The organism is Nocardiopsis sp. CNT312 (genome assembly GCF_000515115.1).
Taxonomy (GTDB): domain Bacteria; phylum Actinomycetota; class Actinomycetes; order Streptosporangiales; family Streptosporangiaceae; genus Nocardiopsis.
The window spans coordinates 172893-230563 of the sequence record NZ_AZXF01000011.1 but is presented as its reverse complement, the minus strand read 5'-3'; the positions used below and the strand labels follow the sequence as shown (position 1 = coordinate 230563).

The window sequence follows — 57671 nt, the reverse complement described above, 5'->3', positions numbered from 1 at the left end:
GGTGTGCCTGGGGCTGCAGGGGATGGTCGAGCACGCCGGAGGCACGCTGCGGACCCTGGACGAGCCCGTCCACGGCAAGCCCGGCCGGGTGAGGCTGGTGGGTGCCGCCGCCGGGGAGGGCGGGACGCTGCTGGGCGGCACCGGGGAGGACGGTGCGTTTCCCGCCGCCCGTTACCACTCCACCTACGCGCTGCCCGACGAGGTGAAGAACTTCGAGGTCACGGCGGTCCTGGACGGCGACCACCCGGTGGTGATGGGGATCGAGGACACCGCGGCCCGGTGGTACGCGGTGCAGTTCCACCCGGAGTCGATCCTCACGGCCCCGGTGGGGGAGGGCATCGTCGCCCGGGTGTTGGAGCTCGCCCGGGGTTGACGCAGGTCACGTGCCCGTGGGGTGCTCTATGCACGTATCCCACGGGCACGCCCGGCACGTACGGGGGAGGTTGTACCCTCGGCACAGGCCATTCGGCCGCGCCCCACACGTCCGCCCGTGACCGGTGCCCTTCCCCGATCGCGGCGTATACGTGTGCCCCGAGCGCGGCCCCATCGGGAAGAGGGTGCTGTGAAGAAGGTCGAGCCGCAGGTACGCCTGGTATCGCGTCCGCAGGTGGACTACGACATGATCGCCGACTACCTGCGGGAGGTCGGCGGCCAGGCGTGGCTGGAGCGCTTCGACCGCGGGGAGCTGGACGCGCACCTGGGCGACGCGCAGAACCTCGCCGAGTTCGCGGGGCGGCTGTGCTACCGCTCCTGGGAGCCGGGGCTGAACCCGAACGTGACGCGGGTGCGCAAGGACCAGGACGCCTACCTCGGCAACCTCCTGGCCAGCCTGCACGGGTCCGTGCTGGAGCACGTCAGCTTCAGTTTTGTACTGCACAATGTATCAAGGGTGTGCTGTTACGACTCGGACACAGAGGTCCTCACTGACCGTGGGTGGATTCCCTGGCCCAAGGTCGAGGGTGATGAGACGTTCGCGACTCTCAACCCGGACAACGGCACATTGGAGTACCAACAGGCCACGGAGGTCTATCACGCGGACTACGAGGGGCCGATGTATCGAGTTTCCTCTGAACAAGTCGACCTATTGGTGACACCGAACCATCGTATGTGGGTGCGCAAGTACGATACTCAGGCAGCCAAGCGGGGGGAGGAATCCTTCGGTGTGGAGTTCGCTGATGACATCTTGCATAAGCGAGTCCAGTACCAGAAGGCCGCCGAATGGGCTGGAGTCACTCCTGAGCGTGTAGAAATCCCTGCGACAACGCGCACATTCACACGTAAAGATACCGGTACAGTGAGTACGCGCCACTATCCATCTGTTTCCTTCCCAACCGAACCGTTCGCTCGCTTCCTCGGTTACTTCATTTCAGAGGGAAGCATTAATGGACATCAGATCGTGTTGGCCCAGAATCGCGGACCGACATTGGAGAGGATGCGTCGGACCATCGAGCAGATGGGGCTGAGCGCCTATGTCCCAGACACAGGGTTCGGATCCGTGCGCACGCATTGTACTGCGTTGCGTGATTTTCTTGCCGAATTGGGTCATTCACACGAGAAGTATGTTCCTGAAATGGTGCACGGTTGGGATTCGGAGACCATCGCAGCATTCCTCGATGCGATGGTCGAAGGCGACGGAACGGTCCACAAGAAGTCCGGGCACAGAGTCATATACACCAGTTCTCAGGAGCTTGCTGACGACCTTCAGGTCCTGGCCATCAAGGCAGGGATGTCCGCCAACGTTCGTATCGACGACCGTGTGGGCTTGGAGCGTACGTTGTCCACCGGGCAGAAGTTCAATAATCTGAGGCCCTGTTACGTGGTCTCGCTCCTCACCAAGCGTTCCTACCCTTTGGTTAATACCGGTCGAACCCGGCCCAGCCGATACTGGAACGCTGAGGGATACAACGACCAGATGGAGTACTACAGGGGTCGGATCCACTGTGTGAAGGTACCCAACGGTCTGCTGTGGGTCCGTCGCAACGGTAAGCCTGTGGTTTCCGGGAACACTCATGAACTGATTCGGCACCGCCCCGGCGTCGCGATCTCACAGGAGTCGCTGCGCTTCGTCCGCCTGACCGACCTGCCGTTCTGGTTCCCGGAGTGGGCCGAGGAGGATCCCGAACTCATGAAGCGCGCCACCGAGATGCTGGAGCGCATGGAGGAGTTCCAGTTCTGGATGGCCGAGCACTTCGGGCTCGACGAGCAGGGCGTGAAGTTCGCGGAGAAGAAGCACAAGACCTCGTTCATGCGCCGCTTCGCCCCCGAGGGCGTGGCCACCGGCCTGGTGTGGACCGCCAACGTGCGCACCCTGCGCCACACCCTGGAGGCGCGCACCGCACCGGGTGCCGAGGAGGAGATCCGCCTGCTCTTCCACCGCATCGGCGAGGTCCTCAGGGAGGAGGCGCCCGCGCTGTTCGGTGACTACGAGGTGGAGGACGGCGCCTGGGTGCCTCGCTGGCGCAAGGTCTGAGCTCCGCCGTGCAGGTTCGGCCCGCCCCTCGGGGCGGGCTTTTTTGTCTTCCTGGAATGCCCCTTTTCATAAATAATCATTGGATGTATGGGTTTTTGGCTGAGATCCCTTATGTCGCTTCTTTTGGTAGTCCGAAAATTAGATTCTTTCCTTCTCGGCGTGTCCACTGGTGGAATCCGGGGGTAGGTTGGTCCTGGCCGAACCGGCGTATCCGTGCCCACCCGGTTCGGCCGTGGAAGATGGTGGGTGCGAGAATCGGAGTTTCTTGTGCGAACCGTAGTGTCCGCCGGGGCGGTGCTCGCCTTCGCGGTGGTCGGTACCCTGGCCGGGACCGCCCCGGCCTCCGCCGCGACCGGTGAGGTCGTGGTGTTCACGACCGAGTTCGAGGGGCTGCGCCACTACCCCGACCCCCAGGGCTGCCACCGCCTGCCACCGAGTGCGCACGTGCTCGTCAACCTCACCGATGGCCTGGTCACCCTGCACGCCGACCCCTTCTGCGCCGGTCCGGGCACCGTGGTCGAGCCCGACCACGGATGGCACGCTCCGCCCAGCGGCCTCTTCAGCTTCTCGGTGTCCTGAACCGGGGCGTCGCGGCGCCGACGGGCCCCTGGTGGGCATAAATCATAAAACGGACTTTCTGCTTCTTTATTTCATTTCACCGTTACATGGTGCGTCCGTATCCCTGTGCCGGGTGCGCGGGGCGGAGAAATCTTCTTGACTCCGAACGGCCATTTCCGTGAAAGTGGGGGCGCCTCCGGGGCTTCGGCCCCTATCGTGGTCCCCCGGGCACGAGAAGAGAACCGGAAAGGTGTCCGCCTGCATGCTGCACACCCTCATCGTCGGCCTGGGCCGTTCGGGAGAAGGACTGCACCTGCCGTCGCTGGCCAAGGCCAGGGACCGGGAGCCGACCCTCTTCGCCCCCGGACCGGTCCTCGGATTCGACCCCTTCCTGCCGCCCGTCGACGGCGTCCTCGCGGTCGGCTCCCTGGCGGAGGCCGCAGACCGCGCCCGCCCGGAGGACACCGTGGTCCACCTGTGCACACCGCCGCACGTGCGCTCCGGTCTGCTGGCGGCTCTGGCCGAGACCGGCTACCGCAGGGTCATCGTGGAGAAGCCGCTGGCCCTGGACCTGGTGGGACTGGCCGAGATCGCCCGGGTACGGCGGAGCAGGGGCCTGGACATCACCGTCTCGACCCAGTGGCTGGACAGCGCGCTCACCCGGCGGCTGAGGTCGGCCGTGCGTTCCGGCCCCTTCGGCCGCCTGCGCTCCGTCACCATCGTGCAGAACAAGCCCCGCTTCACCCGCACGGCACGGGTCCCGGGCCACCCCACCGCCTTCGACGTGGAGGTGCCCCACGCCCTGGCCGTGGCGATCGCCCTCGCCGGGCCCGCCGACGTCGCCCGCGCCGAACTGGAGGACATGGTGACCGAACGGACGCGGCAGCCCGGCATGGGCCGGGCCCGCCTCGACCTTCGGCACCATGCGGGGGTGCGCACCCGGATCGACTCCGACCTCACCTCGCCCGTGCGCGAACGCCGCATCACCCTCCGCTTCGACGGTGCCGAGCTCATCGGCCACTACCCGTGCAGCGCGGCCGACCACACCGCCCAACTGCGGGTGGAGGTCCCGGGCCGGAAGACGTTCCACTCGGTCTTCGACGACGACGCGCTCACCGCCTTCCTCGTCTCCGCCTACACGCGCTACGCCGACCCCAGCCCGCCGGTCGGCGACCTCCCGGGGCAGGTGGAGGCCGTACGCCTGCTCGTGGAGGCCAAGAGGCTGTGCGCCCCTGCGCCCGCCCCCGCGGCACAGGAGGTGGCCCGTGCTGTCGGAGCCTGAGACCCGGCCCCGTCTCGCCGGCATCGGGGACGAGGCCGCACCCGGCCTCGACCGCCAGATCGCGGCTGTGGAAGCGCTCGGCTGGAAGCGGCTGGAACTGCGCACCGTGGACGGGGTGCCGGTGGCGGAGATGGCCGAGGCCGACTTCGCACGCGCCGCCGCCGGGATCGCCGCATCCGGAACCGAGGTGGTCGCGGTCGCCGCCAAGATCGGCGACTGGTCCCGGCCCGCGACGGGGGACTTTCGCCTCGACACCGACGAACTGGCGGTCCTGGCCCGGCGCTGCGCGCTCCTGGGCACCCGCCTGGTCCGGATCATGTCCTACCCCTCCGGAGGGCTGGCCGGGCCGGAATGGGGCAGCACGGTCCGTTCGCGGCTGCGCGAACTGGCCCGGCGCGCCGAGGACACCGGGCTCGTCCTGGTGCACGAGAACTGCGCGGGCTGGGCGGGGGAGAGCGCCGAGCGGGCCCTGGACCTGCTGGCCGCGGTGGACAGCCCCGCCCTCGGGCTGCTCTTCGACACCGGCAACGGCGTCGCCCACGGTTACCGGGCTCCCGACCTGCTGCGTCCGCTCCTGCCCCACGTGGCGCACGTCCATGTCAAGGACGCGGTGACCGGTCCCGGCGGGAGGGTCGGCTACGTCCTGCCGGGGGAGGGGGAGGCCGGGACCGGGGAGTGCCTGCGCCTGCTGGCCGCGCACGGATACTCCGGAACGCTGTCCATCGAACCCCACCTGCACCTGCGTCCCCACCTGAGCGCGGAGGGGGCTGATCCCGGCCGCGGCGACCCCGCCGGGTTCGTCGCCTACGGACGTGCTCTGGAACGGCTCCTGGACCGGGTGTGGACCGCCTCCGCCCGGCCGGCGGAGGCGGTCCGATGAGCGTCCGCCTGGACCGGAGCGACCACGACCTGCTGCTGCGGCTGATGGAACTGCCCACCGCGGGCCCCCTGGAGACCGGGCCGGAGGGACCCGAGCCCCGCCTGTACGAGGCCCAGGACCTCTACGCCCGCGCGGCGGCCGGACTCGGGTTCCGGACGGTGCACCTCGCCCCGGCCTCCCCCGGCGACCTGGACCGCCCCGACGTGCCCCTGCCGGTACGCGACGCGGCGCGGGACGCCCCCGGGTTCCTGGAGTGCCAGCCCAGCGCGGTGCTGCGTCTGGGACCGGAGGCGCCCGCCGAGCGCACCGTGATGTTCAACGTGCACCTGGACACGGTGGCCGGACTGCCGCCGGTGGGCTTCGACGGCACGGTCTTCCGAGGCCGTGGCGCCGTCGACGCCAAGGGGCCGGCGGTGGCGCTGCTGGCCGGGGTGCGTGCCGCACGCAAGCGCCGTCCCGCCCTGGGGCGCGACGTGGCGGTGCTCGTCCAGGCCGTGGCCGGGGAGGAGGGCGGCGCCATGGGGGTGCTGGGCACCCGACCTCTCGTCGAACGCGGCCACACCGGGCGGCTCAACGTGTTCTGCGAACCCACCCGGACGCGCTTCCTCACCCGCAGCACGGCCTCGATGACCGCACGGATCTCGGTCCGGGGCGCCGACGCCGTCGACGACCGCCCGCACACCGGACACAACGCCTCCGTCCTGCTGGGGTTCCTGGCCCAGCACCTGGGGCGTTCCCTGGACGCCCACGCCGCGACGGGGGCGGTGTGCGTGGCCGGACTGCACACCGGCCGCCTGCACAACCGCGTCTACGGCACCGGCGACCTGCTGCTCAACCTCTCCTACGGCCGGGCGGAGGCGGGGCCAGCCCTGGAAGAGGCCGTGGAGCGCGCCTTCGACCAGGGCCTGGAGGCCTTCACCGCCGACTTCACGGGCACCGCCCTGTTCGACCGCACGGCCGCCGACGCACGCGGCCTTGCCCGCTTGGAGTGGCTCAAACGCGGACTGCCCGTGCTGGACGACCGCGACCCGTGGGGCCGTGCCCTGCTGCGGCGGGCCGGGATCGCGCCCTGGCCGGACGGCGAGACGCCCTTCACCTGCGACGCCCTCTGGATGGCGCACGCGGCGGGCGCCTGCACCGTGGTGCTGGGTCCCGGCCACCTGGCCGACAACCACGCGCACGCCGAAGGCGAGTACGTCCGCGCCGACCAGCTCGACGGGTTCGCCGACGCGGTGGCCCGCCTGCTGACCGTATGCACCGACGACATGATGGGACGGCCCTGACGTGACCACGACCCCCCTGGGGACCGCGCAGTCCCCGCCCGCACCGGGCACCGTACGCGTGGACGCCGCGGCGCTGCTCGCCTTCACCGCGTCGGTGTTCACAGGCCGGGGCCTGCCACCGCACCGCGCGGAACGGGCGGCGCGGGCGCTGTGCCACGGCGACCTCGCCGGACCGCGCTCGCACGGCCTGGCCAACCTCACCCGGCTCTACCTCCCCCTGCTCGACGAGGGCAGGGCAGACCCCGCCGCCGAACCCCGGGTGCTCACCGACCTGGGCGCGTCCGTGCTCTGGGACGCCCGCCGCGCTCTGGGGCTGTGGGCGGCGGGCGCGGCCATGGACCTGGCCGCCGAACGCGCCGAGCGGCACGGTATCGGCCTGGTGTCGGTGCGCGGCGCCACCCACCTGGGGTGCGCCGGCCACCACGCGCTGCGCGCCGCCGAACGCGGCATGGTCGGCCTGGTGGCCAGCAACTGCGGACGCCAGCGCATCGCCCGGCCCCCCGGCGCCGCCGTGGCGATGCTCGGCACGAACCCGATCAGCCTCGCCGCGCCCGCGGGTGCCCACCCGCCGTTCCTGCTCGACATGAGCACCACGGCCGCGCCCACCGGGGTGGTCCGGCAGGCGGCCCGGGAGGGGCGCCCCCTGCCGGAGGGGCTGCTGCGCGACGAGGTGGGCGCTCCGGTCACCGACCCGCGTGCACTCGACGAGGGCCGCGCGCACCTGGAGTGGCTGGGCGGGGAGGTCGGCCGGTACAAGGGCTTCGGCCTGGCCCTCATGGTGGAGGTGCTGTCCGCGCTCGTGTCCGGCTCCGGGACGGGCCCCCACCCCGACGCCCACGGCGGGGACGGCGGTCGGGACGACGACATCGGTTTCCTCGTCGCGGCCATCGCCCCCGACACCCTGAGGCAGGGGACCGGTGCCGACGCGGAGGCGCTGTTCGGTGCGCTGGTGGACTGTCCGCCCGTCGATCCGGCCGAGCCGGTGCGCTACCCCGGCTGGTACGAGTACCACCGTGCGCGGGAGCGGCGGCGCGACGGCGTCCCGCTGGAGGGCGCGGTCTACGCCGAACTCGTGGACGTGGCGTCGCGGGCGGGCCTGCGCGCGCCGACCGCTCTGGAGGGGCCGTGACACGGCGGCTGCGGGTGGGCCTGGTCGGCCTCGGCGTGATCTCCCGCTTCTACCTCGCAGCGCTGCGTAACGCTCCGGGCCTGGAGCTGGCGGCGGTGTGCGACCGTGACCCGGACGCGCTGGCCGCGCACCCGCTCGGAGTGCCCGGCTACACCGACCACCGGCGGATGCTGGAGGGGGCCGCCCTGGACGCGCTCGTGGTCACGGCCCCCAACGACGCGCACGCCCCGATCTGCGCCGACGCACTCGACCGGGGGGTGGCGGTGTGCGTAGAGAAGCCCCTGGCGCTGGACGCCGCGCAGGCCGCTCCGCTCACCGCCCTGGCCGGGGAGAGGAACACGGTGCTCTTCACCGCCTTCCACCGGCGGTACAACTCCGCGGTGGCCCGGCTGCGCCGGGAGCTGGCCGGACGGGAGGTGGCCGAGTTGACCGTGCGCTACCTGGAGCGGATCGAGGAGCACGCCGGGGCCGACACCTGGTACCTGGATCCGCGCCGCTGCGGCGGGGGATGCGTGGCAGACAACGGGCCCAACGCCTTCGACCTGGTCGAGTGGCTGCTCGGCCCGGCCCAGGTGGTGGAGGCGCGCGTGGGGCGGGACGGCTCGGGAACCGACCGGTGGGCCGAGGTGCGCCTGGAGGCGGGCGGGGCCGCCGCCCGGGTGCTCCTGGACTGGTCCTACCCGGGCGAGGTCAAGGACGCGGTGGCGTGTACCACCGACGGGGCCGTGCTCGGCGCGGACATGCTGGCCGGCCACGACGGGTTCAAGGCGTCGCTGTGGCACGAGTACACCGGGGTGCTCGCCGACTTCGAGGAGAGGGTGCGCGGCGGCCGGGTCGAGGACGCGGGCGGTGCGTCCGCGCTGCGGCTCGTCGGTGACACCTACCGCCGCGCGGTGCGCCCGCAGGAACGGAACCGGGAGGGGGCGGGAAGGTGAACCCGCAGGAGGACGGACCCAAGCGGGAGGTCGCCGCGGACCTGGTGAAGGTCCTGGTGCACCGCAGGGACGAGAGGGGGATGCGGCTCATGCCCTACGCCAGCCGGTGCGTGCGCCCCGGCGAGGTGCACGAGCTGGTGGCCACGGACCACACGGAGACCGCGGAGGGGGCCCGGATCGACCGCGTGGGCTTCCTCGGGTTCGCCGAGATCACCTCGGCCGGGGTGGTGGACCGCGGCGACGAGGTGTGGATCGGTTCCCGCAGGGTGGGGACGGTACTGGGGTTCGACGGCTGCCACCTGCCCAACCACTACAACGTGCTGATCCACGCCGTCCCCGTTCCGACCGGCCGGGAGCTGGGGCTGGACGCGGGTGAGGCGGTGCTCTTCCGTCAGGGTGCCCCGTGGCCGACCGGGGAACCGCGGCCCTGCCATCCGAAAAATCCGTCATTTGACGATAAATGTCCGATATAAAAATTCAAGCCGACTGAATTAATCTCCCCGGAGCCTTTTCCTGTCCGGTTGCACTTGATAAACTGTGCGTGCAGCGAAAGGCGCTCCGGATTCGATGGAAAACCCTTTGTTGTGCCTGATTTCTGTGTATTTTCTTCTCCATGAATTGCGAGGACCCCTATGACCACCGCGACCAAGTCCGCCTCCCGCCTGGAGGCCCGCTTCCGCCTGTGGGACTCCAACGGCAACGGGGTGATCGAGCGCTCGGACTTCGACGCCGAGGCCAACGGCATCATCTCGCGCCTGGGCGCCGAGGGCACCCCCAAGGGTGAGGCGCTCCGCCAGGCCTACATGGGCATGTTCGACCGCCTGGCCGCCGGCGCCGGCACCCAGCGGATGGACCGGGCCGCCTTCATCGAGGTGGCTGAGCGGGAGATCATCAGCCAGGGCGACGCCGGGTTCGCGGCGATGGTCCAGCCCACCATCCAGGCGATCGTCGACGTCCTGGACACCGACGGCGACGGAGAGATCAGCCCGGCCGAGATGGAGAAGTGGTTCGCCGCCATCGGCCTCAGCGGGGCCGAGGCCGACCAGGCCTTCTCCGAGATGGACACCGACGCCAGCGGCAAGCTGTCCACCACCGAGCTGATCGCCGCGGTCCGCGACTACCACCTCGGCCGCAACGACATCCCGCTGCTGGGAGCGTGACACGGGGACGGTGGCCGCCGTCCCCCCGCGAACGCTCCCCCTTCCCGGTGCCCCGCCGCAGCCGATCCGCCGCGGCCGGGCGCCGGCCCTCCCTCCCGCGCCACGGAAAAGGAAAAAGTGGAGAGAACGCTTTCGTCCCCAGAAGCCCCCCTCGGGGCGGGAGAACGGCCTCCCGTTCCCTTCTTCGACCAGTCGGAGACCTTTCAGGAGCTCTGGCCGGACATACGCGAGAACTGCCTCAGGGTCATGGACGACGGGAAGTTCTCCCACGGCTCCATGGTCGCCGAATTCGAGAGCAGACTCGCCGAGTGGACCGGTGCCCGCCACGTGGTCGGCGTCAACTCCGGGACCGACGCCCTCGTCCTCCTCCTGAAGGCGGCCGGACTGCGCCCGGGGGAAGGCGTGATCGTCCCCGCCTACACCTTCATCGCCACCGCCAGCGCCGTCGTGCTGGCCGGGGGCGTGCCCGTGTTCGCCGACATCGAGGAGCACGGGTACGGCATCGACCCGCGCTCCGTACGGGCCGTGGCCACCGAGCGCACCCGCATGGTCATGCCCGTGCACCTGTTCGACCGGCTCGCCGACATGGACGGCGTGCACGCGGTCGCCCGCCAACACGGCCTGACCGTCCTGGAGGACAGCGCGGAGGCGATCGGCATGCGCCTGCGCGGCGTCCACGCCGGACTCCTGGGCCTGGGCGGCGTGCTCTCGTTCTTCCCCTCCAAGACACTCGGGGCGGTCGGCGACGCCGGAGCACTGCTCACCGACGACGACGCGGTGGCCGAGACCGCCGCCTCCCTGCGCCACCACGGCCGCAGCGGGCGGACCGTGGGCCACTTCCCGGGCATCGCCAACCCCACCGTCGTGCCCGGCTGCAACAGCAAGATGGACGACCTCCAGGCGGCCGTGCTGCTGGCCAAGCTCGCCGTCCTCGACACCGGCATCGACCGCCGCGCGCGCCTGTCCGCGCACTACGACCGACGACTGCGACCCGTCCCGGGCGTGCGGGCCGTGCCCGGCGACACCCCGCCCCACCCAGGGGGCGGACGGACCGTCTACGTCCACCTCGTCGAGGTGGACGAGCGCGACGCCCTCGCCGCCCACCTGGCGGGGGCCGGTATCGGCACCGAGACCTACTACCCCCTCCCGCTGCACCTGCAACCGTGCTTCGCGTACCTGGGCCACGTACCGGGCGACTTCCCCCGCGCGGAACGGGCGTGCCGCTCCGCGCTCGCCCTGCCGCTGCATCCCGACATGACCGAGGAACAGGTGGACCGCGTCTGCGACGCGGTCGAGGACTTCTACTCCGGGAGGCGCCGGTGACCGCGACGGCCACACAGGACATCCCCTTCTTCCCGCCCGACCTGTTCGACGACGACCGCGACACCCTCCTGCGGGTGCTCTACGAGACCGGGACCGACCCGTCCCAGAAGTTCATCCTGGGCGCGCGCACCGCAGAGCTCGAACGCGCTCTGGCGGAGCGCACCGGCACCGACACCGTCGCCTGCTCCAGCGGAACCTCGGCGCTCACCCTGGTCCTGACAGCGCTCGGCATCGGACCCGGAGACGAGGTCGTGGTACCGGCGTTCGGCTGCGCACCGCTGGCGAGCACCGTCATCGCCCGCGGCGCCCGCCCCGTCTTCGTCGACGTGCACCCCACGGCGCTGACCATGGACCCGGCCGCGGCGGAGGCGGCCCTCACCGAGCGCACCAGGGCGCTCATGCCCGCGCACGTGTTCTCCACCATGGCGGACATGCCCGCCTTCCGAGCCCTGGCCGACCGGCACGGGCTGCGCCTGGTCGAGGACTCGGCCCTGGCCCAGGGCGGCACACTCGCGGGGCGTCCGGCCGGAACCTGGGGCGACGCGGGCGTCTACTCCTTCGTCCAGGTCAAGACGTTCGGCATGCCCGGCGAGGGCGGAGCGGTTCTCACCTCGGACCCCTCCCTGGCCTCGGCCGTGCGCATGCTGCGCAACCACGGCCAGGACGGTGTACACCGGTTCCTGCACCACCGGATCGGCCACAACAGCCGCTTCGACGAGGTGATGGCCGCCTTCCAGCTCCACCGCCTGGGCGGGCTCGACCAGCGCCTGGAGCGCCGGGCGCGGATCTCGGCGTACTACTCCGCCCGCTTCGCCGACCTCGCCGACGCCGGGATCACCGCGCCCCCGGTCGGCGGCGACGGCCGCTGCCACTACGTCTACACACTCCTGGCCGAGCGCCGCGACGCCCTGCGCGCCCACCTGGCCGCCCACGGGGTGGCCACCCACGTGTACTACCCCCGCACCCTGCCCGCCCAGCCCGCGTTCGCCCCCCACGCCGCACCCGGCGGGCCCTGGCCCCGCGCCGCCTCCGCCGCGCGGCGCACCATCTCACTGCCGCTCTACCCGCACCTGAGCGACGCCCGCGTGGAGCACATCGCCGACGCCGTGTGCGCCTTCGCCCGCAGCCCGCAGGAGGGGAACCCGTGACCGACCAGCTCAGCCCGCCCACCACCGCGCCGGCCGCACCGCCGGCCACCGGGCGCGCACGCCTGGCCGCCTACGTCCGACTGGCCAAACTCGACATCGTCGACTACTACATCGGCCTGCCCCTGGTCCTGGTCATGCTCGCGCCCGCGGTGCGCTGGCAGCCCGAGACCCTGGGGATGATCGCGCTCATCCTCCTCGCCGAGGTGGTCCTGGTGGCCGCGATGGTCGCCTTCGACGACGTCACCGGCTACCGGGACGGCAGCGATGCCGCCAACTACGGCTCCGACGCGGCGCGGCGCCGCCTGGCCCGCAAACCCCTCGTCGCCGGGACCCTCACCGAACCGCAGGCACTGCGCTTCGCCTGGGCCGCGACCGCGGGTGCCGTCGCCCTGTGGGTGCTCGTGGTGGCACTCGCCCCGCACCGGCCGCTGTGGGCCGTGGCCGCCGCCGCCCTCACCCTCCTCGCCTCCGTCCAGTACTCCTGGGGTCTGAAGATCAGCTACCGGGGTTTCCAGGAGCTCTTCCTCATCGGCCTGGGCGTGAGCTGGATCGTGGTGCCCTACGCGCTGCTCACCGGAGAGCTCAGCGGGTTCGTCCTGGTCGAGGCGCTGCTGTTCGGGTTCGGACCGATGATCTTCGGCCTGTACTCCAACACCAACGACGCCGACGGCGACCGCGCCGCGGGGCGCATCACCGTCGCCGCGATCGTCCCGCGCCGGTTCAACGCCGCCTTCATCATCGCCCTGACCGTCGGTGAGAGCCTGCTCGTCGTCGGCTCCACCCTGGCGGGGATCTCCCCGTGGTGGTTCCCCGTGGTGCTCGTCCCCGTCTTCGCGATGCGCCTGGCCCAGCTCGTGATCGGGTTCGTGCGCGGCGACATCCTGCGTGCGCGGCTGCTGGCCATCCGTACCCACCGCCTCACCGTGGTGCTGCTGATCGCCGCGAACCTGGCCGCCCCGGTGCTCGCGGGGGCCCTCGGATGAGCGGGCGGGCCGACGTCGCCGTCGTCGGTGCGGGGCCGGCCGGACTGGCCACGGCCCACACGATCGCCCGGGCCGGGCGGACCGTGCGGGTCCTGGAGGCCGCCGACGCGGTCGGCGGGCGAACGCGCACCCTGCGCGAGCACGGCTGCCTGATCGACACCGGTGCCGAGATGCTCCCCCCGGCCGATGCCTACCCGGCCACCTGGAGGCTCATCCGTGAACTCGGGCTGGACGCCGACCCGGGTGCTGTGCCACGCGTCCGCGGAGCCCTGGGCGTGTGGCGCTCCGGCCGGGTCCGACCGCACGCGGGCCGCCCCCTGGGGCTGCTCACCGGCGCGGGACTGTCCCTGCGTGCCCGCGCCGACCTGGTGCGGTTGCAGGTAGCGATCGCCGCCGCCGGAGCCGACCCCGAACACCCCGAACGCTCAGGGCTGGGCACCCGCACCCTGGCGGACCTCCTCGCCGACCACCACCCCGAGCTGGTCGAGCGGCTGCTGGGGCCGCTCGCCGCCGGGTTCTTCGGATGGAACCCCGAGCGGACCGCGGCCGCACCCTTCGCCGCGCACCTGGCCTCCGCGGGCAGTACCGCCCACTGGCGCACCTACCGCGACGGCATGGACACCCTCGCCCGAATCCTGGCGGAGCGGCTTGACGTGAGCACCGGCCACCCCGTGACCGGGGTGGAACACGTGCCCGGCGGGGTGCTGCTGTCCTCGCCCCAGGGTGACGTCACCGCCCGCGCGGCCGTGCTCGCGGTGCCCGCGCCGGTCGCCGCGCGCCTGTACCCGGGGGCGCACCCGGACGAGCGCGCCTACCTGCGGGCGTGCGCCTACGCGCCCATGCTCCGCCTCTCCCTGGTCCTGGACCGCCCGACGGCCCCCGCGGGGGCGCGCGGCGGCTTCGCCGTCCTCGTGCCCGCAGCCGAGGACCCGCTGCTCAACGTGGTCACCGTCGACCACCACAAGCACCCGGCCCGGGCACCCCGTGGCCGGGGCCTGGTCTCTCTGATCGCCTCCCCGCAGGGCACCGCGGAACTCCTCGGAGCCTCCGACGCACACGTGGTGCGGCGTCTCATGAAGAGCGCCGAGCGCCTCATGCCCGGCCTGTCCGGCCGTGTCCGCGCCCACAGGGTCCACCGCTTCCGCCACGGTCTGCCCGCCCCCTCGCCGCAGGCGCTGGCGGCCCGCCCGGCCTTCGCCGCGCGCCCGCCCTCGGCGGTGGACTACGCGGGCGACTGGATCGCGCTGCGTCCGTGCAGCGAGGGCGCGGTCTCCTCCGCCGCCCGGGCCGCCGACCGCGTCCTGGCCTTCCTCGGCGGTGCCGTACCGGAGACGGCCCCCACACCACTGCAAGGAACGGAAACCTGACGATGTTCGCCAAGCCCATCCACCTGGGCAGCCTGTTCGACGACCTGGAGCGGCGCGGCGGCACCACCGCGGTGCACCTGAGCCGTCCGCTGGACCTCGCCCCCCACCTGGGCACCGACCTGGACGTGCCCCGGATCGCCGCACTGGTGCGCGAGACCGCCGGGCGGCTGCGCGCCGCCGGTGTCCGCCCCGGCGACCGCGTCGTGATCGCCAAACGCAACCACTGGGACTACGTCCTGCTGAACTGTGCCGCCGCACGGCTCGGCGCCGTTCCCGCCTCCCTCGCCGCGCACCTGGAACCGGAGGCGCTCCGGCTTCTGACCAAGCGGCTCGCCCCGGCGCTGATGGTCACCGACGCCGAGGTGCTCGCCCGGGCGCGCGCCGCGGGCCACGACCCGTCGGTACACGCACGCCGTACCGTCACCGTCGACGGCCCCGCCGAGGACGCCACGCCCCTGCCCGAGATCCACGGTACCGACGCGCCGCCGCCGTACCGGCCGCCGCTGGACGCGCCGCTGGCCGTCATGCACACCTCCGGCACCACCGGCGTCCCCAAACTGGTCGTCCACACCACCCGCACGATCATGCGGCGCCTGGCCGGGTTCGAGTCGCACCGCTGGCCCGTGCTGGGCAGCCGCCCCGACGACACCGTGACCGCCTCCTACTCCTTCGCCCACGGCCGCGCCCTGGCCTGGACCGCGAGCGTGCTGTGGCTGTTCCCGCGCGCACTCTCGGTGATCACCTCTCCCGACTGGGAGGAGGCCGGGGCACATCTGTTCCGACACCCTCCCACCACCCTGGAGGTCCAGCCCGCCACCTTCGTGCGCTGGCAGTCCCACGCAGAGCGCACCGACCACCCCTTCGACCGGGTGCGGCTGTTCGTCAGCACCTTCGACGCGATGCACCCGCCGACCGTGCGCACCTTCCTCAACGCCAGCAGGCGCCGCGCCCCGGTGTGGATGCAGGGGTGGGGACAGAGCGAGACCGGGCCGCTGACCTTCCGCTTCCTCACCCGGCGCGCGCTCGCCCGCGCTCGGGGCCCCGAGCCCACCACCCGTGACCTGGGGCGGCCGATCCCCGGACGGACCCGGCTGCGCGCGGTGGACCCGCGGACCATGCGCCCCCTGCCCCAGGGCGAAGCGGGCCTGCTGTTCTGCCGAACCGAGGCCCTGTGCTCGGGCTACGTGGGGGAGGAGGGGCGCTGGAGGTCCAAACTCGTGGGGGAGTGGTGGAACACCGGCGACATCGGCTCCATCAGCGCCACCGGAGCCGTGCGGCTCGTCGACCGCGAGGTCGACGCCCTACGCAACGGCGGCTGTCTGGAGATCGAGGACGTGGTGGACGACCGGATGCCCGGGGTGCTGGAGTGCGTCGTGCTCGGCGTCGCCGACGGCCCGCCCGTGCCGGTGGTGGCCACCGGGGACGGACGGCTCGACCTCGGTGAGTGGAAGGGCGCCGTCGCCGACCTGCCCGACCTCGCCGACCCCGTCGTGACGACCTGGGACGCGCTCCCGCGCACCGCCACCGGCAAGGTACGGCGGGGTGTGCTGCGGACGACACTGGGCCTGGCCCCCGACACCTGCGGCAGCGGACGGTGGACGTGACACCGTCACCGCAGACGGCCTCGGCCGTGGCCGCACCGATGGCCGGGACCACCGTCCGGGCCATCGGCGACTCCGTCGCTCTGCGGGTGGCGGCCGCGCGGCTGGAGGAACTCGGGGCGGACCTCACCCGGCACCGGGGCACCCCGCCCGCGCACGCCCCCGCTGGATGGCTCGGGCTGGAACACACCCCTTGGGCTCCGGGAGCGGCTCCGCGCTTCGGCTGCGGGATCGACTGGGCAGGGCCGGTCACGCTGCCCATGAGGGACGAAGGGGACGTCCAGGCCGCCTGCGGCCTTGCCCACCTGCACGGACGTGCCCGCGGCGGGTCGCACGCCCTGCGGATCGACTACGCCTCGGTGTGCGCCGGTGTCCTGGCCTCCCAGGCGGTGCTGGGTGCCGCGCTGGCCGCGGCGCGCGGCGGTGCGGCCCCGCCGGTCTCGGTGTCGGTTGCCCAGGCCGCACTGCTCGCGGCCGCCCCCTACGTCGCGGCGGAGGGCGTCTCCGGACGGCCCCCGCACCCCCGGCGGGGATCCGTCCCGGGAGCATCCGCCGCACCGCCCTTCCGCTCCGCCGACGGCACGCCGCTGGAGATCGAGACCCTGGACGCCGAGGCGTGGTCGCGCTTTTGGGCCGTACTGGGCGCCCCCGTCCGGGCGGTCTCCGCCGGATGGCCGCCCTTCCAGAGCCGGTTCGGCACGGCCGTGTGCCCACTGCCCGCCGAACTGGCCGAGCGCTTCGCCGCAGCGGACCCGGAGCGGCTGCGCTCGGCGGCCGATCGCTCCGGGGTCGGGCTCGTCCCCCTCCGCGCCGCTCAGCGGGCCGACGCCGCACACTCCGAGGCGCGGTGGCGGGCGCGCGTGGTGGAGGGCACCGGGCTGCGGTCCGCCGGCCTGCCGCCGCTGCCCGCCGGGGCCGCCATCCCGCTGTTGGGGCTGAGGGTGGTGGAGGCCACCACCCGCATCCAGGGGCCGCTCGCCGGACAGCTGCTGCGCATGCTCGGTGCCGACGTGGTGCGCATCGAACCGCCCGGCGGCGACCCCATGCGCGGCGTACCGCCGATGGCCGGGGCGTGCTCGGCCCGGTTCCTGGCGCTGAACCACGGCAAGGGCGCGGTGGAGGCCGACCTGAAGACCGAACGCGGCCGACGGGCCGCACGGGAGCTGGCCGCCACGTCCGACGTCCTGCTCTACAACTGGCCGCCCGGCCGCGCCGAGGCCTTCGGCCTGGGGCCGGACGACCTCGCCCTCCCGGGCCTGGTCCACGTCCACGTGGACGGCTGGGACGGCGACCCGCCCGGCCGCGCCGTGCCCGCCACCGACTACCTGGTCCAGGCGCACGGCGGGGTGGCCGACCTCCTCGCCGGGCCCGGCGAGGAGCCTGCCCCCTCCCTGCTCACCCTCACCGACACCCTCGGTGGGATCATCGCCGCCGAACGGGCGGTCGCGGGGCTGCTGGCGCGTGTGCGCGCCGGCTCCGGGGTCCGGGTGCGCACCGCACTGGCCGACGCCGCCCATACGCTGCGGCGGGCCGGGCGCGAGAGCGCGCCCCGCCGACAGGAGGACGGCCCGCGCCGGGTGTGGGACCCGGCCTCGGTGGCCGCCGCACCCGAGTTCGCGCGGGCCTTCGACCGCGTCGACACAGCGGCCTGCGTCCGTTCCCCCTGGAGCCCCGGCCGTCCGGCCTGGACCTCCTCCACCGGGCTGGTGCTGACCGACCTGGTGCCCGGGCAGCTGCGTGCCCGGTGGAGCGCCCGGGGCTGGTGCCCCGACCGCGACCTGTACAGCCTGTTCCGCGACCGGGTCCGGGCCCACCCCGGACGGGAGGCGGTGATCGACGACCGCGGGCCCCTCACCTACGCCGAACTGGACGAGCGGGTCCGCCGTATGGCGTCCCTGCTCGCCGCCGACGGGCTGGGGGAGCGCGACGTCGTCGCCCTCCTGCTGCCCGAGGGCCGAGAGTCGGCCGTGGCCGACCTCGCCGTCGCCGCGATCGGGGCCGTCGTCCTGCCCGTCCCCTACGGCCGCACCCCGGCGGACGTGCACGGCCTACTGCGGCGCTCCCGGGCCCGCGCCCTCCTCACCACCGGGGACCGGTCCGGGCAGGTGCGCCGGAGGGAGCTGCCCCACGTGGAGCGGGTCCGCACACTCGGTCCCCAGGACCCGGACGGCCCCGGTCCCGCCGAGGCCGGGGAGTGGCGTCCGGCACGGACCCACCCGGAGTCCCCGGCCCGCATCCTCGTCTCCTCCGGATCGGAGGGCGAGCCGTCCATGGTCGCCTACACCCACAACGCGATGGCGGGCGGTCGCGGCAACTACGTCGGCGCCCTGCACACCGGACCCGGACCCATGCGCGTCCTGCTGCTGGTCTCGACGGCCTCCTCCTTCGGCTCCCTGGGCGTGCCCGTGACCCTGGCCCGCCACGGCGGCACCCTGATCGTGCTGGAGCGCTTCGACCCCGCCGCCGCGCTGGCCGCCGTCCAGGCGCACCGCCCCACCCACCTCATCGGCGTCCCCACGATGCTCCGGCGCATCGCCGTGTTCCCCGGTGAGGCCGACACCTCGTCGCTGCGCACGGTCGTGGCCAGCGGGGCCCCGCTGGACCGGGAGGTCCGCGACGCCTGCGCACGGCGTTTCGGCGGGCAGGTCGTCAACGTGTACGGATCCACCGACGGGGTCAACTGCCACACCGCCTCCCGCCCGCAGGCGTGGGAGCCGGGCATGGCAGGCTACCCGGCCCCCGACGTCGCCGAGATCAGTGTCCGCGACCCCGACGGGCGGCCCGTTCCGGCGGGTGCGACCGGTGAGATCTGGGCGCTGGGGCCGATGACGCCGATGTGCTACGTCGCCGCGCCCGGCCTGGACGCCGAGCGCCGCGCCCCCGGCGGGTGGGTACGCACCGGCGACCTGGGGCGGCTGGACCCGGGCGGAGCGCTCCACGTGGTGGACCGGCTGCGCAGGATGGTGATCCGGGGCGGCGTCAACCTCTTCCCCGCCGAGGTGGAACGCGCACTCGGCGCCCACCCCGGCCTCGCGGAGGCCCACTGCGTGCCGGTGCCCGACCCCGACCTCGGTGAGCGGATGTGCGCCTGCGTGTCCCCCGCGCCCGGTTCGGCCGTGCCCACGGCCCGGGAGCTGCTCGCCTTCCTACGCGAGGAACACGGTCTGGACCGGCGCGCGCTCCCCGAACACGTGCTCGTCCTGCCCGAACTGCCGCTCGGCCCCACCGGGAAGGTGTGCACCATCACCCTGACCCGCCTGGCGGCCGAGTCCGTGCACCGCTGACCGCCCCGATCCTGAGGAGGACCCCGTGACGGACACCGCCACGGAGACACCTGGCTACGTCTTCGACAACCACAGCGAACACGCCTTCGACCAGCACCGATTCCTGGCGGATGCCTACGACCCGATGACCACCGAGCACCTGGCCCGCACCGGGGTCGGCCCGGGGTGGCGGTGTCTGGAGGTGGGCGCGGGCGGCGGCAGCGTCGCGACCTGGCTCGCGCGGCGCGTCGCCCCCGGCGGAAGCGTACTGGCCACCGACATCAAACCGGAGAGGATCGCGCGGCGGGAGGGCCTGGAGGTGGCGCGCCACGACATCGTCCGCGACCCGCTGCCGGAGGCCGCCTTCGACCTCGTCCACGCCCGGCTGGTGCTGCTGCACCTGCCTGAGCGGATCGGTGTCCTGGACCGCCTGGTGCGCGCGCTCAAACCCGGCGGGGTGCTCCAGCTCGACGAGTTCGACATCACCTACGGTCCCGGGCTGCTCATGCCCGACGCCGGGGCGCGGGAGCTGTACCAGCGGTTCCAGGACGCCAAGACCCGGCTCATGGTCCGTGCCGGGGCCGACCCGGAGTGGGGCGCCAAGGCCGCCGGGGCGATGCACCGGGCCGGGCTGGCCGAGGTCGATCCGCGGCCCCGGGTGGAGCTGTGGGACGCCCAATCACCGGGGGTGCACCTGATCGCGCACCACACACGGCACCTGAGGGAGGCGTTCCTGCACGAGGGCCTGACCGACCGAGACCTCGCCGACGTGCGCGCCCTCCTGGCCGACCCCTCCTTCCGGGCGTGCTCGTGTGTGGTCTACTCGGTGCAGGGCCGCCGGCCGGCCTGAGGGCCCGCTCCGTGAACTGCCCCCGATCGTCGGTGCGCCCCCCTAGGTTCGGTCCCGGAGTGAGGAGAGCACGACACTCGGGGAGTGAGCGGTATGGGTGGCAGCGAGCAGCGCGTCGACCGGGCGGGTCGGCTGGTCCGGGCCTCCGCCGCTGCGGTCTACGCGGCGATGACCGGGCGGGAGGCACTGGAGACGTGGCTGCCGCCGGAGGGCATGACCGGGCGCATCGACTCGTTCGATCCCCGGCCCGGCGGCGGGTACCGGATGGTGCTCACCTACCCCGGGTCCCAGGCCGGGCGGGGCAAGAGCACCGGGAACAGCGACGTCACCGAGACCGGGTTCGTCGAACTGGTCCCGGGGGAGCGGGTGGTGCAGCGGGTGGACTTCGACGCGGAGGCCCCGGCGTTCGCGGGCACGATGACGATGGTCTGGAGCCTCACCCCGCGGCGGGAGGGGACGCTGGTGAGCGTGGAGGCCACCGGTGTGCCCGAGGGCGTCGACCACGCGGTCCACGAGGAGGCGCTCGCCTCCTCCCTGGCCCACCTCGCCGCCCACGTGGAGGGGTGAGGCGCCGCCGGTCGGGGTTCGCGGCCGAGGGCGGGCAGGCGCTCGGTGGCACTGTCCTGCCGGGTCCATCAGCCGCGCACGTCGTCGGGGGGCGGGCAAGCGTGCGGACCGGGGCGTTGGGCGTTCCCACGGCGCGGGCGGGCCGGCTCGGTCTTGTCGTCGCTGGTGGTGCCTTCTATCTGGCCGGAGCCGATCGTGGCCTGTTTGGTCCAGACGCGGATGGTCTGGGCCGAGGGTTCGCACTCGGCTGCCAGGTCCTCGGGGCCACGGCCAGAGCGATGATCTGATCGCGGTACTCCGGCGGGTACGCGGGGCGCGTCTTGGGCACTTCCCTCTCGTCGTTCAGTGACGAATCATCCGAAAGCGGACGCCTGTCCACCGAGCCGAAGTCAGATCAGTGCTCTGTGAGGTCTATGGGATGCATGATCCCAAGATTCGTGAGGCCTTGGAGAGGCTGGCCAGGGACGCCGACAGCGGGACTGGTGGAGTCAGTACAAGGACGTCTTCACGGGTCTGCTTCCGGACTTCGAGCCAGAAGCACGAATAATTCGGACATATGAGTGCCAGGCCGTGTCGGGGCTGCTCCAGCTCCCCGAGTACATCGAGGCGGTGTCCAGGGGCGGTCGAGTTCACGAACCCGACCTTCACCTCGGGGGAGTGGAGCAGCTTCGCCTCCTCCCTCAAGAGCCCCTTCACCCACTCCTGACCACGGACACCCGGGCCCCGAGAGCACGCTCTCGGGGCCCTGCCACTGTCCGGACCCGGCCGTGAACCTTTCCCTCCCCGCCCCCGACTGTTGTGGTGAGAGACGACGCCGAGGCGGGGAGGCGGCTGTGGACGGCGAACGGCGCGACAGCCTGCTGGTGGTGCGCTGCCAGCTCGGGGAACGCGAGGCGTTCGCCGCGCTGGTGGACCGCTGGCACGCCCCGCTGTGGCGCTACGTCCACAGCATGGCCGGATCCCCGGACCTGGCGGACGACCTCGCACAGGAGGCGTGGGTGGCCGTGCTGCGCGGCCTGCCCCGGCTGCGCAGCCCCGAGCGGTTCGCCCCCTGGATGTTCACCATCGCCCGGCGCGCGGTCACCGACCACCTGCGGCGGGCCTACCGGGATCCGCGGGCACCGGTGGAGGAGGCCGAGGCCGTCGCGTCCGGGGACGACCCGTTCGGCGGCGTGCTCACCGGGATGCAGATCGAGGCCGGCCTCAGCGGGCTCCCGCCACTGGAACGGGAGGTGCTGGTCCTGTTTCACCTCCAGGACCTGCCCCTGGCCGACTGCGCCGGGATCCTCGGCGTACCGCCCGGAACGGTCAAGAGCAGGCTGCACCGCGCCCGCCGCATGCTGCGCGGCGTCCTTGTCGAGAGGGGATACGAGCCATGAACGAACGGAACCCGGTGGAACGGCGTGAGGCACCCGGAGAACTCCGGCGCGCCCTGGCCGCGGAGGTGTCGCTGGGCCCCCGGATGCGGCACGCGGCTGTCGGGCTGGCGGGAGGGTGCGGGGCGGTACTGATCGCGGTGCTGTGGGCCACCGAACCGGGGACGCTCCCCGTACGGACCCGGGCCGCCTTCGCCGCCCTGATCACCGTCGGTCTGGCCTGGGCCGCCTTCAGCGGCTGGGCGCTGAGCAGACGCCGGCCGCTGTTCGCCCGGGACCGGGTGCTGGGCGCGGGGATCGCCCTGGCGGCCGCCGCGGTGACCGCCGTGGCGGGGACGGCTCTGGCGGCCGTGCGCGCCACCGCTGCCGAGACGCTGGCCGCCGCACTGGCCGGCACCCTCCTCACCGGCGCGGCGGGGCTCCTCCTGGCCCGTGCGCGGGCACGCCGCCGGGAACTGCTGCGGCTGCGCGACGCGCTGCGCGACGACACCGCCCGACCGGCTCCGGAATCCGATTCCACCTTCGAGGAGATCGCCATGAACGACAAGACCGACAGGAACCTCTCCCTGGGGCCGCTGGCCCTCGCCCTGCGCCTGCGCGGCGCGGGCGGGCGCACCGCCCTCCTGCTCGCCGTGCTGCTGGGCGCGGCCCTGCTGGCGGGGGCCGCTCTGCTCTTGACCTGAGCTTTCGCCTTGATGCGCACTCGACTCGGTGGCGTTTCGGCCTCCGTTCGGGGAGCGCAACGGCCGCATCCACCGATGGTTGCGCCGATTGCGGTGGGGGTGAGCCGTGTTATGTTCACGACGCGCGCCGGCTGAGGAGCGCTCAGTCAACCCCCCAGTCCCCGGGCGGGACCCGCCACCGCCCGGGGGCCGCACCCTCCTGAGGAGCCGCCGTACGCCTCCGACCCTCCCCGCACGCGGACCGGACCCGGCACCGCCCGCCGCGCCCCGGCCTCCCCCGCCCAGCACGGCGCACAGGGCGATCGGGACGATGCGTCCGAGCAGGTGGCGGCGTCCTCCCGAAGGCCGCGGGGGTCGACCTCCTCACTGGCGGGTGCGGCCAGGGCGGAGGAGGGCATGGCAGACTGGGGGTGTAACGGAGTCTCCCGCAGCTGGAGATGTGAGTCCCTGGTCTTGCTGCGGGCTCCCTCGCCGCGTCCAGGGGGCTTCCCCGACCCGGTGCCCTTCTGCTGCTAGGGGCGACGCCTCAGATCACCGGCGGTGCGACACCCCTGATCTTGGCCGAGTTTTGGTGGCCGGGTGCGTGACCGGAGTCCTGTACGTGTCAGGAGAGCGTCTACGAGGTCGGGGCGGTGCCGGATGTCCCGCGGCCCGGATCCGCCGACTCGGTGAAGGTCGGTGTGGCCAGAGCGGTGCGCTTGAGAGGGGACCAGGCCCCCTCCACCGGGTTCAGCTCGGGCGCGTAGACGGGCAGGTGCTCCGCCTCCAGCCGCGCACGGGCGGCGATCGCCCGCCGTGTCCGACGGCAGTGGCGGGTGGGCCGGTAGTTCCAGACCAGCAGGACCGGGTCCCACCACCGTCGGTTGGAGCCGGTCGGCCGAACAGCAGGAACGCCCGGAAAGGACGAGGATGCACACAGAGGAACGCGCGGTCGATGTCGTGGTCATCGGAGGTGGCCAGGCCGGGCTCGCGGCCGGATACTATCTGCGGCGGGCCAAGGCCGATCACGTCATCCTGGACAGTGGTGCCGCACCGGGCGGGGCGTGGACCGAATACTGGCACTCGCTGCGGCTGTTCTCACCCGCTGGGCACAGTATGCTGCCGGGCTGGTGGATGCCGCCCGAGGAGGGGCACGAGTATCCGAGTGCGGCGCACGTGGCCTGGTATCTGGAGGAGTACGAGCGGCGTTACGACCTGCCCGTGCACCGTCCGGTCCGGGCGGTGAGCGTGGAACGAACGGGCGGGGCCTTGCGGGTGGTCACCGACAGGGGGCCGTGGAAAGCGCGTTACGTCATCAGTGCCACCGGCACCTGGGGCAAGCCGTACATCCCGCGAATTCCCGGACGGGCAAACTTCCAGGGCAGGCAATTGCACACCGTCGATTACCGGGAACCGGACGAGTTCGCCGGGCACAGGGTCGTGGTGGTCGGAGGGGGCAACTCGGCGGCACAGATCCTCTCCGAGCTCTCCCGCGTCGCCCAGACCACCTGGGCCACAGCGCGTCCGCCCCGGTTCCTGCCCGACGACGTGGACGGTCGCGCCCTTTTCGACATCGCCACCCGGCGGCAACGGGCCGAACGGAACGGTGACCGAACGGCACGGGGAATCGGCTCCTTGGGGGATATCGTGATGGTGCCGCCCGTCAAGGAGGCCCGAGACCGCGGAGCCCTCAAGCCCGAGCCGATGTTCGACGGCCTCACCCGTAGCGGCCCGGTGTGGGCGGACGGCACCGAGTCGGAGTGCGACGCCATCGTGTGGTGTACGGGCTTCCGGCCCGTCCTGGACCACCTGGCCCCTCTGGGAGTGGTGAACGGCGAGGGCCGGATCGTGCTGGAGGGAAACCGTTCCGTCGGCCAGCCGAGGCTGTTCCTGTTGGGTTATGGCGACTGGACCGGGGCGGCCTCTGCTACGCTCATCGGCGCCGGGCGCACGGGCAAGGGGGCAGTGGCCGAGATCATCGAAGCCCTGGCCGGGGAGGGGTGACCCTCCGAACCCGTGCGGGGGCCGCCACCGCGCACGACCAGGACTCGCACGGGATGTTCGACGAGGAACACCACCGGGCCCCGTCCGCGCACGCCCCGGTCCCACGGGGGGAGCCGGAGGCCCCGCTCAGGTTCGGCGGTCACGACACGGCCGCCGGGCAGGGGCGCGGCCGACTGTACAGTGCCGCCACCGCACCCGCCGTCGCCACGGCGCCCATCACCGCGAACGCCGCTGCGTAGCCGCCGAGGGCTCCGGCCAGCGCCACCCCGATCCAAGGAGCCAGAGCGGAGGACAGCATCAGCGGGACGTGCATGACTCCGCTGATCGCTGCGTAGGCCGTCGTACCCCACCGGTCGGCCACCACCGTGGCGTGGAGCAGGGTGAGGAGACCGCGTGCCATTCCCGCGAGGACGGCGACCACCACGATCAGCCCCCAGGGGCCGGGGACCAGAGCCAGCATCAGGGAGGTGGCCGAGCAGGCGCCCAGAACGATCACCAGCCGGGTGACGGGAGCGGTCCTCCGTTCCAGGTGTGTGTAGACCAGTCGCCCCGCCACCTGGCCGAGTCCTCCCAGGGCCAGCGCCCACGCGGCGGCCGCGGTCTCGAAGCCGCGGGACTCCAGAAGGGGGACCAGGTTGACCACGGCCGCGTACACGGTCAACGACCCCGCGGCCAGGGCCGCGGTCAGGGCCCAGAAGGCCCGGCTGCGGACCACCGCACGCACCGACGGCCCCGGTCCGCTGAAGCCCTCGTCCACCACGGGCATCGCCCGGTCCCGGGGAAGGGCGAAGGCGTGGAGCGGCACGACCACCACGGCGAGGACTCCGGCCAGCACCAGATAGGCGCCCCGCCATCCCCATTCCTGTTCCAGGGCCGCCGTCAGGGGGGCGAAGACGGTGCTCGCCAGCCCGGCCGAGAGCGTCAGGACGGTCAGGGCCCGTACTCGGGCGGCACCGTACCAACGGGTGAGGGCCGCGAAGGCGGGGGGATAGTACAGCCCGGCCATGGCCGTCCCGGCCAGCACCCACGCCGAAGCGAAGAGGCCCGTGTTCGGGGCCAGGGCGATACCCGCGACGGCTGGGGCGGCGATCACAGACGCCACGGTCATCACCGGCTGGGGGCCGTACGCCTGGAGCAGTCTTCCCACGAGGACCCCGGCAAGGCCCGCTACGATCTGGGCCGATGAGAAGAGTGCGGTGACCTGGAAGGTGGACCAGCCGGTGTCAGCGGTGATCGCCGTGGCCAGGACCGGGAAGGCGTAGAACAGCACCCCGTAGCTCGTGGTGACGGTGACGCAGAGGACCGCCAGCCCCCGGCGTGCTCCGGCGATGGGAACGGAGGCGTCGAAAGCACGTGGGGTCGTCGACCTCACAGGGCCCGGGCCGGTACGGCGAGCTCGACGTCCCGCGGCCCCTCCGCCGGGCAGCAGCCTCCCCCGGACCCGGACGCCTCCTCCGCTTCGGAGGAGTCGGACAGCCCGGAGCCGCTGCACACCCCGGTCTCGGGCAGGACCAGCTCCACCCGCTCGGCCGCCTCGTGATCGCCCGCCAGGTGCGCGGCGATGCTGCGCACCTGTTCGTAACCGGTCAGGGCCAGGAACGTGGGCGCGCGGCCGTAGGACTTCACCCCCGCCAGGTAGAAGCCCTCTTCCGGATGGGAGAGCTCCTTGGCCCCGTGGGGGTAGACGGTGCCGCAGGAGTGCACGTTGGGGTCGATGAGCGGGGCGAGCTCCACGGGGGCCTGAAGCGTCGTGTCCAGTCCCAGGCGGACCTCGGAGAGGAACGACAGGTCGGGGCGGAACCCGGTCAGCGCGACCACTGCGTCCACCGGTTCCAGCGGCCGGCCGTTGCCGTCCACCAGGACCAGGCGCCCCGCCCAGGGACGGACCTCGGCGGTGCGAAACCCGGTGACGACCCGGATGTACCCGGCTTCGACCGCAGCCCTGGCCCGGAGCCCCAGGGCCCCGCGCTCGACGAGCTGGTCTGATGCTCCGCCGCCGAAGGTGTCGCCGACCTCTTCCCGGCGCAACACCCACACGACCTCGGTTCCGGGTGCCCGCTCCGCGAGTGCGGCTAGGGCGACGAGGGCGGTCAGGGCCGAGTGGCCCCGGCCCACCACCGCCGTGACGCGGCCCGCGTGGCGGTCCCGCACGGTGGGGTCGGACAGGTCGGGGACCCGGTAGGAGATCCGCTCCCCGGCGGTGCCCTCGCACAGGGCCGGCAGCCCGTCTCCGCCGACCGGGTTCGGTGAGCTCCACGTCCCCGAGGCGTCCACCACCGCACGGGCCCGGACGCACTCCTCTCCCCGCCCGGTGCGTACACGGACCGTGAAGGGATGCCGTCCCCGCTCGGCGTCGACCACTCGGTCCCGACCCGCGCGGCTCACCCCGGTCACCTCCGCGCCGAAGCGCACCCTGTCGCCCAGGGCGTCGGCCAGCGGAGCCAGGTAGGACCCGGCCCACTCCCGTCCGGTCGGGTAAGCCGTGTCAGCCGGCCGCCGCCAGCCGGTGTCCCGGAGGATCCTCTCTGCCGCCGGGGCCACGAGGTCGCGCCAGGAGGAGAACAGGCGCACATGGCCCCACTCGGCAACCGCTGTGCCGGCCCGCTCTCCCTTCTCCAGCACGAGCACCGGCAGGTCCCGCTCGGCCAACTCGGCCGCGGCCGCCAGGCCGACGGGTCCGGCACCGATCACCGCTACGGGGAGTTCCGCGATCATGCCACGCCCTCTCGACGAGTGCTGTCTATGGTGGGAAACCATATTGATGAGAGTCGATGAATGCAACCATAGACATAGGTCGATAATGGGGACATGAGCATGCAGGCACACGGCCACGATCACCCACTGTCACCCTCCGATGCCGACATCTACGCCGCTTGGTTCGCCTGTCTGGCCGAGCCCATGCGTGTCCGGCTGCTGCACACCATCGCCTCGGCGGCGGGGGCGGTCAGTGTCGGAGAACTCGTGGAGTCGGTGGGCATTCGCCAACCCACGGTCTCCCACCACCTGCGTAAACTCGCGGACGTGGGGTTCGTGACCCTGACCAGGGCGGGCACCTCGACCCGGGTCGAGGTCAACCCAGCGTGCTGCACGGGCCTGCCCCATGCCGCCGACGCAGTCATGGGCATGCTCAGCACCCGCCCCTGCTGGCCCGAGGACCTGCCCACCGGTGTCACCACGCGCGCCATGACGGACACGGACCTGGAGACCGTGCGGGAGGTCTGCGCCCCGTCCCTCGCCGACGGCCGGGCGGCCATCGGCGGGGCATGGAAGGACTCCTGGCTCGTCGGGCATCGCTGGGTCGCAGAAACCGGCGGGCGCTTGGTCGGCTGGGCAGCCGCCGCACCCGTCTCCAGCCGTGAGCCCTACACCGGAGTGGCCGAGACGTTCGTGTACGTCGCCAAGGACGCACGCGGACGGGGCGTGGGCAGCGCGTTGCTGTACCACCAGGTCACCGAGGCCGACGCCGGGGGGCTCTGGACTCTGCAGACGTCGATCTTTCCCGAGAACCGCGCGGGTCTGGCCCTGCACCACCGTGCGGGGTTCCGTACCGTCGGCGTGCGCGAGCGCATCGTCCGGCACCAGGGAGTCTGGCGCGACACCGTTCTCCTGGAGCGTCGCAGGGCCGACACCGAAACGACCGACGACGTCCGTGACACCGGCGGTTCCGGTCGCCCGTTCTGCTGAGCGCAGCGTTGGGTGCCGGCGATCCGGAGCCGCCGGGGAGACATCGGTACGGCTCGTCGTCTACTCCTGAGACGAGTTAGGAGAGGGCCGCGACCACCGCCTGTTGGTCACCCCATCGGGCGCGGAGCCGACTGCGGCCCCGGGGCTGGGGGTCCAGCACGTGCGGGAGTACCAACCGTCCGCCGTGAGCCGCTCCGGCACCGTCGCCGTCGGCCCCGGGCTCCACGCGGAGCAGGACCTGCTGTTCCCTTCGCGCCACGAGGCGGCCGCCCTCCCAGACCTCCAGGTCCGCCTGGCTCTGCTCGCCGTTGAGCGCCCGCCGGAAACACGCGACCGACACCTCGTCCTCGGTTCCGTCGTAGACCCAGCGCGTCCCCAGGGTGGAGTGCTCCATGGTTCCCACGAGGTGGTCTTCGTGACCGGCCAGGGGCGCCCCTCTGTAGGTCAGCGGAAGGTGGAGCAGGCGGTCCCCGCGTCGGATCAGGAACGCCTCCACCCCGACCTCTCCTTCTGGGTCGTCGAATCTGTACTTGCCGAGCACCTGGTCGCGTCCGCGGCCCGCCCATGGCCGTCCGTCCAGCCATGCCTCGATCAGGGCCGTCTTGCTCGGCGTGACGCTGGCCTTGTGAATGATCGCCATGAGCACAGTGTCCGGTACCGGGGTGTGAAAAGAGATGTCGTTCCCCTGTCCGCTTCCGGTCAGGATCGGGACCGGATTCCCGGTTGAATACGAGCCTTCCGGGGAGGGGCGGTGACACTTCGACGGGTTTTCCGCGGCGAGGGCCGCCACCGACAGCCAGCCGTTTTCCGCCACGCTCGACCGGGGACGGTCGCCTACAGCAGCTCGTCATCACCATGAACACCCGGGCCGGTATGCCGAAGCCCCCGGTCCTCACGGGCAGCGTTCGAGAAGGGAGCACGAACCCGAAATCAGGGTGTCGGGCCAGCCGTCGGATACGGTCGGCTCCCAGTACCCGCAGATACGACCTTGACAAACAAAACAAATGTTTTTATTTTCCTTTCGCCTCTTTCCAGGCTCGAGTCACTTCGCTCTCGATCCGTCCCAAGGACACGGAGCCCCCGGTCGCAGGAATCACGCATGAGGTTCGTTCGCAATGATCCACACCCGACTCTGACCTTCTCCGGAGGCGGGTGGGAAGATCAGTCCCCCGTTCCCACCGCTCCCGCTCACCGCGAGTACGTGCACAAGCTCGCGCTGTCCGAGCTCCTGCTCGCGGGCATGCGACCGACAGGCGAAAACTCGTTCGTCATCCATGCCCCAGGGCCGAGACCGCACGACTTCTCCGTGTCAGAGGGCGGCGATTGCTGCCCTCTTCCGTTTCTGTTCGCGGGGACCGTCCTCCAGGCCTTCCCCCGTTGCCGCACGCCGCCTATGACCTACCGTTCGGGCGCTGTCTGATCTGGCAGGGCCTTGCCGCTCGGTCGAGCGGGCCGCCCTGTCCGTCGGAGGGCCGCCCGCCGGGACACCCTTCGCGCGGACCGCTTCGAGGCCGCGCGCCGAGGACAGCGCCCCGGATCGCTCGCGCTCCGTCTCACGGCGTACCGGGGCGGCACCCGGAGGGGAACCGTCGGGGCCAGGTGCAGCGCACACCCTCCCGCCGTCTGTGAGCGCTTGCGCGGGGATCGCGGGACCACGGCGTGTACGGTGCCTCCACGGAGTCGATGAAGCGGCACGTCAGCCCTCCGCCGCCAAGGAAGGTTCCCCCACCGCCTCGACGGACGCGTGGATCTCCTCTCGGATGGATGACTCAGGCAGGACTGAGGAATTTCCTCAGTCGGACGGCGGCCGTCGGCACGGCGAGGCCCGTCCGACGGCTGGTGTCCTGGAACCGTCGATCCTGGCTCCCACAGGTCGAGAGCTCGGTGCAAGGTGCCCCGTGGCGGTCCGTGCCGCGAAAGTCCCGATCGCGCCCCCTTGAGTTGGTGCGAAGCACCGATTGTCCGAACGAAACGCATCGCTGGCCCGCGCGCCATTCCCTCGGGGCCTCTGGGGCCGGACGAGGTCACACCACCCGGTGGGACACGATCGAAGTTCTCGTCGACAAAGAGTTCTCGCCCCCGTTTTCCTGCGCTCAGGGCCTCGCCGGAGTAAGGGGGGTGACACGCCTCAGTGAAGTGCCACAAAAATAAACTGAGCAAGCCCGTGCAACACGCGTCACACGGGACACCGATAATGTCCCGAAATAAGGAGCGCGTGCCCGTTTCATTGACAGCGGTCACGGTGATTTATACCTTCTCACCACACCACCCCTTTGGGGTCGTGTTCTCAACTCGCCAGAGCCATTGGCGCCACACCGTCGTCAGGCTAATTTATCAAGAAGAAATAATTTCAGAATGCAGGAAGCCATGAAGAGGGACCCGGAGAAATCCGACTTTCGCCCCAGAGGCATGAACAAAGATCCACTGGACCCCGAGTACCTGCCCTTCTGTTCGGACAGCAGCCCTGATCTGCTGCATGTTCTCCACCTCGCGGGGTCCGTTTCGAGCCCCGCCCTGGGAAGCGGCCTGCGCAGTTCCCTCCGCACGTCCGCGCCCGGTCTCGCCCGCACGCCGCACACTCCGACCCGCCTGCTCGGCGTGCACAACCCCACCGGTCTCTTGGCGGAGTTCGCTGCCGGCCACTGCTTCCCCGACGTGAGCGCGGGCAAGGCCTTCCTGGTTTTCCTCGGCGGATCGGTCGAAACGTCTGGTCAGAGCCGGTCGGACCTTCGTTTCCTGCTGCAGCCGGGAGCCCATGTCTGGCTTGCCCAGACCGACTCTCCGGTCCTCTCCCCGGCGGAGTCCGCTCCGGAACGGGCCGTGACCCGATGAGCCCTCACCCGAAAGACGCCCAGAGGACCGCTCTCATCACCGGGGCCGGAAGCGGGATCGGCGCGGCCACCGCGCGCCGACTGGCCCGCGAGGGATACCACGTCGTCCTGACCGGCCGACGGGTCGGCGCCTTGGAACGGGTCGCCGAACTCATCGCGGCGGACGGGACGGCGGCGGAGGTCCGGCCCATGGACGTCACCGATCCGTCGTCCGTCACGGCGGCCGTTGACGGCCTGACCCGCTGCGACGTGCTCGTCAACAACGCCGGCGGCGCCCTTGGGACCGAGACGGTGGCCGACGCCGATCCCTCCGACTGGCGCACCATGTTCGAGACGAACGTCATGGGTGCCCTCGCCACCACGCAGGCCCTGCTCCCGCTCCTCACCGAGAGCGGCGACGGGACCGTGGTGCTCATCTCCTCCACCGCAGCCTTCACCGTCTACGAGGGCGGCGGCGGTTACAGCGCGGCCAAGCACGCCGAGCACGCCCTGGCCGGGACCCTGCGCCTGGAACTGTGTGGCAGGCCCGTGCGCGTCGTGGAGATCGCCCCCGGCATGGTCCACACCGAGGAGTTCTCCCTCAACCGCTACCGCGGGGACGCGGACCGCGCGGCAGCCGTTTACGCGGGAGTGGACGAACCGCTCACGGCCGAGGACATCGCCGACACCGTCGCCTGGACGGTCACCCGCCCCTCACACGTCAATGTCGACTTCCTCGTCGTGCGACCGCTCGCCCAGGCCGCACAACACAAGGTCCACCGGCGTGGCTGACCGCTCAACGCCAGACCCCGAACCCCCATCGACCCAAGGATGCACACCGCTGTGACACGCTCACTCCGCAATCCGATCATGGACCTCCCCGAGATCGGTATCACTCCCGTCAAGGACATCGACGCCACGGTCTCCGTCGTCGGTTCCAAGAGCTACACCAACCGTTTCCTGGCGATCGCGGGGCTGGCCCCGCAACCGACACTCCTGCGACACGCGCTGCATTCCCAGGACACGCTGCTGCTGGCCGAGGCCCTGCGCGCCTTCGGGCACGTGGAGGTCGAGGCCGACGCTGCCAACGAGACGTTCTCCGTGGTCCCCAATGGGCGGCCCATGCGCGCACCCGCCGCCGACATCGACATGGGGAACGCCGGTACTCCGATCCGCTTCCTCATCACCATGGCGGCCCTCGCGGAAGGCCGGACGGTTCTGACGGGCAACAAACGCATGCGTGAGCGGCCCATGGAGCACCTTCTCGAAGCTCTGGGCAAACTCGGCGTGGAGGCACGGAGCACCTCGGGCAACGGCTCACCACCGATCGAGATCCTCGGTGGCGGCCTGCGCGGCGGCTCCACCCGCGTCGACGCCACCGTGAGCAGCCAGTTCACCAGCAGTCTGCTCATCGGCTCGGTCGGAACGAAGCTGGGTCTCGAACTCTCCGTGAGCGGAGACCCCGTTTCCAAGCCCTACGTCGACATGACGGTCAACGCGATGGCCACCGCCGGAGTCCTCCTCCGGCGCTCGGGGTATGGGCGCTACTCCGTACCGGGCGGAGCGAGCTACCGTGGCAGGGACATCACGGTGGAGCCCGATGCCTCCGGTATGTCCTACTTCCTTGCCGCGGCCGCGATCACCGGCGGGAAGGTCACCATCCCCGGGATCGGTTCCGACTCGGTCCAGGGGGACGTCGGTCTGGTCACCGCCTTCGCCGACATGGGCTGCTCCGCCGAGTCGGGCAGCACGGGCATCACGCTCACCGGCGGACCGCTGACCGGTATCGACATCGACATGTCCAACATGCCCGATGTCGCCCCGACGCTGGCCGTCGTTGCCGCCTACGCCCGCGGGACGACCCACATCACCGGGATCGGCAACCTGCGCGTCAAGGAGTGCGACCGAATCGACGCGGTCAGCACCGAGCTCCGGAAGATGGGCGTCGCCGTCGACACCACCGAGGACACGATGACGGTCCACGGGGGAAAGGAGCCCCAGGGGGCGGTGATCGACACCTACGACGACCACCGGATCGCCATGGCCTTCGCCGTCGCGGGCCTGCGCACTCCCGGCGTCGTCATCCGCGACCCCGCGTGCGTGGCCAAGTCCTTCCCCGACTTCTGGGACCGCTTCGAAGACCTGCGAGGCGACCGGTGATCACCCTCGCACCAGGGGTGCTGCTCGTCCTCGACGGATGGGGCCATGCGGCCCCCGGTCCGGCGAACGCCCTCACCGCCGCCCACACCCCGGTCCTCGACGCCCTTACCGCCGGCCCCGGAGGACGGCTCCTCGACGCCTCGGGAACGGCCGTCGGTCTTCCGGAGGGGACCGTGGGCAACTCCGAGACCGGTCACCTCGTCATGGGGGCGGGGCGTGCCGTGGAGTACGACAGTCTGCGCGTCGAACGGGAGGTGCGCTCGGGCGGTCTGCGCTCCCATCCGGTGCTGTCCACCGTATGCGGAGAACTCGCGTCGAGTGGGGGGACCCTTCACCTGGTAGGGCTGTGCTCGGACGGGGGAATCCATTCCGACATCGGCCACCTCCCCGAGATCCTCCGGGGCGTCTGGAACTCTGGTCTCTACCGGATACGGATCTGGGCGATCACCGATGGCCGAGACGTGGCCGACGGTACGGCCGGGCACTACCTGTCCCGGGTCGAGGACATGATCGACGACCAGGGGGTCGGTTCGATCTCCGGGGTGGTCGGCCGCGACTACGCGATGGATAAGAGCGGAAAAGACCACCTGACGGCCGCGGCCGTGCGGCTCCTTTTGGACGGGCAAGCGGAACGGACCGTCTCCATCGCCGAAGACGCCGTGCTCTCCACCGGAACTGACGGTGCGATCCCCCCCACCGCCGTCACCGGTGTGTCAGGACGTTCGGCTCGGGTGGAGGACGGTGACTGCGTCCTGTTCACCAACTTCCGCAGCGACCGCACCGCCCCGCTCGCGGACATGGTCGCGGACAAGCTCGCCGCGAGCGGTCGCAGGCGGGTACGCCTGATCAGCCTGGCCCAGTACGACACCCGGACCGAGATCCCGGCGCTCGTGCCCCGTGCGGACGCCTCCGGAGGGCTGAGCGATGTGCTCGTGTCGGCCGGAGCCCGGTCTCTGCGCGTCGCGGAGCCGGAGAAATTCGAGCACGTCACCTTCTTCTTCAACGGTCGTGACGCCCGGGCAAGGGACGGGGAGGAGTACCTCAAGGTCACGGGAGCTCCCGACGGCCCCGTCCACGAGCACCCGGAGATGAACGCCCCGGGTGTCGCTGGGGCTGTGGCCGAGGCGTGTGGTCGGGACGATATAGATCTCGTTCTCGCCAACCTCGCCAACATGGACGTGGTCGGGCACACAGGGAACTTCGACGCTACGCGCCGCGCGGCCGAGGCCGTCGACGCGGCGGTGGCGCACATCACCTCCGCCGCGCGGGCCGCGGGCCGCTGGACGCTGATCGTCGGCGACCACGGTAACGCCGAGGAGATGCTGCGGTCTTTCGGGGACCTGGAGGCGGAGGCCGTTCCCTACGGGGGGCACACGCTCAACCCCGTCCACTGCGTCCTTGTCCCGGCGGGCTCCTGGGAGGACACTCCGGTGTCCACGGTTCCGGCCGCGATCACCTCGGTGGCCCCGACCGTGCTCCGTCTGTTCGGGCTCCCCGTTCCCCGGGCGATGACCGCCCCTCCACTTCTAGGAGAGCTCACCCTCGCCACAGCGGCCCGGGACAGTGCCCGAAGCGTTCGGGAAGGGGGGTGCCGGTGATCTCCGCTGAATTCTTCTGCGATGAGTTGGAGCGGCACGGTTTCGGCTTCGCCAGTGGGGTCCCCTGCTCGTACTTCGGCGGACCGATCTCCCTGCTGAGCCGGACTCCGGGCCGCTACGTCGCCGCGGCCAACGAAGGCGGCGCGCTCGCTACCGCCTCCGGCGCCGTGCTGGCCGGGGAACGCGCCTACGTCATGCTGCAGAACTCCGGGCTCGGCAACCTCGTCAATCCGCTCACCTCGCTGGTCATGACCTACCGGATCCCGGTGCTCACCTTCGTCAGTCTGCGTGGCTGGCCCGACCCGTCCCAGGACGAACCCCAGCACGCCGTCATGGGACCGACCACCGCGCCCTACCTGGACCTTCTGGGGATGCCGTACTGGATCCTGAGCGCGGATGCCGGTGAGGCACGTTTCCGGGAGATCCTGGAGGCCGCGACGGCCGAGCTCTCAGAAGGGCGCGCGCCGTTCGTGCTCGTGGAGAAGCACGCGGTCGGCGCGGCCGAAGCAGCCGCATCGGGCGGACCGGCCCGGGACGACCGGATGGACAGCTCCGACGCCGTCCGCCTGGTCACCAAACTCATCGGTGACGCCCCGGTCATCGCGACGACTGGCTACACCGGACGTGAACTGTTCGGAGTCGAGGACCGGTCGGCCAACTTCTACATGCAGGGATCCATGGGCCACGCCTCCTCGATCGCCCTGGGAGTCGCCCTGACACGGCCAGACCGCCCCGTCGTGGCTCTCGACGGCGACGGCGCCGCGCTCATGCACCTGGGAGCACTGTCGGTCATCGGTGCCCAAGCGCCGCCCAACCTCGTCCATGTCGTCCTGGACAACGGCATCCACGAGTCGACCGGTGGCCAGGGGACGACATCGCACACCACTGGACTGGAAGAGGTCGCCTCGGCGGCCGGCTACGCCGACGCCAGACGGTGTGCCACTCCCGGGGAACTCCAGCGGGGTGTCACCGACGCGCTGTCCTCACCGGGGCCCCACATGCTCGTCGTGCCCACCCGTGCGCGCAGCGGTCCCATGCCTCCCCGGGCAACCAGCGCCCACACCCCCGAGGAGATGCGGAACCGCTTCTCGGCGGCGGTGCGCGAGTCCTCCCCCGGTAGCGCGGGTGCCTGAGACGGCCGGCGGCACCGGATACCTTCCCACTTCGACCGAAAGGCCCTGCGCCATGCCCGGAAAGCCCTCCAGAACGATCGCGCTCTGCGCCGCGTCCGCCGCCCTCGTGCTGGCGTCCGCCTGCGGAAGCGCCTCGGGGGCCGCGAACGCTGCCGATCCCGACACCCTGGTGTTCGGCTTGATCCCCAACGAGAACGCCGCCTCCTTGAACGCCTCGTACGCCCCGCTCGCGGACCTCGTCGCCGAGGCCTCGGGCAAGGAGGTCGAACTGGAGGTCATGACGAACTACGCCGCGCTCATCGAGGCTCAGCGCGCCGGTACCGTCCACATCGCCATGTACGGCCCGTTCAGCTACGTCTTGGCGCGGGACTCCGGGGTCGACATCTCCCCGATAGCAGCCGAGCTCTACGAGAAGGACGGCGAGCCCAGCTACCACTCCTACATGGTCGCCCGGGCCGACAGCGGTATCACCGCACTCGCCGACCTGCGAGGAAGAACGGTCTGCTTCGTCGATCCCAACTCCACCTCCGGCCGCCTCTACCCGCTGGCCGGACTGGTCGGGGCCGGTCTGGAGGAGGGTGACTACACGGAGAGGTTCTCCGGCGGGCACGATGCCTCCCTCCTGGCCGTCCGCGACGGGGACTGCGACGCGGGGGCCGTCCGCGACCTGCTGTACGACGAGGTTCTTCCTGAGCAGGAGGGCATCGACCACGACGACTACACGATTCTCTGGACGTCCGATCCAGTGGTCAACTCCCCGTTGGCCGTCGTCAACTCACTGGATCCCGAACTCCGTGGCGCCATCGCCGACGCGGTGCTTGAGCGGGGGAACGCCGATGCCCTCGGAGTCGACGACATCGCTGGTTACTGGGGTTTCACGGAGACCGACGATGCGTTCTACGACCCGATCCGGGAGCTCTGCCGGATCACCGAGGCCGAAGCCTGCCAGACGGGCTGACCATGAGCCGGAAGCCCCCCGACGCATGATTCGAGGTTCACATGGCAGAACACGTGGTCCGGAACGACGGCGGCCACGGGCCGGTCGTCTCCCTGACGGGGGTGACGAAGGAGTTCGACGGCGGAGTGACGGCCCTGCGCGGGGTCGGGTTCGAGGTCCCCGAGGGACAGATCCTGGCGCTGCTGGGTCGATCCGGTTCCGGAAAATCCACTCTGCTCAGGCACATCTGCTGCCTGCACAAGCCGACCAGCGGAAGCCTGCGGGTGCTGGGCAACGACGTGGCGAAGGCCCACGGGAGCCGATTGCGCCAGATCCGCCGCAGAATCGGCTTCGTTTTCCAGCAGTTCAATCTCGTCGGACAGTTGAGTGTGCTGGAGAACGTATGCAGCGGCGCTCTCGGACGGCTGTTCGGTCCCCGCCTGGGACTGTTCTCCTACCCGCGCTCCCTGCGGCTGGAAGCGTTGGAGCACCTTGACCGGGTGGGCATGTCCGCCCACGCGTTTCAGCGCACGAGCACACTCTCCGGTGGGCAACAACAGCGTGTGGCCATCGCCAGGGCCCTGATGCAGCGCCCGGCCATCCTCTTGGCCGACGAACCGGTCGCTTCGCTGGACCCGGCCAGCGCCGACACGGTCATGCGTCTGCTCCGTGAGATCGCCCGCGAGAAGTCGCTGACGGTGATCGGCAGCTTGCACCAGGTCGACCTGGCCCTGGGGTGGGCGGACCGCATCATAGGCCTCCGTGACGGTGAGGTCGTGTTGGACGCTCCCGCGGCGAGCCTGGACACCTCGGCGGCGATGGGTGTCTACGGCACCGCCGCGGCTCAGGAACCGGTCGTATTGGATGTCACCGGATGATCGCTCCGCCGCTGGTACGGCTCCCCGTGCGACCGCGTACCCCAGCGGGCCCGCCGCGTTCCCCGAGGAGCACGGGCGCGGTGATCGGATTCCTCTGCCTGTTCACCAGTGCGGGGATCTGGTCACTGAACTCCCTCGGGGTGGATCTCACGGCCCTGGCGCAGGGGGCCTCCAACGCCGAGATGTTCATCCGGCGGACCTGGCCGTTGTCCCTCCCCAGCACGGAGGAGGTGCTCCGCCAGACCGGGATCACCCTGGGCACCGTCTTCCTGGCCACACTGCTCTCCGTCGCGCTCAGCCTTCCACTGGCGGTATGGGCGTCCTCGGTCGCGACTCCCAGCCCAGCGCACCGGCTCATGTCCCGCGGACTGATCGTGGCGGCTCGTGCCGTTCCCGACGTCGTCCTCGCCATCCTCTTCGTCCGGCTGTTCGGCCTGGGAGCTCTCCCCGGCGTCCTCGCGATGGGCCTGCATTCGATCGGAATGGTCGGCAAGCTCTACGCCGACGCGATCGAGCAGACGTCTCCTGGCCCCAGGGAGGCCCTGAGCAGCATCGGCGCGACCCGGGGCCAGCGGCTCCTCACCGCGGTCGTCCCCCAGGCCCTGCCGGCGTTCATCGCGATCGGGCTCCACCGCTTCGACATCAACCTGCGGGTGTCCGCCGTCCTCGGATTCGTGGGTGTGGCGGGTATCGGGTTCGAGATGGCGCACGCGTTCGCCCGCCTCGACTTCGGCCTCGGGATCTCCTGGGCTCTGATCCTGCTCCTGCTGTGCCTCCTGACAGAGTTGGTGTCGACCTCGATCCGCCGCACCCTCCTGCGTGATCCCGGGGACGGTGGCACCGGTGCGCGCGGACTCCTCACCCGGTGGTCCCGCCGGAGCGGGCCGGGTGGAGGGGCCGCTTCTCCACCGCCTCCCGGTACGGAACCACCGGCGCGATCCTCGCGCCGGATCTCTCCCCCGTTCGGCTTCGACCGGGCGCGCCGCTGGGCGTACACGGTGACCGTCCTCGCCGGGGTGGCCGTGTCGCTGCTCGGCAGCGGTGTGCTGGACGCCCGGAACACAGCGGGGTGGGCGGGTTTCACCACGACTCTGGGCTTGTTCTGGCCGCCCGGGGACGCGGGAATGCTGGACGGCCTGCTGACCGCTCTCCTGGAGACCGTCCAGATCGGCCTGGCGGCCACCTTTCTGGGCGCGTTGCTGGCCGTGCCCGTCGGGACACTCGCCGCCCGGAACATCTCGGGGAGCAGGGCGGTGCACGGGGTGTTCCGAGGAGTGGTCCTCGCGGTCCGCGGGCTTCCGGAACTGGTCGTGGCGATCGTGTTCGTCGTCGTGATCGGCCTGGGACCGGTAGCCGGGGTACTCGCTCTGGCCCTGGGGTCCGTCGGCCTCCTCGGCAAACTCGTCGCCGATTCACTGGAGGAGATCGACACCGGGCCGCTGGAGGCGATGTCCGCACTCGGCTCGTCCAGGACCCAGCGCTACTTCACCGCGGTCCTGCCCCAGGCGGCCCCCGCACTCATCGGCGGGCTCCTGTACCAGCTCGACGTGAACATCCGGTCCGCGACCCTGCTGGGCCTGGTCGGCGCTGGCGGGGTGGGCTTCTTCCTGCTCCAGGCCACGCAGACACGCGAATACGACGTCATCACCCTGATCACGCTCATGACGTTCGCGGTGGTCTTCGTCCTCGAACTGGTCAGCATGCTCCTGAGGCGCGCGGTCCGATGAGCCCTGAGGCAATTGACCAACGTTTACGGTTGACAACAGCGATCGCTGTTGTTATTACTGAAAGGGTGAGAGACGCTCCCCATCCCGGAGGGCCGCCACGACGTTGCGTGGACCAGAGGAACCCGCCCCGGAACCACTCCGAGGTGGACGCCCGCACACCGAGGCCCCTGACCCGGCCTCCCGCCCGACGGCCACCGCGAGGGCGGAGCGTCGATTTCCGTCCGGCGAACGCCAGCGGTTCGGCAAGACGAGAACAGATCGGAGGCCAGACATGGCCGGAGGACTCTTCAACAAGCTGCTCGGCGGCGAATCCAAGCAGGAACTGGACAGCTGCTGCGGGGCCGTGAACGTCACCGAAGAGGAAGAGGAGACGCCCCAGGCCCAGACCCAGGCCAAGGCCAAGGCCGACGCGGAGGCCGGGGGGACCGCCTCCCGCTAGCACCGGCCCGCCAGGACCGCAGCAGGCACCTGTGGCGGCCCCCGGCAACGGCACGGCGACCCGCACCGATCACATCGGTGCGGGTTCTTTGTGCGTGGTCACAGGGCAGGGGTTCGGTGGATCCGGTGTCGAGAAACAGTGATCCGAGTTCATGGGACACCACCTGTGGAAATCTCGGTTCTCCGTGCTTCCAACGATCCTCCCGAACTTCCAAGGCACATCCTCTGGACATGTCCGACATATCAATCATAAAGTTCATCTCAGCAAACAAAGACCGCGCAAAAATCGCGACAACCTCCCCACCTGCCACGAGTGCGCCGCGGATATCCCGATGGCCGATCATTCGGAATTCGCGGCCGACGTCGGCCCGCTGATCAGCGGATATCCCCGCCCCAGACGCGGACCCGTCCACCCCGCATGAAAGTGGAGAACGATTACAGTGAGCGGCCTTCCCGCGATCGATCGACAACATGACAGAACGCGCACGATTCCCCTGGGGGTGTCGAGGTCGGTGACCGTCCTCGCCATCAAGGTCGGCGGAAGCCTCTTCTCTGACAAGAGCGTCGAGAACAGCCTCGATATGTCCGCGATAGCGGATTACGCTCGAATCGTTGCCGGGCTCTTCCGTGAGAATCGCGGACGCCTCGTCTTCATCACCGGTGGCGGGGCCCCGGGACACGGAGCGCTCCGCGGAAACGACGGGGGAGACCCGTTCGGGTGCATACCCCTCACCAAGGCGCTCGCGGACGTGCGCTGGGTGTGGACGGAAGCCCTGCGGCGAGAGGGCGTTCGAGCGCTTCCCCTCCAGCTCGGAGCCATGGCGCTCCTGGAGGACGACGGATCGTTCTCGGTGCGCAGCGACGTCCTCACCAGGGTTCTGGACTCCGGAGCGCTCCCGGTCCTGTCCGGTGACAGCGTCCTCGGAACGGACGGCCGGCTCCACGGCCTTTCCAGCGACCGGGTGCCGGAGTTCCTCGTCGGCACCACGGAGGCCGGTCTCCGAGTGGTCAGCCTGACGGACGTCCCCGGGATCCTGCTGGACGGCCCCGACGGCAAGGACGTCCTGTCCCACGTCGACCCCGCCTTCCCCGAGCGCGCCTACTCGGCGCTGTGGGCGAAGAGCCCGTGGGACTCGACCGGGGCGCTCAGGACCAAGCTCGACGCGCTCCTGGCGTGCGCCTCCGCCGGAGCCGAATGCTTCATCATGCGCGGATCGGCGCGGAACACGGACTACGACCACCTCTTCAGTCCCTTCCGCGACTGGCCGGAGGACGTCTCGTACACGCGCATCTGGTCCCCTGCGGCCGCCACCTGAGCGACCGCGCGAACCAGTCCCCCTGACCTCACGGCGCGAGCCCGCACCGTGATCCGCGAAGAGGAGAAGGAGTCACCGGGGCCGCTTGGCCCCAGTCGGCCGAACCGCTCTCCAGCGTACCGGCCGAATCAGCACTCGGGTTCCTTCGCCGCTTCACCACCACCGCATCACCGAAGGAGAGAGAAATGGCGACAACCCCTGCCCTTGAGGAAACCTACGGCCAGAAGATCAAGGGCCGCCGCGAGCACATCAAGATGGACCGGGCGTCCTTCGCGAAGGTCCTGGGCCTGAGCGTCGACGACGTCGTGGCTATGGAGGAGAAGGACGGCGGCGAGCTGACCCTGGAGAAGCTGACCCAGATCGCCGGGATCCTGGGGACCTCCGCCTCGGACCTCACCCCCGAGTTCGTCACCGACCTCGACGGGGGCGTCCGTGTCCAGGCCCCCGGCGACAACCCGGTGGTCGAGGGCATGCGGGCCGGCACCGAGTACTACACCTACAACTGCCTGGTGCGTACCCGGACCCTTCCCAAGCTCGTCCCCCTGCTGCTTGAGGTCAACGTCGACGACCCGGCCAAGGCCGAGTTCAACGGCGGCCACGACGCCCACGAGGTCATCTTCTGCATGGAGGGCGACATCCACCTCAAGTGGGGGGACCCGGACAACCCCAAGGAGGCGACGGTCCCCGAGGGCGGCAGCTTCTACATCGCCCCGAACGTCCCCCACACCCTGACCGCCACCAAGGGCTCCGGCCCGGCCAAGGTGGTCTCGGTCAACTTCTGATCCTGCCGGATCGGGTGTTCGGTCCGGTGGCCCCGCCTTCTGCGGGGCCACCGGCTCTTTGCCTGTCCCGCGACCGGCGCGGCTTCACCCACGAGACCAGGATGCCGATGGACTCCCGCCGGAAATCGACAGCCTTCCTGACCCGAGAAGATGATCGCGGCCCCTCCCACGGTGGAAGACCGGAGAGGAACCGCGGGTGTGGTTGCGCAGAAGAATCAGAAGAAGAGGGGGATCAGCAGACCACCGGCGGTGGCGACCACCAGGATGCTGGTGACGTAGGCGGCGACCAGCCTGGGCTTGAAGATCGCAGCCAACATGGACAGTTCGGGCAGGCTCGCCCCAGCGCCGCCGATGATGAGGGCGAACACGGGGCCAAGGCCCATCCCGGCCGCGCTCAGCGCCATGCCGATGGGGAGAGCCGACTCGGTGCGGATGTAGAGCGGGATGCCGATGAGGGCGGCGGTCGGCACGGCCAAGAGGTTGTCGGGGCCGGCGATGGAGGTCAGGAAGGTCTCGGGAACCGCACCGTAGATGAAGGCACCGATCGACACACCGATGAGCATCGGGATCGCCAGGGGCTTGAAGAACGACACGGCCTGGTCCCAAGCGGGGCGGGCCTCGGCCTTGATTCCCTGCCAGGGAGCGTCACTGTGTCCCTCCGCACTGACCTTGACGCGGCGGACGTACTTCTCCATCCCCAGCGCCTCCAGGGCGAGGGCGAGCACGATCGTGCTGGCGAACACGACCACCGCGTAGCCGACCATGACCTTCCAGTCAAAGAGGACCCAGGTGATACCGAGGATGATCGGGTTCAGGAGAGGTGAGGAGATCAGGAAGGCCGCCGCCGCACGGAACGGCGCACCGACCTTCAGCATGCCCATGAGCATCGGGAGCGTGGAGCACGAGCAGAAGGGGGTGAGCGCACCGAGAAGGGCCCCCTTCAGGGGGGCCGTCAGCTTTCCGCCCGCCAGCCAGAGCTGGAGCCTCTTCTCCCCCAAACGCCGCTGCAGGAGGGCGACGAGGAATGCGACCGCGAAGAAGAGCAGGACCAGCTCAATCGCGATCGTTCCGAACGTCCTGATCGTCTCGATCCAGTTTTCAGACATCTGTTGCTTCCTCTGGAGGGTGGGTCGCTTTGTCGTCTTCCTTGCTGAGGCAGCACGCCTTGGCGCCTTCGGGCGTCATCGCCGCGAGGGAGGCGAGCCAGCGGACCGGCATCCCCAACTCTTCGCAGCAGAGCGCGTACACGTTGGACCGGCCGCGGGGCATGACCTTGACGAGTTCCTGCTCGCGCAGGGGGCGCAGGTGGTGACTGATGAGGGTCTGGTTGAGCCCCGTGGCGTCCTGGAGCTCCTTGACGGTGTGCGGCCGCTCGGCGAGGAGAAGACACAGGATCGTGCGGTTCTCGTCGGCCAGTGCCTTCAGCTTGGGAACGAGCCGTCGGGCCCGTTCCCAGTTCGACAGCTCTTCGCCTTCGAGCAGCCTGATGTCCAGTTCCTTCGACATGACCCTACTCCTATCAACAGCATCTATTCATGTCAACAGCATTCGCTGTTGAGTGCTCTGTGGTGCGATGGCGCAACGAGAGGTATCCGCCGACCTCTCCCAGTTCAGGGCACCAACGCAACCTTGACCATGATTCCATCAACGAAGGCTGTTGCCATGAACGGATACGGTTCAGTGGGCGGGTGCCACCGAAGCTCACGGCCACCGCGGTTACGTGCTCCCCGGACGGAGGCGGCTCATGGGGCCGCGGGCCACCGCACCCGTGGGTGTAGGCCGGTGGATTCGTGCGGTAGGACCAGTCCCGCGGGGGCACCGGGAGGGGGCGGTAGGGGACCCACCGGTGTGTTCAGCGGTCCTCGGACTCCGGGAGGGCGGCAAGGACCGGGAGAACCATGCGCCAGATACCGAACAATCTGTCGCGGGCACGGTCCGTGCTCGACTCCGGATGTTCGAGGAGGTCCTGCACCATCACCGCCCCAGAGCCACTGACCAGCAGCTCCACGAGTTCCAACACGGTCTTCGGATCCGCGCCGGGAGCGAGTGAACCGTGGCGCACCACCTCGTCGAGCAGGGAACCCACGGTCGGGGTCCAAGAGGTCTGTCAACGCGGACAAGCGCCCCCCCACTCACGTGAGAGCCGTGCCGCGGCCCTCACCACCAGATCCTCCAGAGGGAGCTCGGTGAGAACGCGAAGGACGGACTCCAGCCCGCCCCAGGGCGAGTCGACGCTCCCGGCCGCGTGACGTACGGCGCTGCGGGTGGTGTCGGAACCACACGCGCATACCGCCTCCGCCAACGCGGCCTTGGTGGAGAAGTGGAAGGTCAACGCGCCTATGGTCACGTTGGCCCTACCGCTGACCCGGCTCAGCGTCGCGCCGGCGTACCCGAACCGAACAAACTCCGCGCTCGCGGCCTGGATGAGGAGGGCCCGTGTCCGCTCCGCCCGTTCCTGCCTCGCCATACTCCCGCCTTCCGAAATCGCAGCCGCGGCCGTGCCGACCGGGTTCTACGCCCGTTGGCGGGAGGAAGCACCGGCACAGCAGCCCGCGTCTGACTCGGTGCAACCGCTGGACGCCTACGGTGCCCAACATCTCAGAAAAAAGAGTGATCGATCTGTTTTCCGTTGAAAACAGAGAGAATGCTCTTTATTCTTGCTTGCCGTGAGTACTCACACCAGTGCTGGGCCGATAGGCATCGCGCAATGCCGCGACCTCGTACTTCGTCCCCGAAACCGATTAGCCGCGACCCCCGACGCCCGCGTGCTCCGCTCCGGCCCCGGTCCCGTCGCGACCAGCGGAGACGGAATTCGATGTGCCACCGGTGGCCACGCTGAATGCAGCGCACTGACCATGGATGATCTTCTTTGTCAAAGGAGCTGATATGGCGACCACTCCGCATCGTGTCCCGATCAACGCCCTGCTGGACGCCGATTCCCCACGGCTGAATGGGATCGACCACGACCACGTGGCACGTTTGGCGGAACAGCTCGACGCACTGCCCCCGATCCTCGTCCACCGGTCGACCATGCAGGTCATCGATGGCATGCACCGTTTGCACGCAGCACGGGACAGCGATTGCACGACCATCGAGGTGACCTATTTTGACGGTTCGGACCGTGACTGTTTTCTCGCCGCGGTCGAGGCGAACATCCGCCATGGCCTCCCGCTCACACTGGCGGACCGCAGGGCGTCCGCGAAGAAGATCCTGGCCGCCCACCCCGAGTGGTCGGACCGTGCGATCGCGGCCAAGGTCGGCCTGTCCGGGAAAACGATCGGATCCCTCCGCCGAGCCTCGACGGACCCTTCGGTCAGATCCGCGGTCCGCGTCGGACTCGACGGCAGAGTCCGGACCGTCAACCTCGACGATGGCAGGCGGAATGTCACCGACGTTCTCACACGGGACGCGGGCACATCGATCCAGCGGGACTCCGGTCGGCCCGACGCCACCGAGGAGGCTATAGGGCACGTCCTTGACCGGCTGAAAAGCGCGGAGGCCCTCCTTCCCCGCGGTGATGCGTTCGATCGCGACGAAGCCGGCGAAGCGTCTGCCGAGGACCAGGCCACTGCCCGGGAGCCGGCATTGAACGGAGTGGGGCAATCCGCTCGTTCGACGGCCAAGGGAGCAAAGCAGCGGTCCGCCGAGATCCGCCCCATCGACCTCGGAGTCGTACTCGATTCCCTCAAGAGGGATCCCACTCTCCGATACAACGACGAGGGTCGCGCAATGATCCGCTGGCTCGAAGCCCGTGTCATACGACACGAGGAGGCGGACCTCGTCGAACGCATCCCTCCCCACCAGGCCACCAGAATCGCGGCCGTGGCACGCGCCTGTGCTGTGAACTGGAATGCCATCGCGACTCTTCTGGAGCGCCGTAGCGACCCACCGTCCCCTGCGGGCAACGCCACCTGACGACCGATGTACACGGGTCCGACCCGGCCGGGGCGACCCGGTCGGGTTTCTCTGATTCCCGACCACCTTATTTCCGGTCTCCATCCCCGTCGGAGGCTTCGGACGTTGGCTCAAAAATTACCCATCCAGCTCGCTGTGAAAAGGGTGGCGGGAGCGTACGCCCGGGGCGTACTGCAGGATTTCTGTCGATCAGGTGGACCGGACCGGATTGAACGATGCCCACGACCTGGTGCGCAGACTGCGGCCATTGACCGATCAGTCTGAATGCTGTTACCTATTTCTAGGCATAGTGGAAACACAAAAGGAGTTTCATGGTGACCCCTCCTTCCTGGGGGAACTCCGGCCGTGTTCCCCGCCTCCTCCGGACCGTTCTGTCGCCCCGGGGTCCAAAGCCACGACAGAACGGTCGCCCCACGAGATCGCCGGTCGAAGCGACCAACCGGGGATGCCTGACCTGAGCGGCTGCGAGGTGCGGCTGCGCCCACCGCGCCCCCTTCCGTCGGACCGAGGGAGGGCACGGTTCGGTCCCCGAGACCGGACATCTGGCCGGACCACGTTCGAGGCCGGGCTCAGGGCAGTGCTCTGCAGCCCCGGCGGAGCGTCCACCACGTGCAATCCGCCTTCGTCTCAACGGAGTGACTCATGACCCTCTCCTTCAGGAACCTTTTGAACACCCCGACCGCAAGTCTTCGTGGGACCGCTCGGGCTGTCCCTTCGAGTGTCTCGATCGTGAGTTCGAACAGTGTTGACGGAGAACTCTGCACGGTCACGGTGAGTTCATTGACCACCGCCTCACTCGAACCGCCGCTCGTGGTGTTCTACCTGAAGGGCATGTCGAGAACCCTGTGTGCGATCCGCGGCAGCGGCGTGTTCGCGGTGACAGCCCTCGCCGCCCACCAGGAGTCCGTAGCACTGCGTTTCTCCGCTCCGGGGAGACCGCGCAGCCTCCGTTTCTGGAAGGGCATCCCCTCACTCCACGCCCCGGTCACGGGCCTGCCCATCGCTGCGGAAGGGGTCGCCTACTTCGAATGCCGCTTGGCGTCATGCTTCGAGGCCGGCGATCATCAAGGTCTGCTCGGGCAGGTTCTCTCGTGCGGCGGCCTGGAGGGCTCGGCGCCCCTTCTCCACGTTGACAGCGAATTCACCACAGTCCGGGACACGGTCGCCGACCGTTGACCCGACGGCATGACCGGTCGGAACCGGCCAGAGGGCCGGCTCAGCTCTACGGAGCGTGGACCCAGGGCCAAAGCCCGGGAGCGAAGGCGGGAGAAGCTTCGCGGTTTCCCGAGCCCGACCGGGCTTCGTGCGGATGGAAGGATCACAGCCTTGCCCACACATGTTCACCCGGCAAACATCGAGTCGGGAAAGCCCGGTTCCCCGCTGCAACGACGGGCCAACCTATACGGAGTACTGGCGGACAGCGCGCGCCTGGCCGTCACCGACGTCTTGAGGACGGGTGACGCCTCACCCAGTGAACTGGGTCGATTGCTGGGAATGCGCTCCAACCTCATCGCCTACCATCTGCGTGTCCTGGAGGAGGCCGAGGTCATCACTCGTGTCCGTTCCGAGGCCGATAGCCGCCGGGTCTACATCCGTCTCCGTCCCGAGGCGCTCACCGCACTCGCCCCCGGCCCGCTGCTGCACGCACCCCGTGTGGTGTTCGTATGCACCCACAACATGGCCCGTTCCCAGCTGGCCGCCGCGTTGTGGGAGAACCGCAGCCCCGTTCCCGCCGCCTCTGCCGGAACCCGTCCGGGTCCGGGTGTCCACGAAGGCGCGCTGGCCGCCGCGCGAGGGCACGGTCTGTGTCTCGAATCCCGAACCACAGCCCACGTGGACGACGTGCTGCGTCAGGACGACTTGGTCGTGGCGGTCTGTGACAGTGCCCACGAAGAGCTCCCCCCCGCCCGAGACCGCTTGCACTGGTCGATTCCCGACCCGATACGGACAGCCACCCGTACAGCCTTCGAAGACACCTTCGACCGTCTCCGTGGCCGGGTCGAACGACTCGCGCTTGCCGTCAGACACGAGGAGAGCGGCTGACTACTGACCTTGGACGCGATCGTTGGCGGCACGAACGCGCACGCTGGGCCATGGAACACGTCCACCCGGATCAGAGTACCGCCCGAGAGCTTGGGGAACGACGGATGCTCGCCGCTGCCCTGCCCTGCCCTGCCCTGCCCTGCCCTGCCCTGCCCTGGGCGGGGCAGCACTGCCCAGCCGAGCTCGGCCGCATGCTCGGTGCGTCTCGCCAAGCCGTCCACGAGTGGCACGACGCCTGGCGGGACGGCGGTGTCCAAGCCCTTGCCGCTCTTGGCCTCGTGTCAGTCGGTTTCCTCCTGGTTTTCTGCTCTGGTCCTCTCCAGGGGCAACGCCGCTGAGGTTGTGTGTTCTCTCTGCTCGCAACAGCGTTCCGTTCACCGTCTCCGGGCCGGGGCGGTAATCTGCGGTGGGTGCCCACGCCCGACCACACCGACACCACCAGCGGCCGGTCGACCGACCAACTCGGCCTGGCCGGGTCCCCGCGTCCGACCCGCTCCTGGGGCCAGCGGTGGGAGTCCCCCACCGCCTCGGCGATCGCCCCGGGCGGCCCGCCGGGCCCGGAGCGGCTGGCGCCGCTGGACGGCACCGGCCTGGACGCGGCCGACACACCCGCCAACGCCGCCCGCTTCGGCAACGACACCGACCGCTCGGCCTTTCCGAAGTCCGGGCGGCGACCCTCAGCGGGGGAGGCGCCCACCCCGCCGCCGGCGCGACGACCGGCCCCTGGGCCACCGGCGAGGGGCCCAGGCACGGCGGGTGGGGAAAGCGTGGAGCCCCCGGTCGGGGCTCTGGCGGACGGGCCCTGCACCGCGCTGCCGTTCGCCGCCCGCCCCCGCCGCGTGACCGAGGACGCCCTGATCGCGGCGGCTCGTGCGGGAGTGGAGGCCAAACGGTACCTGCGCGGGCCGGGAGCGGTGCGGTCCTCGCGGTCCCACCCATGCTCCAAGCGTGGGTGCGGGGGCTGTCGGCCCGTGGCACGGTGCGGGCGCTGATGTGTGGGGGCCGCTGGCGGAGTGGAGGGGACCCCCGGCCGGGTCCCGTGCACCCGCGCGCTGCGTGTGGTGCGTCCCGCTTCTCGGGGAGGGGCGGTTTTCCCCTGACCGGAGGTGCCGTCTGTACGGGCAGGTGGCGGCCCGGACCGGTGAGCGGCTCGACCGGCACCGCTCCTGTCCGCCTGTGGCCAAGCGGGTCCGTCGCGACTCGCGTTGGGTCAAACGCCCGCGTGATCGCGGGGTCAGACACGAGTGCCCGCCCCGACCAGCGCTGCTCTCCGCCGCTGTACCGGATGGCGCTGGGCCGTGTCCTCACTGGTGCGGGCGACGGTCCACCCTCTCGCCCATGACCCCGAAGCGGTGCTCGGCGAACTCGCCCAGCGCCGTGGCGACGATGCCGCTCCCGGACCCTTCGGTGCAGCTGCCGAGGTGCTCCTCGGTGCTCTCCATGACACCGGCGAGACCCTCACCGCCCTCTTCGCCGAGGTGCACGGCGAACGGATCCCAGGACACCGCCGACCTCGGAGGGCCGGATGTTCCACGCGGGGGCGCGCTCCCCTTTGCCGGTCTGCTGTGGTACACGCCTTTTTCGCATGCGCGCTCAGTCACGATGATTCTACCATGCGGGGTGTCGTTGCCGAAAGTCCCGCGACATGTGCATAGGGTCGCGATCGTTGGCTGGTACCGGCGAGAGGACACGCGATGGCCGACCCGGGAAACGTGCACACACAGGAGTCCGGGGAACCCGAGTCCAGGGCCGCGGCGGACGAACCCCGTGGCCGCACCGCCGCCCCCGGCCGGGGGCACACCATCGTGGTGGGCGCGGGTATGGCGGGGCTGGCCGCCGCCGACCGGCTCGCGGAGGCGGGCGAGCGCGTCACCGTGGTGGAGGCCCGCGGCCGCACGGGCGGGCGCATCCACTCGGTCAGGCTCTGGGAGGGCTGCACGGTCGACGCCGGGGCCTCCTGGATGCGCGGCGAGGCCAGCAACCCCCTCGCCGAACTGGTCCGCGCGTCGCAGGCGCGCACGGAGGTGTTCAACCGCGCCACCGAGACCGCCTACGACCCCAAGGGCCGCCGACTCCTCTTCGACCGCCACCGCCGCAACATGGAGGACGTCCACCTCCTGCATGAGCACATGTACTGGGCCAAGGTCGGCACCGACTCCGGCGAGACCATGGAGGAGGGCATCCGGCAGGCTCTCTACGACGCGAACCTGGTGCGCGCCCGCGCCCGGGACGCCGGGGAGATCGTCCACCGGATGGCCGAGGGCGACCACGGCGCCGACCCCACCGAGATCGCCTTCGGAGCGGTGGCCTCCCTGCACGAGTTCAGCGGCGACGACGTCGTGTTCCCCGACGGGATGCAGCGGCTCACCGACCACCTCGCCCGGGGGCTGGACGTGCGCCTGGGGCACGTGGTGCTCGGTATCTCCCACGACGGCACCGGTGCCGCGGTCCGCGTGGACACGCCGGAGGGTGAGGAGACCCTGGTCGCCGACCGGGTCCTGGTGACCCTTCCCCTGGGGGTGCTCAAGGCGGGCCAGGTCGGGTTCGAACCGGAGCTGCCCGAGGACAAGCACCGGGCCGTCGAGCGCCTGGGCAACGGCAGTATGGAGAAGCTGTTCCTGCTCTTCGACGAGGTCTTCTGGGGCGACTCCGAGGTCATCGTGCACCTGGGCACCGAGAAGGGCACCTGGTTCCACTGGTACGCGGGACAGCGCGTCCTGGGCCGGCCGGTCCTGGTCTGCCGCAACGGGGGCAACGCCGCCCGCTTCCTGTCGGCGATGGAGGAGGGCGACGTGGTCGAGCACGCGATGGCGTCGCTGCGCACGCTCTTCGGCAAGGCCCCCGACCCCGTCGACCACCACCTCACCCACTGGGGCGGCGACCCGTTCGCGCGCGGGGCCTTCTCCTACACCGCCGTGGGGTCCCACGACGGCGACCGCGAGGCCCTGCGCGAGCCGGTCGGCGACCGGCTGTACTTCGCCGGTGAGGCCACGGAGATCGAGCACGCCGCCACCGTCCACGGCGCGCTGCTGTCCGGGCTGCGCGCGGCCGACGCCGTCCTGGACCCCTGACGGTCCTCAGCGGACGAGACGGCGTTCGGCGGCGGCGATGCCAGCCCGGCAGGCGCGGCGCACCTCGCGGTGGTTGCGTAGCCGCTCCAACAGGGTGAAGGGGCGCGGGGAGGGGTCGGGCCCGCCGTCGGCCGCCGCCACCGTCAGCGTCTGTCCGCGCAGCCGGCCGGTGCGTCTCCAGCACTCCCAGCGCTCGTAGTCCGGGCTGGCCTGGTGGCCCAGGACGAGGGCGGTCCCGTCACCGTCCAGACCGGACCCGTCGCGCGGCCACAGCTCCACCTCTCCGCCCGGTCCCGAGGACCAGTCCCGGGCGGTCACCGTGTCCACGCGCGCGTCCGCGCCGACCTGGCGGACCAGCAGGGCGTCGTCGGCCCGTGTGCGTGCGGACAGCGGGCGCACAGCGTCCACCTCGACCATGCTCACCACGGCGCGCGGCATCCACCACCAGTTCTCCCGGCGCGCCATGAGGCTCCCGGACCGCAGCCGGGTGGGCGGGTGCTTGACGACCTCCTGCTCGACCAGGTCCCCGCCGAAGACCGACCCGTCCAGGTCGACGAGGACCCGGATCCGGCCGGTGGCGACCAGGGTCGGCTCCTGCGGCCCGGCCGCGGCCGACAGGCAGAACGCCGCCCGGTCGAGCAGGGAGTCGGCCTCGGACAGGTAGGCCAGCGGCAGGGCGACGCACGGGTGGTCGGCCATCAGCGGCACGACCGGTAGGGCGCGGGGGCCGTCGTCGGAGAGCCAGCACATCTCGCCGGACGGGGAACGGCGCCAGGCCGTTGCCAAGTCGTGCACGGGCGAACCTTTTCTGTGACGTAGACCTCATGTTAATTTCTCGGGACTGTACACCACCCCCCGAAGCGGGGTGCCCGTCGGCCACGAACCGGAGGGCACCGCGCATAGCGAAGGAAAACCCATGCCCGCCGTAGTCGTCCTCCTCGGGGCCCTGGCGCTGTTCGCGCTCGGCTACCGCTTCTACTCCGTCTATCTCGCCCAACGGGTCTACCGGCTCGACCCGGCCTTCGTGACCCCCGCGCACGCCTACAGGGACGGCGTGGACTACCTGCCCACCAACAAGCACATCGTCTTCGCGCACCACTTCATCTCGGTCGCGGGCGCCGCCCCCATCGTCGGCCCCGCGATCGCCGTGTTCTGGGGGTGGGGGCCCGCGCTGCTGTGGGTCGTCCTGGGCACGGTCTTCGCCTCCGGCGCCCACGACTTCGGATCGATCGTCGTCTCGGTCCGGCACAAGGGCAAGGGCATCGGGGTCCTGGCCAGGGACGTGATCGGGGCGCGCGCCCGGATCCTGTTCCTGTTGATCATCTTCTTCCTGGTGACCCTGGTCAACGCCGTGTTCGCGGTGGTCATCGCCGGCCTGTTCATCAGCAACCCCGAGGCCGTACTGCCGGTCCTGGTGACCGTCCCGCTGGCGATCGGGGTCGGACAGATCGTCTACCGCCGCCGTACGGCGGCGCTGATCCCGTCCATCATCGCGCTGGTCGTCGTCTACGCCTGCATCCCGCTGGGCCAGCTGGTGCCCGTCACGGTCGACCCGATCGCCGCCGCCCTGGGCGTGGAGGCCTCGGTCGTGTGGATCGCCCTGCTGTTCGCCTACACCTTCTTCGCCTCGCGGCTGCCGGTGTGGACGCTGCTCCAGCCGCGCGACTACATCAACCAGCACCAGATGGTGCTGGCGCTCGTGGTCATCATGGTCGGGGTGGTCGTCGGTATGGACACGATCGCCGCCCCCGCCTTCCGGGGCGACGTGCCCGAGGGGTCGCCGTCGATCTTCCCGCTCCTGTTCATCACCATCGCCTGCGGCGCCGTGTCCGGGTTCCACAGCCTGGTGGCCTCGGGCACCACGTCCAAACAGCTCGACAAGGAGACCGACGCCAGGTACGTCGGCTACCTCAGCTCCCTGGGCGAGGGCACGCTCGCGGTCTGCTCCATCCTGGCCTGTACCGCCGGGATCATGGTGTTCTCCGCCAACGAGGGCATGGCCTGGGCCGACATCTACGTCGACTGGGAGGCCGCGGGCACCGGTGCGGGCGGCAAGTTCGTCCAGGGGGTCGCCGGGTTCGCCGCCAACATCGGTCTCCCCGAGGCCACCGGCCTGGTCTTCGCCAGTGTCGTCGTGGTGAGCTTCGCCGCCACCACACTGGACACGGCGGTGCGTCTCCAGAGGTACACCATCCAGGAGATCGCCACCATCGTGGCCGACAAGGCCGACAAGGCCGGCGGGGGCGGCGCCCTCCACCGGTCGGCCACCTTCCTGGCCCGCAACATCACCGTCGCCACGCTGATCGCGGTCGCCTTCCCCCTCGCCCTGTCGCTGGTGCCCGGCGACTTCGCCCTGGGCACCCTGTGGCAGTTGTTCGGCACCACGAACCAGCTCACGGCGGCCCTGGCGCTGTCGGTGATCGCGGTATGGGTGACCAAGCGCGGCCGCAACCCCGTCGCGATCCTCGTCCCGCTGGTCTTCCTGGCCGTGATGACCTCCTGGGCGCTCGTCATCCAGGCGGTGCGCTTCGCCTCCTCCGAGGAGGGCATCCAGAGGTTCCTGCTGGCACCGCTCGACGCGGTCATCTTCGGGCTCGCCCTGTGGATGATGGCCGAGGCCGGCATCGCCCTGCGCCGGGCCTACCGGGACCGGGGCACCGGCACCGCCGACCGGACCGGGCCGGAAACCGGGCGGGACGGGAACGAGACCCCCGAGCCCGCGGCCGAGGGTGCCGACTAGTGGACGGCCGCGACGGCGCCGCCCGGCCCGGGCCGCTGGTCCGGGCCGGGCGGCGCGCCCTCACCGCCTGGCGCCGTGTCGAGGACTTCCACCAGGCGGTCTTCGAGGCGCGCTGGGGGCACGCCCGGCGGCGGGAGGCGCGCACCCAGCAGGACACCCTGCGCGCCCTGCTCATGCTGGAGGCGCTGGGGGTGGACGACCCCGCCGCCTACGAGACCCTCGACCTCATCCCGTACATGGTCGCTGACCTGCACGCATGGCACCGGCGGATGGGGCGCGAGGAGTTCGGATCCCCGGGAGGCTGCTGTTGACCACCGCACCGATCGTCTTCGTCGGCGGCAAGGGCGGTGTCGGCAAGACCACCCTGGCCGCCGCCCGGGCCCTGTCCCTGGCCGATGCCGGACGCCGGGTCCTGGTGCTCTCCACCGACCCGGCCCACTCCCTGGGTGACGCACTGGAGGTGCCGCTGTCCGACGATCCCGCCGCGGTGGCGCCGAACCTGTGGGCCGCCGAACCCGATGCGGAGGCCGCCGTGCGCCGCCGTGTCGCCCGGGTGGCCGAGGACGCGCGCCGGGCCGTGCCCCACGAGGTCCTGCCCGCGGTCCACCGCCATCTGGACCGGGCGGCGTCCGCGCCCGGCATGGCCGAGTCCGCCCTGGCGGACCTGCTCATCGACCGCATGGACGAGGTCGGCCGGCGGTGGGACCACCTGGTGGTCGACAGCGCGCCCACCGGACACCTGCTGCGCCTGCTCGACCTGCCCGCCCTCCTGACGCCGTGGGTGGTGGGCCTGGCACGCCAGCGCGAACGGGCCCTCAGGGCCGAGGCCTTCGCCGACGCCGTCGGCGAAGGCGCGCCCGAGGGCGACCCCCTCCTGGAGCGCCTGCACGAACGCCGCCGCAGACTGGAGCGGGCCGCGGCCCGGCTGCGCGAGGACGCGAGCGTCACACTCGTGACCCTGCCCCGGCGCGTGGTGCTCGCCGAGACCGCCCGTGCCGTCGAGCGGCTCACCGGTGCCGGGTTCCGGCTCGGGCCCGTCGTCGTCAACCAGATCCCCCCTGAGGGGGCGCCCGGCCCGGACGGGGCCGGAGCCCTGTCGGCCACGCTGGAGCGCTTCGCGCACCTGGGGGTGGCGCGGGTTCCGCTCCAGGACGCCGAGCCGACCGGAATCGGCCCCCTGCGTCGGCTGGCACCGCTGCTCGACACCGCGTCGGCCCCCGGGTGAGGCGCGGCGGGCTGCTTCCTGTGCCGGGGGACACGTCGTCGCAGGTGGCGGCCGTTCACGGAAGGAAACGTTCCCGTCGGCGGCTATCGTGGGCGCCATGGTGAGATCCGGGGCGGACGAGGACGGCGAGGCGGGGGGCGGTACGGCCCCGGCGACGGTCAGTGACCGGATCTGGACCGTTCCCAACGTCCTGAGCATGCTCAGACTGCTCGGCGTGCCCCTGTTCCTGTGGCTTGTCCTGGGGCCGGAGGCCGACTGGTGGGCCCTGCTCGTCCTCGCCTTCGCCGGGGCCAGCGACTGGCTCGACGGCAAGATCGCCCGCGCCTGGAACCAGGCCTCGCGGCTGGGGACGGTCCTGGACCCCCTCGCCGACCGGCTCTACATCTTCGCCGCGCTCTTGGGGCTGGTCGTCAGAGGCATCATCCCGTGGTGGCTCATGGCCATCCTGGTGCTGCGCGACGTCCTCATCATCGGGGCGCTGCCGCTGCTGCGCCATTTCGGCTACGGCCCCCTCCCGGTCAACTTCGCCGGAAAGGCCGCCACGCTGTGCCTGCTCTACGCCTTTCCCCTGCTGTTCATCGCCGGGCACCAGTCCCTCGTGGGCGATGTGGCGAGAATTATGGGTTGGGCCTTCGCGCTGTGGGGAACGGCTCTGTATTGGTGGGCCGGACTGCTTTACGCCGTGCAGGGGCTGGGCCTGATCGCCCGGACCCGGCGCGCGCGGGCGCGCTGATCACCCCGGTGGCCCCGTGGCCGCCGGAGACAGCGACCCCGCGCCGCGCACGGCACGGATCGGACCGATCCGACCGACCGGGACAGCGTTGACGGAGTCGATCCGGGGCGGCCGCCGCACCGTGAGTCCTGTCGGATCGAAAGGGAGTGTCGTCTCCGCAATGAGAACATGTCCCACGGCGCGCGTGAGCGCGTGCTCCGAACTCCATCCCCACGCGGCCTCCGGCGCCGTTTCCGTACGGAGGTACGCGCGATGACCGCCCCCAGCACCCCCGGCGACGCCCCGCGGACGCCGGCGGCCCCGCCGATGAAGGCCGTCGTGATGGCGGGCGGTGAGGGGACCCGTCTGCGGCCGATGACCGCCAACCAGCCCAAACCCCTGCTTCCGGTGGTTAACAAACCCATCATGGAGCACGTCCTGCGCCTGCTGCGCAAGCACGGCTTCACCGAGACGGTGGTGACCGTCCAGTTCCTGGCCACCCTCATCCGCAACTACTTCGGCGACGGCGAGGAACTGGGCATGAAGCTCGACTACGTCGCCGAGGAGGTCCCCCTCGGCACGGCGGGCAGTGTCAAGAACGCCGAGGAGCACCTGCGCGGCGAACCGTTCATCGTCATCTCCGGTGACGCGCTCACCGACATCGACCTCACCGACATGGTGCGCTTCCACCGGGAGAGCGGCGCCAAGGTCACCATCGCCCTCAAGCGGGTCCCCAACCCCCTGGAGTTCGGCATCATCATCGTGGACGACCAGGGACGCATCCAGCGGTTCCTGGAGAAGCCCACGTGGGGGCAGGTCTTCTCGGACACGGTCAACACCGGCATCTACATCATGGAGCCGGAGGTCCTCGACCGGGTCGCCGCGGGCGAGGTGGTCGACTGGTCCGGTGACGTCTTCCCCGAACTGCTCAAGGAGGGCGAGCCCCTCTACGGCTACATCGCCGACGGCTACTGGGAGGACGTGGGCACCCACGAGAGCTACCTCAGCGCCCAGGGCGACGTGCTCTCGGGCAAGGTCGACGTGGACATCGACGGCTTCGAGATGTCGCCGGGAGTGTGGGTGGGCGAGGGTGCCCAGGTGGACCCCAAGGCCGTCCTGAGGGGCCCGCTCTACATCGGTGACTACGCCAAGGTCGAGGCCGGGGCGGAACTGCGCGAGTTCACCGTGGTGGGCAGCAACACCGTGGTGCGCGCCGACGCCTTCTGCCACCGCACGGTCCTGCACGACAACGTGTTCGTCGGCCGCGGCGCGAACCTGCGCGGCGCGGTCGTGGGCAAGAACACCGACGTCATGTCGGCGGTGCGGGTGGAGGAGGGCGCGGTCGTCGGCGAGGACTGCGTCATCGAGTCCGAGGCCTACGTGCACAACGACGTCAAGGTGTACCCGTTCAAGACCATCGAGGCCGGGGCGGTCGTCAACACCAACGTTGTGTGGGAGTCGCGCGGGCAGCGCTCCCTGTTCGGGCCCCGCGGGGTGTCCGGACTGATCAACGTGGAGATCACCCCGGAGCTGGCGGTACGCCTGGCCAATGCGTACGCGACCACGCTGAAGAAGGGGGCGATCGTCACGACCTCCCGCGACGTGTCGCGGGCGGCGCGCACGCTCAAGCGCGCCGTGATCAGCGCGCTCACCGCCGCGGC

At 70.9% G+C, this 57671-nt stretch carries 52 protein-coding genes and 4 pseudogenes (2 of these 56 cut by a window edge); 46 read left to right on the top strand and 10 right to left on the bottom strand.

Annotated elements, in window-relative coordinates:
- From B042_RS0103795 to B042_RS21840, 23 genes and pseudogenes are all read left to right on the top strand, one after another.
- A protein-coding gene (locus tag B042_RS0103795; protein ID WP_028647124.1) for an anthranilate synthase component I crosses the window boundary here: on the top strand, positions 1-373 show its end. The gene continues 1853 nt to the left of window position 1, outside the view; the window shows 373 of its 2226 coding nt (coding positions 1854-2226); its start codon lies off the left edge, out of view; it ends in the stop codon at positions 371-373.
- Positions 374-562: 189 nt separating this feature from the next.
- Positions 563-904, top strand: a pseudogene (locus B042_RS21865) (FAD-dependent thymidylate synthase); the annotation flags it as partial.
- Positions 905-1051: 147 nt separating this feature from the next.
- Positions 1052-1738 (top strand): annotated as a pseudogene (locus B042_RS27005) (LAGLIDADG family homing endonuclease); the annotation flags it as partial.
- A 267-nt stretch (positions 1739-2005) separates the two neighbouring features.
- Positions 2006-2470 (top strand): annotated as a pseudogene (locus B042_RS21860) (FAD-dependent thymidylate synthase); the annotation flags it as partial.
- A gap of 267 nt (positions 2471-2737) precedes the next feature.
- Positions 2738-3049, top strand: a complete 312-nt coding sequence (locus B042_RS0103780) for a hypothetical protein (protein ID WP_231493761.1) — start codon at positions 2738-2740, stop codon at positions 3047-3049.
- A gap of 241 nt (positions 3050-3290) precedes the next feature.
- Complete coding sequence (locus tag B042_RS0103775; RefSeq protein WP_028647122.1) at positions 3291-4310, top strand: oxidoreductase; 1020 nt, start codon at positions 3291-3293, stop codon at positions 4308-4310.
- Positions 4294-5190: a sugar phosphate isomerase/epimerase gene (locus B042_RS0103770; protein ID WP_028647121.1), complete on the top strand. Its 897-nt coding sequence runs from the start codon at positions 4294-4296 to the stop codon at positions 5188-5190. The genes B042_RS0103775 and B042_RS0103770 overlap by 17 nt, the downstream gene beginning before the upstream one ends.
- On the top strand, positions 5187-6473 hold the full coding sequence (locus tag B042_RS0103765) for a M20/M25/M40 family metallo-hydrolase (protein WP_028647120.1): 1287 nt from the start codon (positions 5187-5189) through the stop codon (positions 6471-6473). Before B042_RS0103770 ends, B042_RS0103765 begins: the two co-directional genes overlap by 4 nt.
- Position 6474: 1 nt before the next feature.
- Positions 6475-7602: an Ldh family oxidoreductase gene (locus tag B042_RS0103760; protein WP_028647119.1), complete on the top strand. Its 1128-nt coding sequence runs from the start codon at positions 6475-6477 to the stop codon at positions 7600-7602.
- Complete coding sequence (locus tag B042_RS0103755; RefSeq protein ID WP_028647118.1) at positions 7599-8537, top strand: Gfo/Idh/MocA family protein; 939 nt, start codon at positions 7599-7601, stop codon at positions 8535-8537. The genes B042_RS0103760 and B042_RS0103755 overlap by 4 nt, the downstream gene beginning before the upstream one ends.
- Positions 8534-9010, top strand: coding sequence for a DUF6917 domain-containing protein (locus B042_RS21855; RefSeq protein ID WP_081748577.1), 477 nt, complete (start codon positions 8534-8536; stop codon positions 9008-9010). Before B042_RS0103755 ends, B042_RS21855 begins: the two co-directional genes overlap by 4 nt.
- A gap of 159 nt (positions 9011-9169) precedes the next feature.
- A complete protein-coding gene (locus tag B042_RS0103745) occupies positions 9170-9697 on the top strand; it encodes an EF-hand domain-containing protein (protein WP_028647117.1) in 528 nt (175 codons plus the stop codon).
- Between the two features lie 117 nt (positions 9698-9814).
- Positions 9815-11020: a DegT/DnrJ/EryC1/StrS aminotransferase family protein gene (locus tag B042_RS21850; protein ID WP_051415444.1), complete on the top strand. Its 1206-nt coding sequence runs from the start codon at positions 9815-9817 to the stop codon at positions 11018-11020.
- Entirely contained in the window at positions 11017-12168 is a 1152-nt protein-coding gene (locus B042_RS0103735) for a DegT/DnrJ/EryC1/StrS aminotransferase family protein (RefSeq protein ID WP_028647116.1), read from the top strand. The genes B042_RS21850 and B042_RS0103735 overlap by 4 nt, the downstream gene beginning before the upstream one ends.
- The gene (locus B042_RS0103730) at positions 12165-13151 is read left to right on the top strand and encodes a UbiA family prenyltransferase (protein WP_028647115.1); all 987 of its coding nucleotides are present in this window, start codon (positions 12165-12167) and stop codon (positions 13149-13151) included. Before B042_RS0103735 ends, B042_RS0103730 begins: the two co-directional genes overlap by 4 nt.
- Positions 13148-14518 (top strand): NAD(P)/FAD-dependent oxidoreductase, encoded by a 1371-nt coding sequence (locus tag B042_RS0103725; RefSeq protein ID WP_028647114.1) that lies wholly within the window; start codon positions 13148-13150, stop codon positions 14516-14518. Before B042_RS0103730 ends, B042_RS0103725 begins: the two co-directional genes overlap by 4 nt.
- Positions 14515-16122, top strand: coding sequence for a class I adenylate-forming enzyme family protein (locus B042_RS0103720; protein WP_028647113.1), 1608 nt, complete (start codon positions 14515-14517; stop codon positions 16120-16122). The genes B042_RS0103725 and B042_RS0103720 overlap by 4 nt, the downstream gene beginning before the upstream one ends.
- Before the next feature lie 38 nt (positions 16123-16160).
- Positions 16161-19403, top strand: a complete 3243-nt coding sequence (locus B042_RS26910) for an AMP-binding protein (RefSeq protein WP_369797667.1) — start codon at positions 16161-16163, stop codon at positions 19401-19403.
- 25 nt (positions 19404-19428) lie between these two features.
- Complete coding sequence (locus tag B042_RS0103705) at positions 19429-20232, top strand: class I SAM-dependent methyltransferase (protein ID WP_028647112.1); 804 nt, start codon at positions 19429-19431, stop codon at positions 20230-20232.
- Between the two features lie 93 nt (positions 20233-20325).
- Positions 20326-20799, top strand: coding sequence for an SRPBCC domain-containing protein (locus tag B042_RS0103700; protein ID WP_028647111.1), 474 nt, complete (start codon positions 20326-20328; stop codon positions 20797-20799).
- Positions 20800-21369: 570 nt separating this feature from the next.
- Entirely contained in the window at positions 21370-21570 is a 201-nt protein-coding gene (locus B042_RS27000) for a hypothetical protein (RefSeq protein WP_369797664.1), read from the top strand.
- Positions 21571-21632: 62 nt separating this feature from the next.
- Positions 21633-22178: an RNA polymerase sigma factor gene (locus B042_RS0103695; RefSeq protein ID WP_028647110.1), complete on the top strand. Its 546-nt coding sequence runs from the start codon at positions 21633-21635 to the stop codon at positions 22176-22178.
- A complete protein-coding gene (locus tag B042_RS21840; RefSeq protein ID WP_197024161.1) occupies positions 22175-22858 on the top strand; it encodes a transmembrane transport protein in 684 nt (227 codons plus the stop codon). Before B042_RS0103695 ends, B042_RS21840 begins: the two co-directional genes overlap by 4 nt.
- 616 nt (positions 22859-23474) lie before the next feature.
- Here the strand turns inward: B042_RS21840 and B042_RS26995 are convergent.
- Positions 23475-23696: a transposase gene (locus B042_RS26995; protein WP_369797666.1), complete on the bottom strand. Its 222-nt coding sequence runs from the start codon at positions 23694-23696 to the stop codon at positions 23475-23477.
- A gap of 71 nt (positions 23697-23767) precedes the next feature.
- Between B042_RS26995 and B042_RS0103685 the strand changes: the two genes are divergently transcribed.
- Positions 23768-24841 (top strand): ArsO family NAD(P)H-dependent flavin-containing monooxygenase, encoded by a 1074-nt coding sequence (locus B042_RS0103685; protein ID WP_028647109.1) that lies wholly within the window; start codon positions 23768-23770, stop codon positions 24839-24841.
- A 139-nt stretch (positions 24842-24980) separates the two neighbouring features.
- Here the strand turns inward: B042_RS0103685 and B042_RS0103680 are convergent, their stop codons facing one another.
- Positions 24981-26213, bottom strand: coding sequence for an MFS transporter (locus tag B042_RS0103680; RefSeq protein WP_028647108.1), 1233 nt, complete (start codon positions 26211-26213; stop codon positions 24981-24983).
- A complete protein-coding gene (locus B042_RS0103675; protein WP_028647107.1) occupies positions 26210-27556 on the bottom strand; it encodes an FAD-dependent oxidoreductase in 1347 nt (448 codons plus the stop codon). The genes B042_RS0103680 and B042_RS0103675 overlap by 4 nt, the downstream gene beginning before the upstream one ends.
- A gap of 93 nt (positions 27557-27649) precedes the next feature.
- On the opposite strand from B042_RS0103675, the gene B042_RS21835 reads away from it, so the two are divergent.
- Positions 27650-28525, top strand: a complete 876-nt coding sequence (locus B042_RS21835; protein ID WP_051415443.1) for a metalloregulator ArsR/SmtB family transcription factor — start codon at positions 27650-27652, stop codon at positions 28523-28525.
- A 76-nt stretch (positions 28526-28601) separates the two neighbouring features.
- On the opposite strand, the gene B042_RS0103665 is transcribed toward B042_RS21835, so the two are convergent.
- Positions 28602-29165 (bottom strand): hypothetical protein, encoded by a 564-nt coding sequence (locus B042_RS0103665; RefSeq protein ID WP_028647106.1) that lies wholly within the window; start codon positions 29163-29165, stop codon positions 28602-28604.
- Between the two features lie 1715 nt (positions 29166-30880).
- Between B042_RS0103665 and B042_RS0103655 the strand changes: the two genes are divergently transcribed.
- The 11 genes from B042_RS0103655 to B042_RS0103605 all read left to right on the top strand — a co-directional run bounded on the left by B042_RS0103655 (position 30881) and on the right by B042_RS0103605 (position 42304).
- Positions 30881-31357 (top strand): hypothetical protein, encoded by a 477-nt coding sequence (locus B042_RS0103655; protein WP_028647105.1) that lies wholly within the window; start codon positions 30881-30883, stop codon positions 31355-31357.
- On the top strand, positions 31354-32127 hold the full coding sequence (locus tag B042_RS0103650; protein ID WP_028647104.1) for an SDR family NAD(P)-dependent oxidoreductase: 774 nt from the start codon (positions 31354-31356) through the stop codon (positions 32125-32127). The genes B042_RS0103655 and B042_RS0103650 overlap by 4 nt, the downstream gene beginning before the upstream one ends.
- Positions 32128-32178: 51 nt before the next feature.
- On the top strand, positions 32179-33495 hold the full coding sequence (gene aroA, locus B042_RS0103645) for a 3-phosphoshikimate 1-carboxyvinyltransferase (protein WP_197024160.1): 1317 nt from the start codon (positions 32179-32181) through the stop codon (positions 33493-33495).
- Positions 33492-35093 (top strand): 2,3-bisphosphoglycerate-independent phosphoglycerate mutase, encoded by a 1602-nt coding sequence (gene gpmI / locus B042_RS0103640; protein WP_197024159.1) that lies wholly within the window; start codon positions 33492-33494, stop codon positions 35091-35093. The genes aroA and gpmI overlap by 4 nt, the downstream gene beginning before the upstream one ends.
- The gene (gene aepY, locus B042_RS0103635; RefSeq protein ID WP_028647101.1) at positions 35090-36226 is read left to right on the top strand and encodes a phosphonopyruvate decarboxylase; all 1137 of its coding nucleotides are present in this window, start codon (positions 35090-35092) and stop codon (positions 36224-36226) included. Before gpmI ends, aepY begins: the two co-directional genes overlap by 4 nt.
- A 52-nt stretch (positions 36227-36278) precedes the next feature.
- Positions 36279-37184, top strand: coding sequence for a phosphate/phosphite/phosphonate ABC transporter substrate-binding protein (locus B042_RS0103630; protein WP_028647100.1), 906 nt, complete (start codon positions 36279-36281; stop codon positions 37182-37184).
- A gap of 41 nt (positions 37185-37225) precedes the next feature.
- A complete protein-coding gene (phnC, locus tag B042_RS0103625) occupies positions 37226-38041 on the top strand; it encodes a phosphonate ABC transporter ATP-binding protein (RefSeq protein ID WP_051415441.1) in 816 nt (271 codons plus the stop codon).
- Between the two features lie 80 nt (positions 38042-38121).
- Complete coding sequence (gene phnE / locus B042_RS0103620) at positions 38122-39768, top strand: phosphonate ABC transporter, permease protein PhnE (RefSeq protein WP_028647098.1); 1647 nt, start codon at positions 38122-38124, stop codon at positions 39766-39768.
- A 271-nt stretch (positions 39769-40039) separates the two neighbouring features.
- Positions 40040-40207, top strand: coding sequence for a hypothetical protein (locus tag B042_RS25540; protein ID WP_155988856.1), 168 nt, complete (start codon positions 40040-40042; stop codon positions 40205-40207).
- 511 nt (positions 40208-40718) lie between these two features.
- Positions 40719-41522 (top strand): hypothetical protein, encoded by an 804-nt coding sequence (locus B042_RS0103610; RefSeq protein WP_028647097.1) that lies wholly within the window; start codon positions 40719-40721, stop codon positions 41520-41522.
- 185 nt (positions 41523-41707) lie between these two features.
- Complete coding sequence (locus B042_RS0103605) at positions 41708-42304, top strand: cupin domain-containing protein (RefSeq protein ID WP_028647096.1); 597 nt, start codon at positions 41708-41710, stop codon at positions 42302-42304.
- 215 nt (positions 42305-42519) lie between these two features.
- Here the strand turns inward: B042_RS0103605 and B042_RS0103600 are convergent, their stop codons facing one another.
- The 4 genes from B042_RS0103600 to B042_RS24225 all read right to left on the bottom strand — a co-directional run bounded on the left by B042_RS0103600 (position 42520) and on the right by B042_RS24225 (position 44771).
- On the bottom strand, positions 42520-43410 hold the full coding sequence (locus tag B042_RS0103600) for a permease (protein WP_028647095.1): 891 nt from the start codon (positions 43408-43410) through the stop codon (positions 42520-42522).
- A complete protein-coding gene (locus B042_RS0103595) occupies positions 43403-43810 on the bottom strand; it encodes a helix-turn-helix transcriptional regulator (RefSeq protein WP_028647094.1) in 408 nt (135 codons plus the stop codon). The genes B042_RS0103600 and B042_RS0103595 overlap by 8 nt, the downstream gene beginning before the upstream one ends.
- A 346-nt stretch (positions 43811-44156) precedes the next feature.
- Positions 44157-44390, bottom strand: coding sequence for a hypothetical protein (locus B042_RS24230; protein WP_051415439.1), 234 nt, complete (start codon positions 44388-44390; stop codon positions 44157-44159).
- A 21-nt stretch (positions 44391-44411) separates the two neighbouring features.
- Complete coding sequence (locus B042_RS24225) at positions 44412-44771, bottom strand: TetR family transcriptional regulator (RefSeq protein WP_051415438.1); 360 nt, start codon at positions 44769-44771, stop codon at positions 44412-44414.
- A gap of 392 nt (positions 44772-45163) precedes the next feature.
- Between B042_RS24225 and B042_RS21825 the strand changes: the two genes are divergently transcribed.
- The 4 genes from B042_RS21825 (at position 45164) to B042_RS0103570 (ending at position 49254) form a co-directional block, all read left to right on the top strand.
- Positions 45164-46219: a ParB/RepB/Spo0J family partition protein gene (locus B042_RS21825; RefSeq protein WP_081748573.1), complete on the top strand. Its 1056-nt coding sequence runs from the start codon at positions 45164-45166 to the stop codon at positions 46217-46219.
- A 642-nt stretch (positions 46220-46861) separates the two neighbouring features.
- A complete protein-coding gene (locus B042_RS21820) occupies positions 46862-47395 on the top strand; it encodes a flavin reductase family protein (RefSeq protein ID WP_081748572.1) in 534 nt (177 codons plus the stop codon).
- A gap of 150 nt (positions 47396-47545) precedes the next feature.
- Complete coding sequence (locus B042_RS0103575) at positions 47546-48262, top strand: helix-turn-helix domain-containing protein (RefSeq protein WP_231493759.1); 717 nt, start codon at positions 47546-47548, stop codon at positions 48260-48262.
- A 410-nt stretch (positions 48263-48672) separates the two neighbouring features.
- On the top strand, positions 48673-49254 hold the full coding sequence (locus B042_RS0103570) for a hypothetical protein (RefSeq protein ID WP_028647092.1): 582 nt from the start codon (positions 48673-48675) through the stop codon (positions 49252-49254).
- A 312-nt stretch (positions 49255-49566) separates the two neighbouring features.
- On the opposite strand, the gene B042_RS21815 is transcribed toward B042_RS0103570, so the two are convergent.
- Entirely contained in the window at positions 49567-49767 is a 201-nt protein-coding gene (locus B042_RS21815) for a DUF6507 family protein (protein WP_051415435.1), read from the bottom strand.
- A gap of 189 nt (positions 49768-49956) precedes the next feature.
- Here B042_RS21815 and B042_RS0103560 point away from each other — a divergent pair, with 189 nt between their 5' ends.
- Positions 49957-51333 (top strand): NAD(P)/FAD-dependent oxidoreductase, encoded by a 1377-nt coding sequence (locus tag B042_RS0103560; RefSeq protein ID WP_028647091.1) that lies wholly within the window; start codon positions 49957-49959, stop codon positions 51331-51333.
- Between the two features lie 6 nt (positions 51334-51339).
- On the opposite strand, the gene B042_RS0103555 is transcribed toward B042_RS0103560, so the two are convergent.
- Positions 51340-52128 (bottom strand): hypothetical protein, encoded by a 789-nt coding sequence (locus B042_RS0103555; protein WP_028647090.1) that lies wholly within the window; start codon positions 52126-52128, stop codon positions 51340-51342.
- 121 nt (positions 52129-52249) lie between these two features.
- Here B042_RS0103555 and B042_RS0103550 point away from each other — a divergent pair, with 121 nt between their 5' ends.
- The 5 genes and pseudogenes from B042_RS0103550 to B042_RS0103530 all read left to right on the top strand — a co-directional run.
- Entirely contained in the window at positions 52250-54073 is a 1824-nt protein-coding gene (locus B042_RS0103550; RefSeq protein ID WP_028647089.1) for a carbon starvation protein A, read from the top strand.
- A complete protein-coding gene (locus B042_RS0103545; protein ID WP_028647088.1) occupies positions 54073-54384 on the top strand; it encodes a cory-CC-star protein in 312 nt (103 codons plus the stop codon). Before B042_RS0103550 ends, B042_RS0103545 begins: the two co-directional genes overlap by 1 nt.
- Positions 54330-55298, top strand: coding sequence for an ArsA family ATPase (locus B042_RS0103540; protein ID WP_051415434.1), 969 nt, complete (start codon positions 54330-54332; stop codon positions 55296-55298). Before B042_RS0103545 ends, B042_RS0103540 begins: the two co-directional genes overlap by 55 nt.
- Before the next feature lie 97 nt (positions 55299-55395).
- Positions 55396-56148 (top strand): annotated as a pseudogene (locus B042_RS21810) (CDP-alcohol phosphatidyltransferase family protein); the annotation flags it as partial.
- 135 nt (positions 56149-56283) lie between these two features.
- Positions 56284-57671, top strand: partial view of a sugar phosphate nucleotidyltransferase gene (locus B042_RS0103530; protein WP_028647086.1) — the 5' portion only. 1171 nt of this gene lie beyond the right edge of the window; the window shows 1388 of its 2559 coding nt (coding positions 1-1388); it begins with the start codon at positions 56284-56286; its stop codon lies off the right edge, out of view.

Excerpts from the sequence above, each read along its gene's own strand:
- B042_RS0103775 (WP_028647122.1), top strand. The coding sequence starts at position 3,291 with ATGCTGCACACCCTCATCGTCGGCCTGGGCCGTTCGGGAGAAGGACTG.
- B042_RS0103765 (WP_028647120.1), top strand. The coding sequence starts at position 5,187 with ATGAGCGTCCGCCTGGACCGGAGCGACCACGACCTGCTGCTGCGGCTG.
- B042_RS0103745 (WP_028647117.1), top strand. The coding sequence starts at position 9,170 with ATGACCACCGCGACCAAGTCCGCCTCCCGCCTGGAGGCCCGCTTCCGC.
- B042_RS0103725 (WP_028647114.1), top strand. The coding sequence starts at position 13,148 with ATGAGCGGGCGGGCCGACGTCGCCGTCGTCGGTGCGGGGCCGGCCGGA.
- B042_RS26910 (WP_369797667.1), top strand. The coding sequence starts at position 16,161 with ATGGCCGGGACCACCGTCCGGGCCATCGGCGACTCCGTCGCTCTGCGG.
- B042_RS0103700 (WP_028647111.1), top strand. The coding sequence starts at position 20,326 with ATGGGTGGCAGCGAGCAGCGCGTCGACCGGGCGGGTCGGCTGGTCCGG.
- B042_RS21840 (WP_197024161.1), top strand. The coding sequence starts at position 22,175 with ATGAACGAACGGAACCCGGTGGAACGGCGTGAGGCACCCGGAGAACTC.
- B042_RS0103685 (WP_028647109.1), top strand. The coding sequence starts at position 23,768 with ATGCACACAGAGGAACGCGCGGTCGATGTCGTGGTCATCGGAGGTGGC.
- B042_RS0103675 (WP_028647107.1), bottom strand. The coding sequence starts at position 27,556 with ATGATCGCGGAACTCCCCGTAGCGGTGATCGGTGCCGGACCCGTCGGC.
- B042_RS21835 (WP_051415443.1), top strand. The coding sequence starts at position 27,650 with ATGAGCATGCAGGCACACGGCCACGATCACCCACTGTCACCCTCCGAT.
- B042_RS0103665 (WP_028647106.1), bottom strand. The coding sequence starts at position 29,165 with ATGGCGATCATTCACAAGGCCAGCGTCACGCCGAGCAAGACGGCCCTG.
- B042_RS0103655 (WP_028647105.1), top strand. The coding sequence starts at position 30,881 with ATGCAGGAAGCCATGAAGAGGGACCCGGAGAAATCCGACTTTCGCCCC.
- B042_RS0103650 (WP_028647104.1), top strand. The coding sequence starts at position 31,354 with ATGAGCCCTCACCCGAAAGACGCCCAGAGGACCGCTCTCATCACCGGG.
- B042_RS0103630 (WP_028647100.1), top strand. The coding sequence starts at position 36,279 with ATGCCCGGAAAGCCCTCCAGAACGATCGCGCTCTGCGCCGCGTCCGCC.
- phnC (WP_051415441.1), top strand. The coding sequence starts at position 37,226 with ATGGCAGAACACGTGGTCCGGAACGACGGCGGCCACGGGCCGGTCGTC.
- B042_RS25540 (WP_155988856.1), top strand. The coding sequence starts at position 40,040 with ATGGCCGGAGGACTCTTCAACAAGCTGCTCGGCGGCGAATCCAAGCAG.
- B042_RS0103605 (WP_028647096.1), top strand. The coding sequence starts at position 41,708 with ATGGCGACAACCCCTGCCCTTGAGGAAACCTACGGCCAGAAGATCAAG.
- B042_RS0103600 (WP_028647095.1), bottom strand. The coding sequence starts at position 43,410 with ATGTCTGAAAACTGGATCGAGACGATCAGGACGTTCGGAACGATCGCG.
- B042_RS0103595 (WP_028647094.1), bottom strand. The coding sequence starts at position 43,810 with ATGTCGAAGGAACTGGACATCAGGCTGCTCGAAGGCGAAGAGCTGTCG.
- B042_RS24225 (WP_051415438.1), bottom strand. The coding sequence starts at position 44,771 with ATGGCGAGGCAGGAACGGGCGGAGCGGACACGGGCCCTCCTCATCCAG.
- B042_RS21825 (WP_081748573.1), top strand. The coding sequence starts at position 45,164 with ATGATCTTCTTTGTCAAAGGAGCTGATATGGCGACCACTCCGCATCGT.
- B042_RS21820 (WP_081748572.1), top strand. The coding sequence starts at position 46,862 with ATGACCCTCTCCTTCAGGAACCTTTTGAACACCCCGACCGCAAGTCTT.
- B042_RS0103560 (WP_028647091.1), top strand. The coding sequence starts at position 49,957 with ATGGCCGACCCGGGAAACGTGCACACACAGGAGTCCGGGGAACCCGAG.
- B042_RS0103550 (WP_028647089.1), top strand. The coding sequence starts at position 52,250 with ATGCCCGCCGTAGTCGTCCTCCTCGGGGCCCTGGCGCTGTTCGCGCTC.
- B042_RS0103540 (WP_051415434.1), top strand. The coding sequence starts at position 54,330 with ATGGCACCGGCGGATGGGGCGCGAGGAGTTCGGATCCCCGGGAGGCTG.